Here is a 45002-nt window from a genome sequence, read left to right as displayed (position 1 = left end):
GTGCCGTTGGAGGACGTCCAGGACGCCATGGGGCACGCCGACCCGCGCACCACCCGCCGCTACGACCGGGACCGGCACAACCAAAGCCTGACCGCCCGGAGCCGGGCACGGTCGGCCACACCCCACCCGGCACTCGACGAAGGGCCGGGGAAGCCCGCCAGATGAAAGGCCCCAGCGTTACCCCGCCAACCGCCAACGACCATTGCGGGCGACCAGCGTGGTGAGCGCCTGCGGCATCAGGCCGCTGTGGTTGTCCGGCGTCATGCGGATCGGGCCGGAGAGGCCGTCCATCTGGGACGTCTCCAGCACGTCCCGGATGCCGTTGCGGTCCACCTTCCCGATCTCACCGCCGGCGCGCAGTTCGGCGTCGGCGATCAGCTGGACGGCGTCCGCGGCGAACGACGAGGACCCGTTGTAGCCACCGAAGCGGGCCGTGTAGTCCTGGAACCATTGCCGCCGCGCCGCCTTGGCCGGCGTGGTAGCGATCACGTCATCGATCACCATGGTCTGCGTGAAGATCAGGGTGGCCTTCTCCGTGGCCTTGGCCGCCGCGCCGAGGAAGAGGTCCCCGGCCGCTGCCGCGTCGAAGTAGATCGACCCACGGAAGATGGTCTGCTGGACGCTGGTGGCGGCCAGTGTCGCCTGCTCCGGCGGGGTCCAGAAGACCATCGCGTCCGGCTTGCCCGACGCGAGCTGCTGGACCTGCTGGCTGACGTCGGTGTCGGTGGTCTTGATACGTTGCTGTCGGAGCGTGATCTTGGCCTTGTCCAGCTCGCTCTTGAGCGCGGTCGCGCCCTCCTGGCCGTAGTCGTCGTCGCTGACCAGCATCCCCACCTTACGGATGTTGTTGCGGCGCAGTTCGGTGGTCAGTGCGGCGGCGCTGTCCGCGGCGTTAGGGCCGAGCTTGAACACGTAGCGCCGTTCAGCGGCTGGCGCGGCGATCGCGCCGGAAGCGGCTAGCGCAATGGTGGGAATCCGCTTCTCGTTGATGGTCCCGACAGCTCCGACAGCGCATTCGTTGCAGCCGCCCATGATGATGGCGCTGACCTTCGAATCGCTGCTGAAGTCGACGATGTTGCGAAGTGACTCGGCCGAGTCGGAACGGTTGTCCTTCACCTTCAGGTCGATCTTCCGGCCGTTCAGTGCTCCGGAGGCGTTCAACTGATCGACCTTGAGTTTGAGGGCGCGCTGGTATGTCCGGCCAACCGTGGCTGCGGCGCCGGAGAGTTCGAGATCGGCGGCGATCACGATCGGACTCGTGTCCTTCTCCGCCTCGCCAAACTGGCAGCCGGTGAGCGTGGTGGCCACTACGGCCGATGCGAGCGCCGCGATGGTCGCGGAGCGGATGGGGCTCAACTCAGTCCTCCAGGTGCGGGCGCGGGCGCTGCCCGGTCACCGCCGCTAATCCGTCCTCAGTGGAGGACGGGATCTCCTCTGCCGTACGGTGTGCGCGAAGCCTGCAAAACCTTGCCAATGGCCGGCGCTGTGGTCAAGCGCGGACCCCGGCAGCACTTTCGGGACGGCCATCCCACATGCTGGGGTAACGCAATGTTTGCAAAAGCTCACTTTGCATACACGCGTGACCACTCTGGAGTTACATGCCCTGTTCAGGGGCTTGCGGAAATGAAGGTATCAGTTGCCCGGATCACGGGATGCGCTCCGTCCGACCGTTTCCTACCTCACTGCGGCTTCCCAAACACGATCATCTCTGATGAAATCGCGGCCGTGCCGCGCGTGGTCCCCTCCGCTTACGGCATGGCTCGGCGGCTCAGGCGGGGAAGAAACGACGGAGGCGATGTCGTGAGCACCGGACCGACGACCCTGCCCGCGCTCGGCGATAGCGGTCGGCCTGCGCGCCGACGCATGCCGAGACTGCGTGACGCCCGGATCCGGTCCAAGTTGGCGTTGATTCTGGTCGTCCCGGTGGCGGCGGTGATCGCGCTGGCCACGGTCCGGCTGATCTCCGTCGGCGAGGGCGCGTTCGACGCCACGCGGGCCCGGTCACTGACGGCCCTCTCCGTCGACGTCACCGCCCTCACCCAGGACCTCCAGTCCGAACGGATGGCAGCGGCCGCCTACCTCGCCGCTCCGCAGCAGCCGGCCGACGCGTACAACCTGCGGGTCCGCCAGACACAGCAGCGTGTGGACGAGTACCGCGCCGAGCGGGGCCGGATCGGCGACGTGCCGGCAGCCCTGCGAGACCGGCTGGCCGCCATCGACGACCACCTGGCCACCCTGGACAGCACCCGTCAGGAGGTGCTGGACCGCCGGCAGATGGCGGTCGCCGAGGCAGTGCTCCGCTACGGAGTCATCCTCACCGACCTGGTCTCCTACGGTGACGGCCTGGCCCAGCTGCCCGGCGACGAGAGCCTGGCGGACAGCCGCCGCGCGGTCGCCGCCTTCGCCCGCGCCAAGGCTTCCGTCGCCGAGGAAGAGGCAGTCGCCTTCACCGCGCTGACGGCCGGCCAGCTCGACTCGGAGCAGTTCTCCTCCTTCGTGGCAACGTTGACCGGTCAGCAGGAGGCCCTGGTCGCCTTCTCGCTGGCCGCCGACCCGGTGCAGCGCGCCCTGGTCGACAGCACCGTCTCCGGCGACGCGGTCGGCCTGGCCGACCGGGTGGCCACCGACATCACCCGCTCGGTCGGACAGCGCCCGCTGGTCACCGCGCAGGACGCCACCGCGGCGATCGGCGCCGTGAACGACCTGATGCGCTGGGCCGAGATCCAACTGCAGGACCGACTGCTCCAGCAGGCCGACCAGGCCCGCTCGGACGTCATCCGGCAGGCAGTTGTCGAGTCGATCCTGGTGCTGCTGACCCTGATCATCGCCGTGTCGCTGGCAGTGGTGCTGGCCCGCTCGCTCAACCACTCGCTGCGCCGACTGCGCGAGGGCGCTCTCTCGGTGGCCAACCACGACCTGCCCGACGCCGTGCAGCGGCTGCAGAACATGGGCAGCGTGGGTGACGGCGGGGTGGACGAGATCGTCCGCCAGGTCCGGGACCCCATCCAGCTCAACACCCGCGACGAGGTCGGTCAGGTGGCGCTGGCCTTCAACGTCGTACACCGGGAGGCGGTGCGGGTCGCCGCCGAGCAGGCGGCACTGCGTACCAGTGTCTCTGCGATGTTCCTCAACCTGGCCCGCCGTAGTCAGACCCTGGTCGACCGGATGATCGGCGAGCTGGACGCGATCGAGCGCGGCGAGGAGGACCCGAAGCGGCTCGCGCAGCTCTTCGAACTCGACCACCTGGCCACTCGAATGCGCCGCAACGACGAGAACCTGCTGGTCCTGGCCGGCGCCGACTCCGCCGCACCGCGTCACGACAACGCGCTGGTCGTGGACGTGCTGCGCGCCGCCCAGTCCGAGGTGGAGCTCTACAACCGCATCGAGTTCGGCACTGTCGACACCGACATCGAGGTGGCCGCGCACGCCGTCAACGACGTGGTACGTCTCGTCGCCGAGCTGCTCGACAACGCCACCCGGTTCTCACCGCCGAACACCACGGTGGTCGCCGACGGTCGGCGGATCCGCGACTACGTGCTGATCCAGATCGAGGACCGCGGGCTCGGCCTCACCGACGACCAGCTCGACTCGCTCAACCGGCGGCTGGCCGCCCCGCCGAGCGTGGACGTCGCCGCGTTCCGACTGATGGGTCTGGCCGTGGTGAGCCGACTCGCCTCCCGCTACGGCATCCGGGTGGAGTTGCGCCGCAACGTCGAGGGCGGCACCGTCGCTCAGGTGACGTTGCCCGCCGCCACCGTGGTGCTGCCCAGTAACCGGGGCCGCGAGCAGGTGCTCACCCGGCCGCGTCAGCCGATGGCCGTGGAGCAGGCGCCGCTCACCCCGGCCGGCCACGCCGAGCAGTTCGCCGGTGCCGCGACGACGGCGGCGACGTTGCCCGACCAGTGGCGGACCAGTCCGCCGGCACCCACCCAGTGGCAGTCGCCGCTGGACTCGCGGGACACCACCCCGGCCGTGCAGGCGGGTGGCTACACCGGCCCGCGCTCGACGATGCCACCGGCCGCCCCCGCCCCCGCCCCGGCACCCGCCGCCCCGCTCCCGCCGGCCCGGCCTGCCTACAGCAACGGTGCGGGCGCCTCGCTGGGCAGCCCGACAGTGGCCTACCCGACCGTCGACCCGCTGCCCCGACGCGGCTCAACCCCGGACGCCCCGGACACCGCTGGTGGGCGCGGCACCCAGGGCCTCCCGGTCGGACCGGTCGCCGGGCCGGGCGCGGTGGCACCGCCGGCCGTTCCGCCGGTGCCCGCCGCACCGGTCAGCACCCGGCCCGACTTCCCGGCCGAGGCTCCGATCTTCCGGGAGATGGAAGCGGTCTGGTTCCGGTCGCACGGCGACGACGCCACCGCGATCTTCACCCGGCCCAACTTCGACGAGCCGCCCGCGCCCGCCACCACCGCAGCGGCCGACGCCGGCCTGCGCACCGGCAACGGCGGCCAGCCGAGCGCCGGGTCCGTGCCGGCCGCGTCGCCGGCCCGACCGAAACTGCCGACCCGTACCCCGGGCAGCTCCGGCACCGACGGCACTGCCACTCCGGGCGCCGACGGACTCGGTGCCACCATGGACGGTTTCGGGGCACGGCCGTCGGCGCCGCCGACGTACGCCCCGCCTCCGGCCGCCCGGACGGCTCCGGCCGCAGCACCCGCCCCCGACCCGGCGGCCTGGCGTACGGCGGCGGACGAAGGCTGGTCCCGGGCCAGCCGGGCTGCCGAGCCGGCTCCCGCCGGGACCACCCGCTCCGGGTTGCCCAAGCGGGTGCCGCAGCAACAGCTCGTGCCGGGTGGCATCGAGCCGAAGAGCGGCCGGGACCGCAGCCGGCGGACCCCGGATGAAGTACGTGGTCTGCTGTCGGCCTACCACCGCGGTGTGCAGCGCGGTCGGACGGCCGGAACGGACCTGAACAGCACCTCGACCAAGGAGAGCCGATGAACAGGCCAGCTGCCATGCAGGACATGGGTTGGCTGCTCACCAACTTCGCCGACAGCGTGGCGGGCATCGCCCACGTGGTGGCGGTGTCCGCAGACGGGCTGCTGCTCGCGTCCTCCCGGGATCTGCCGGGGGACCGGGCGGACCAGCTCGCCGCGATCACCTCCGGGGTGGTGAGCCTGACCGAGGGCGCGGCCCGGATGTTCAGCGCGGGCGGGGTGTTGCAGACAGTCATCGAGATGGACAGCGGGTATCTCTTCCTGATGTCGATCAGCGACGGCTCCTCGATGGCCGTGCTGGCCGCGCGCAGCTGCGACGTGGGCCAGGTGGGCTACGAGATGGCGCTGCTGGTCGAGCGGGTGGGTGCCGCGCTGGTGCCGCTGCCGCGCGACGCGGTGCGCTCTTAGCACCGGAAGACGGCGCTCATTCCGAGCGCCGGACCAGGGACGAGAGGCGGCACAGTCCGGCTCAGCAGAGGACGAGGAGGTGATCGGGAATGGACCAACGACGCGCTGACCCGCGTGGCGCGCTGGTGCGTCCGTACGCGGTCACCCGTGGTCGTACCGAGCCCCGGCAGGACATCGCTCTCGAGGCCGTCCTGACCGCCTCTCCCACCCAGGTCGCCGAGTCCCGCTTCGCCGGGCACGACAAGCACCGAATCGCCACGGTCTGTGAGGGCCGAGCACAGTCGCTGGCGGAGATCGCCGCGTATACCCGGATGCCGCTGGGCGTCGCCCGGGTGTTGGTCGCCGACATGGTGGCCGAGAGCCTGCTGACGTTACACACTGCTGCTCCCGCCGAGGGGTTCGAGGAGCGGATGGAACTGCTTGGAAGGGTGCTAAGTGGACTTCGCAGGCTATGACCCCGCAGGGGGGCGGCCGGGCCGGGGAATCGTCTCCGCGAAGATCGTCGTCGCGGGCGGCTTCGGCGTCGGTAAGACGACACTGGTCGGGGCGATCTCCGAGATCACACCGCTGACCACCGAGGCGTTGATGACCGCGGCGGGTGTCGGCATCGACGATCCGTCCAAGGTGCCGGGCAAGGAGACCACCACGGTCGCCATGGACTTCGGCCGGATCACCATGGCTCAGGACCTGATCCTGTACCTCTTCGGTACACCGGGTCAGACTCGGTTCTGGTTCATGTGGGACGAGATCATCCGTGGGGCGGTGGGCGCCGCCGTGCTGGTGGACACCCGCCGGATCACCGACGCCTTCGCCCCGCTGGACTACTTCGAGAACCGCAACCTGCCGTACGTGGTGGCGCTGAACAAGTTCGACGGCGCACCGCAGTACGAGGCCGAGGAGGTCCGCGAGGCGCTGGCCATCTCGCCGCAGGTGCCGCTGGTGATGACCGACGCCCGGCAACGGGACTCGGTCAAGCAGGTGCTGGTGACAGTTGTCGAGCACGCCATGCTCCGGCTCCAGTCCGAGCACGGGCGGGGCTTCCCGACGCCGGTCGGCTGAAACGTCGCGTCACGGCCGGCTCGCGACGGCCGGCCGTGACGCGTTCAGTCGACCCGGAGCCGATAGCCGCGCTTCACAACGGTCTGCACCACGCGGGGCGCGCGCAGGCCGGCCCGTAGCCGGGCGACTGCCATCTCCACTGCGTGCTCGTCCGCGCCCCGGGGCAGCGTCCTCAGCAACGCCGTGCGGGACAGCACCCGACCCGGGGTCTGGGCCAGCGCCCGCAGCACCGCCATCGGCGCGGGCGCGAGTGGCCGCAATTCGCCGTCGATCACCGCGGCGTGCCCGCGCAACGTGAGCAGGTGCCCGCCGGCCTTGAACGTCACGGTCCGGCGGGGCAGCTCGTCGACGATGGTCCGCACCAGCGCGCCCAACCGGGCCCGACCGGGCGCGCTCACCGGCACCCCGTGCCGCAACAGCGGCTCGGCGGTCACCGCCCCGACGCAGCTGGCCAGCACGTCGCTGCGCAACGCGGACAGCACCGCGTCGGTGCGGTCGCCAGCGGCCCGTAGCAACGCCTCGGCAGCCGGTGCCGAGGTGAACGTCACCGCGTCCACCAGCCGACCGGCGATCAGGTCGATCAGCCGGTGCAGCGGCGCCGGATCGGTCGGCGGCGCCCAGCGGTAGACCGGCACCTCGATGACAGTGGCGCCCGCCGCCTCCAGCGCGAGCGTGCACTCGGGCTGCCGCTCGCCGTGCAACTGCATGGCGATGACCTGCCCGGCCACGCCGCGCCGGCGCAGGTGGTCGACCACCTCGTCGCAGCTCTCCGAGGCGGGCGACCACTGGTCGTGTAGCCCGGCCGCCCGGATCGCGCCGCGTGCCTTCGGGCCGCGCGCCACCACGTACGAGCTGGCCAGCACGGAGCGCAGCGGCTCGGCCAGCCCCCAGCCCTCGGCCGCCTCCAACCAGCCGCGCATGCCGATGCCGGTGTTGGCCATCAGGATGTCCGGCGGCTGGTCGAGGCAGGCGCGGGTCGCCTCGCGCAGCTCGGTGTCGTCGGACAGCGGCACGATCCGCAGCGCCGGGGCGAGCACCACCCGGGCGCCCCGTCGTTCGAGCAGCGCGGCCAACTCGTCGCGCCGCCGGTCGGCGGTCACCCCGATGGTGAAGCCCGCCAGTTCTTCCCGCATCAACCCTCCTGTCGCAGCCGCACCTCGACCAGCCCGTTGCGGCAACGTGCGTCGTGGCGGGCCACAGCCACCTCGGGCAGGTCGAGGCAGTGCCCGCTGCGCAGGTCGTACACCTGCTTGTGCAGCGGTGACGCGACAGTCGGTACTCCGCCACGGCTGCCGACGATGCCCCGGGACAGCACGTACGCCCCGGAGACCGGGTCGCGGTTGTCGATCGCGAACAGCTCGTCGGCGGTCCGGAAGAGCGCGATCTGCACCCCGTCGACCAGGGCGGCGACGCCCCGGTCCGGTTCCAACCGGTCGAGCAGGCAGACGGTGGTCCAGGTCAGCGCGAGGGTCTGAGTCATCGCCGTACCTCCGGTAGGCCGAGGGTGACCGGTTGCCGACGGTGACCGTTCGTCGGCTCGGATCCGGTCGGGGACTGGTCGCGTACGGGGACCGGCTGGCCGCGTTCCCGGGTGAAGGTGATCGACGGGTCCGGCACGTCGGGAGCGTTGACGAAGGAGGTGTAGCGGCGCAGCCGATCCGGGTCGTCCAGGACGTCGCGCCACTCGTCGGAGTACGACGACACGTGCTGGGCCATGGCCGCGTCGAGGTCGTCACAGAGCCCCAACGAGTCGTCCACGATCACCGAGCGCAGGCGGTCCAGGCCACCGTCCATCGCTTCGATCCAGCCGGCAGTGCGTTGCAGCCGGTCGGCGGTGCGGATGTAATACATTAAGAATCTGTCGATTAGTCGAATCAGAGTTTCTGTCGACAAATCAGTGGCGAACAGGTCGGCGTGCCGGGGCCGGAAACCACCGTTGCCGCCGACGTAGAGATTCCAGCCGGTCTCGGTGGCGATGATGCCGAAGTCCTTGCTGCGCGCCTCCGCGCACTCCCGCGCGCATCCGGAGACCGCCGACTTGAGCTTGTGCGGAGCACGCAACCCGCGATAGCGCAGCTCCAGCGCGACGGCCAGCCCCACCGAGTCCTGCACCCCGTACCGGCACCAGGTCTCGCCCACGCACGACTTCACAGTGCGCAGCGCCTTGCCGTACGCGTGCCCGGACTCGAAGCCGGCGTCGACCAGCCGCCGCCAGATCTGCGGAAGCTGCTCCACCCGCGCCCCGAACAGGTCGATGCGCTGCCCACCGGTGATCTTCGTGTAGAGCTGGAAGTCCCGGGCGACCTCGCCGATCACGATCAGCTTCTCCGGGGTGATCTCGCCGCCCGGGATCCGGGGCACCACCGAGTAGCTGCCGTCGCGTTGCAGGTTGGCCAGGAAGTGGTCGTTGGTGTCCTGCAACGACGCCTGCTCACCGTCGAGCACGTGCCCGCTGCCCAGCGAGGCGAGAATCGACGCGACCACCGGCTTGCAGATGTCGCAGCCACGGCCCCGACCGTGCTCGGCGACCAGCCGGGAGAAGGTGCGGATGCCGCGGACACGGACGATCTCGAACAGCTCCCGCCTGCTGACGTCGAAGTGCTCGCAGAGCGCGCTGGACTGCGCCACCCCGGCCGCGTCCAGGAGCTGCTTCAGCATCGGCACGCAGGAGCCGCAGCTCGTGCCGGCCCGGGTGCACGCCTTCAACGCCGGCACGTCGGCGCAACCGTCGGCGATGGCGGCGTCCACGTCGCCCCGGGTCACCGCGTTGCAGGAGCAGACCTGAGCGGCGGCGGGCAGCGCCCCGGCGTCCGCGCCGCCGCCGTCGGGGGCGAGCAGCGCCAGCGGCGCGGCCGGCAGCGGGCCGCCCACACTGGCCCGCAACGTCGGGTACGCGCTGGCGTCACCCACCAGCACCCCGCCGAGCAGGGTGTGCGCGTCGTCGGAGAGAACCAGCTTCGCGTAGACGCGGGTGGCCGGGTCGGTGAACGTGACGTCCAGGCAGCCCTCGGTCGTGCCGTGGGCGTCGCCGAACGAGGCCACGTCGACGCCGAGCAGCTTGAGTTTGGTGGCGGTGTCCGCGCCCGGGAAGGTCGCCGCGCCGCCGACCAGCCGGTCGGCCACCACCTCGGCCGTCGCGTACCCCGGCGCGACCAGACCGTGACAGGTGCCGTCGACCGCCGCGCACTCTCCGACGGCCCAGATCCGCTCGTCGGCGGTGCGGCAGGTCGCGTCGACGAGCACCCCGCCGCGCGGGCCCAGCGGCAGACCGGCGTCCCGGGCCAACTGGTCCCGGGGCCGGATGCCGGCGGCCACCACCACCAGCTCGGCGTCGAGGGCGGTGCCGTCGGAGAGTTCCAGGGCCGCGACGCCGCCGTCCGGGCCCTGACGGATCGCTGTGGTCGCCACCCCGAGATGGGTCCGTACGCCCAACTCGTCGACGTAGCGGCGGAGCATCGCGCCGCCGGCCTGGTCCACCTGCACCGGCATCAGCCGGGGCGCGAACTCGACCACGTCGGTGCTCAGGCCGAGCAGTCGCAGGGCATTGGCGGCCTCCAGACCGAGCAGCCCACCACCGATCACCGCGCCGACCCGCCGGCCCCGCGCGTACGCCCGGATCGCCGCCAGGTCGTCCAGGGTCCGGTACACGAAGACCCCGGGCAGCTCCGTGCCGGCCACCGGTGGCACGAACGCGTACGACCCGGTGGCGAGCACCAGCGCGTCGTAGCGGTATTCGCCGACGGCGGTGGTAACCACCTGTCGGTCCCGGTCGACGGCGGTTGCCGGCTCGCCGAGTCGCAGCCGCACCCCGTCGTGCGGGGTGTGCAGGTTGAGTTCGCTCTCACCGACCCCGTCGAAGTACGCCGAGAGCCGCACCCTGTCGTACGCCGGGCGCACCTCCTCGGCCAGCACCGTCACCCGCCAGGTGCCCTGTGGGTCACGGGCGCGCAGCGCGTCCACGAAACGCTGCCCGACCATGCCGTTGCCGATGACGACCAGTTCGCCGCCGCTCATCGCGTCACCTCCACCGATTCCGCCTGGCTCAGCCAGTCGACGATGCCGCTCACCGCGTCCCGGCATCCGCCGCACCCGGTGCCGGCCCGCGTCGCGGCCACCACCGCATCGACAGTCCGGGCGCCGGAGCGCCAGCTTCTGACCAGTGCGCCCTTGCTCACCGTGTTGCACTGACAGACCGTGGCCGCGTCCGGCATCAGCGCCGGTGAGGCGGCCGGGGTAGCGCCGGCCGCGCCGAGTGCCCTGCCGAGCAGCAGCGCCCGGCGGTCACTCGGCACCGGCTGACCACGGTCGAAGAGTTGAATCACAGTGCCGACGGCCGGGTTGTCGCCGAGCAGGATCGCGCCGATCAGCCGCTCGTCCCGGATCCGCAGCCGGGCGTAGGTGCCCCGGGTCGGGTCGGCGAAGGTCAACTCCTCGTCCGGCCCGCCACTGGCCGCGTCACCCATCGAGGCCAGGTCGATCCCGGCGGCCTTCAGCCGGGTCACCACCGGGCGGGGCCGGTAGCGGGCCAGGGGGTCCGTCCCGGTCAGCACGTCAGCGAGCACCTGGGCCTGGGCCCAGGCGGGCGCGACCAGCCCGGTGAGCACGCCGTCGTGCTCGGCGCAGTCGCCGATCGCCGAGATGGACCGGTCGCTGGTGCGCAGCCGGTCGTCCACCACCACGCCGCGCCGCACGGTCAGGCCGGCGGCCTGCGCGAGGGCGGTGTCCGGGCGTACGCCGCAGGAGAGCACCAGCAGGTCGGCGCGGAGCGACCGGCCGTCGGCCAGGTCGAGGCGGACACCGCTGGCGTCCGCTGCCACGCCTGTCGCCGACACCCCCAGTTGGACGCTGACGCCGAAACCGGCGAGCGTGCCCGCGAGCACCGCGCCGGCGGTCGGGTCCAGTTGCCGTTCCATCAGGTGCTCTCTCGGGTGCACCACAGTGGTGGTCAGCCCCCGGGTGGCCAGCCCTCGGGCGGCTTCCAGGCCGAGCAACCCGCCGCCGAGCACCAGCGCGCTGCGGGCGCCGTCCGCCGCGGCGAGGATCCGCCGGCAGTCGTCCAGGGTCCGGAAGGGGACCACCCGCTCCGGCAGGTTCGCCGGGTCGAGGCCGGGCAGTGGTGGCACCACCGCACGGGCGCCGGTGGCGAGCACCAGATGGTCGTACCCGATCCGCTCGCCGTCGTCGGTGCGGACCTCCCGGGCGGACCTGTCGACGGCCGTCACCGGTACGCCGCTGCGCAGGTCGACGCCGTGCCCGGCGGCTTCGGTCAGCTCCACGTCCGGCTCGTCGATCCGGCCGGCAAGCAGGGTGGAGAGCAGGATCCGGTTGTACGCGCGATGCGGCTCGGCCCCGAGCACAGTGACCTTCCGGTCTCCCTCCCGGGCGTGCAGCTCAGCGGCGAGGCGCGCGCCCGCCATCCCGTTGCCGACGATGACCACCCGGGCGGTCATGCCTTCTCCACCCGTACCGCGCAGATCTTGAACTCGGGCATCCCGGAGATCGGGTCGACCGCGTCGTTCGTCACCGAGTTGGCGCGTCCCGCCCCCGCGTAGTGGAACGGGGCGAACACGGTGTCGGGTCGGATCCCGGCGCTGAGGCGGGCCGGAGCGGAGAACTCACCTCGGCGCGAGGTGACCCGCACCGGGTCGCCGTCGTCGATGTCCAGCCGGGCGGCCAGGTCGGGGTGCAGTTCGACGAACGCCTCCGGGGCGGCGCGCCGCAGCGCGGCCACCCGTCGGGTCTGGGTGCCCGACTGGTACTGCGCCAGCACCCGACCGGTCGTGAAATGCAGCGGGTACGTGGCGCAGACCTCCTCGGCGGCCGGCCGATGGTCGACGCTGTGGAAGCGCGCCCGGCCGTCCGGTGTGGCGAACCGGTCAGCGAAGAGTCGGGGCGTGTCCGGCCCGTCCTCGGTCGGGCAGGGCCAGTAGACCCCGTCGTCGGCGTCGATCCGGTCCCAGCTGATGCCGGCGTAGTCGGCGGCCCCACCGGCGGAGGCGCGGCGCAGCTCGGCGAAGACGGCGGCCGGGTCGGCCGGGAACCGAGCCGCCGCGACGGCGGCCGGTCGCACACTGGCCGGGTCGGCGTCGGCCGGGTTGGCGTCCGGCGATTCCGCCTCGGCCAGCCGTGTCGCCAGGTCGGAGATGATGGCGAGGTCGGTCCGGACGCCCGGCGGGGGCGGTCGTAGCGCGCGTCGGCGCAGCACCCGACCTTCCAGGTTGGTCATGGTGCCGTCCTCCTCGGCCCACTGCGCGGTCGGCAGCACGATGTCGGCCAGCGCGGCCGTCTCGGAGAGCAGGAGGTCCGCGACGACCAGCAGGTCGAGGTCGCGCAGTCGGCCCTCGATCCGGGCCGCCCGGGGTGCCGAGACCACCGGGTTCGACCCGAACACCAGCAACGCGCGCGGGCCACCCGGGGTGCCGAGCGAGTCGAGCAGCTTGTAGGCGGGGACTCCCGGGCCGGGCAGTTCGTCGGCCGGCACGCCCCAGACCCCTGCCACGTGCTCCCGGGCCGCCGGGTCGTCGATCCGCCGGTAGCCGGGCAACTGGTCGGCCTTCTGCCCGTGCTCCCGCCCGCCCTGGCCGTTGCCCTGGCCGGTGAGGCAGCCGTACCCCGAACCGTCGCGGCCGGGCAGACCGAGGGCCAGAGCGAGATTGACGTACGCGGTGACGGTGTCCACCCCCTTGGCGTGCTGCTCGGCGCCGCGCGCGGTCAGGATGATCACGCGACCACCGGTGCCCAGCGCTCGGGCGGTCGCCTCCAGGTCGGCCACCGGCACGCCGGAGAGCTGTTCCGCGCGGGCCGGCCACCAGGCGGCGACGCCTCGGCGGACCGCGTCGAATCCGGTGGTGCGGTCAGCCACGTAGGCCCGGTCGACCCAACCCTCGGTGAGGGCGATGTGCAGCAGCGCGTTTGCCACCGCGAGGTCGGTGCCGGGCAGCGGTTGCAGGTGCAGGTCGGCCTGGCGGGCGGTGGCGGTGACCCGGGGGTCGATGACGATCAGTTTCCCGCCGCCCCGGCGCTGCTCGGTGAGCCAGCGCACCAGCGGCGGCATGGTCTCCGCCGGGTTCGCCCCGACCAGCAGCAGGGTGTCGGCCCGGCCCAGGTCGGCGAGGGGGAACGGCAGCCCACGGTCGATGCCGAAGGCGCGCATCCCGGCGGCTGCCGCCGAGGACATGCAGAACCGTCCGTTGTAGTCGATGTGCCTGGTACGCAGCCCGATCCGGGCGAACTTCCCCAACGCGTACGCCTTCTCGTTGGTCAGGCCACCACCGCCGAAGACGGCGACCGCGTCCCGGCCGGCGTCGCCCTGAACGGCGCGGATGCCGGCGACCACCCGGTCGAGCGCGGTGTCCCAGCTCGCCGGGTGCAGTTCACCGGTGGCCGGGTCGCGCACCAGCGGAGTGGTCAGCCGTTCCGGGTGGTCGAGCAGTTCGGCAGCGGTCCAACCCTTCTGGCAGAGCCCGCCCCGGTTGGTGGGGAACTGGCGCGGGTGGACCGTCACACCGGCGTCGTCCGCGCGCAGCGTCATCCCGCACTGCAGTGCGCAGTACGGGCAGTGCGTCGCCACTTCCCGGGGCGTCAGCCTCGGCGGAGTCGCCGACCGTGCACCGTCTGTCATGTCGGGAAAGCGTGCCGCCGAGCGGTTTCCGGTCCGGGTCCCTTCTGTTTCGGTCCTGTCAAGTGGGGCTCACACCGCACAGGAGCAGCGGGTGTGACGGGTGGGTGACGGCGGCCGCCTCGGACGGACGCCCGCCCAGCGCGGCCATAGCGGACCTCATCCCGCGGGGAGCGGTCAGAGCAGGTCAGCGCAGGTCGGCGTGGTGTGAGGGCGGCGGGTCACCCGACTCTCACCGGACTGCGCTTGACGGGAACGCGGGTGGTTGGGAAACGGGCCGCCGGGCGGGCGTGTTCGGCCAGATCAGGCCCGCGGGCATCACGAACAGGGACCGGCGGGCGACCGCATCGCCATTCGCGGCCAGCTCGTGACCGTCAATGCACAGCCACCCGCCGTACGTCGGCCAGTCGAGAACGCGAATCACGTGGACGAAGATCGGGCGCAGGAACTGCACACTCGCGGGGCGGGTCAGGTGCAAGACGTCGCCCGTGTGCGGCTTTCGCGGTGTGGGCTTCGGCTCGGGTCTCCGATCGGACGGCTGGTCCGTCAGTGCTCGTCAGTCGAGATCTTGGACAGTTTCCGTTCTGACGTAACGGAAACTGTCCAAGATCTGAGCAGGTCGAAGGCGGCCCCGCCACGAACGCGTTAGCCGCGTTCCGTGAGATCTACCGGCCGCGCCGTCTGATCCCCCGGGAAGCACCCCCCGAAGCCTCTCCCCCCGCGCTTCCCGCGCACCGCCCTCTCCTGCGGCGATCTTGCATTTTCTGTGGCGGCATAAAGGATGAGTGCGACGAAACGACGACCGGAAGTGCAAGATCGGCGGCGGTCTCGATGACCACTGGCCCTTGAGTCGCACCGGGGGGCTTTGGAGCTGAATCTTTGACGACATCAGCGCTGTTCGCTGGCTTATAATGTGGGAAAGTTTTCTCAATAAGTGGGAGGCTGCGATGAGTGTGACGGACGTTTTCGACGCGGTTGCCGGCACCTACGACGAGGCGCGCAGGCGGCTGATCCCGTGCTTCGACGCCTTCTACGGCACCGCCGTCCAGGTGGCAGCGCCGCCGTTGCGGGCCGCGCTCGCTGCCGGGCGTACCCCGGAGGTGTTGGATCTGGGCGCCGGCACCGGCCTGCTCTCGCTGCTTCTGTCCGCCGCGGTGCCCGGAGTCCGGCTGACCCTGGTGGACGGAGCGCCGGCGATGCTCGCCCGCGCCACCGACCAGTTGGACGCGCGGTCCGTGCCGCACCGGACGGTCCACGCCGATCTCGCCGACGAACTGCCGCCGGGCCGGTACGACGCGGTGGTCAGCGCGCTGGCGATCCACCACCTGGACGACGCCGGCAAGCGCGCGCTCTACCGGCGGGCCGCCGCCGCGCTGGTACCGGGCGGGGTGTTCGTCAACGCCGAGCAGGTCGCCGGCCCGACCCCGGAGCTGGACCGGCGCTACGACGAGGTGTGGCTGGAGCGGATCACCGAACTGGGCGCGTCCCCCGACGAGATCGCGGCTTCCCAGGAGCGGATGCGCCACGACCGCCCGGCCACGGTGGCCGACCAGTGCCGGTGGCTCGCCGAGGCGGGCCTTGCCGACGTCGACTGCTACTTCAAGGAGTGGCGCTTCGCGGTGTTCGGCGGCCGGGCCGGGTAGGCCCGACGGAATGTGCGTTTCGCCGCCCGGGGGCGAGCCGCCGAGCGGAGGGATGACTGTTGGTCACACCGCTGGGTAATCTGCTCGGCATGACTGCCAAGGTGACTCTCTCGTTCACGGACGAGACGATCGAGGAGGCGCGGCGGTTCGCCAAGCGTGAGGGGCTGTCGCTCTCCGCGTGGATGGACCAGGCCGCCCGGGAGAAGGCGCTGCGCGAGGTCTTCACCGCCCACGCCGCCGCCGTGGGCCGCGCCAGCCTGGATCTTGAGTCTGCCGCGCTCGCCGACGCCCGCGAGGTGGGCATGGTCAACGACCTGTTCTCCGGCGGACGGCCGCGTGCTGCGTAGGGGTGAGATCTGGCGCATCGAGGGCGCCCGAGAACGCCTCGGCCTCGTGATCAGCTCGGACGTCTACAACTCCACCGACGTGCCCATCGTGATAGTGGTCGAGGTGGTCGAGGAGTCGCTCCTGCGGGACTCGCCGCTCGCCGTGTCGATGGGCCGGTACGTGGTGATGCCCGACCGGATCTCCTCGCCCATGAAGAAGTGGTTCACCGCGTGCGTGGACGTCGCCGACACCGACACCATGCTCCGGGTGGGCCGCGCGCTGCGCATCCTCCAGCAGCTCTGATCGCGCGCGAAGGCAGCTCCGATCGCGCCGCCCCGGTGGCGTGCTCACCATCGCCGCCGGCCCGTGGTGCGGCAGCCGTTTCCGGCCCGACCCGCGACGGGCACTGCCAGGTAACCGGGTGTTCCTAGCGTTTCCCCTCGTCACATCGACGAGGAGGAGCCGCCGTGAGCACGCTCACCAGCACCGTAGTCACCGCCGAGCCGCCTGCCGTCACCGGTCGCCGGCAACCGCTGCGCGACTGGCGCCCCGAGGACCCGGACTTCTGGCAGGCCACCGGCGCGCCGATCGCCCGACGCAACCTCTGGGTCTCGATCTTCGCGGAGCACGTCGGTTTCTCGGTGTGGAGTCTCTGGTCGGTCACAGTGCTCTTCCTCGGCCCCGCGTACGGCATCGATCCGGCCGGGAAGTTCCTGCTCACCGCCGTGCCGGCCGCCCTGGGCGCGGTGCTGCGGCTGCCGTACACGCTGGCGGTGGCCCGCTTCGGTGGACGACGCTGGACGATCATCAGCGCGCTGCTGTTGCTGGTGCCCGCGGTCCCGATGACGGTACTGCTGGAACCCGGGGTGTCCTACACCACCCTGATGGTGCTCGCCTGCCTCACCGGGGTCGGCGGCGGCAACTTCGCCTCCTCGATGGCGAACATCAACCTGTTCTACCCACAGCGGCTCAAGGGACGGGCGCTCGGGCTCAACGCCGGTGGCGGCAATCTGGGCGTACCGGCCGTGCAGCTTGTCGGCCTGGCGGTCCTCGCCACCGCGGGTGCCGCGTACCCCCGGTTGGTGCCGGCGGTCTACCTGCCGCTGATCGTGTTGGCCGCGCTGGCCGCGGCCCGCTGGTTGGACACCGTGCCGGGGGCGCGCAACGAGCCGGGCGCGTTGCGGGAGGCGGCCCGCGATCCGCACACCTGGGTGATGTCGCTGCTCTACATCGGCACCTTCGGCTCGTTCATCGGCTTCGGTTTCGCCTTCGGCCAGGTGCTCCAGCTCCAGTTCGCCGAGCGGTTCCCCACCCCCGTCGACGCCGCCTGGTTGACCTTCCTGGGTCCGCTGGTCGGCTCGCTGATCCGGCCCCTGGGCGGGCACCTCGCCGACCGGCTGGGCGGGGCACGGGTGACCTTCTGGAACTTCGTGGCGATGGCGGCCGGCGCGAGCACGGTGCTGTACGCGGCCCGGGAGCGCTCGTTCGGGCTCTACCTCGCGGGGTTCCTCGCCCTCTTCGTCTTCTCCGGCGTCGGAAACGGCTCCACGTACAAGATGATCCCGGCGATCTTCCGAGCCCGGTCGGCGGACGCGGTGGCCACCGGTCAGCGTGATCCGGAGGCCGCCGCGCGGTGGGCGCGACGGATGACCGGCGCGTTGATCGGCATCGCCGGTGCGATCGGCGCCTTCGGCGGGGTGCTGGTCAACATCGCCTTCCGCCAGTCGTTCCTCAGCTCGGGCAACGCCGACGCCGCCTACCTGGCGTTCATCGGCTGGTACGCGTTGTGTTTCGCGGTCACCTGGGTGGTCTACCGCCGTCCGAGGGCCGGTCGACTCGCCAACGTGTGAGCTGAGACACCCTCGGCGCGTCGCCGCGCGGGACCCCACCCCCGTTTTGACCTGCGGACGGGGCGCCGGGTATCGTTGCCTGCTGTTGTACGACATCCAGAGGCGTGCCCCTTCAGGTACGCTTGGTCGTTCGTGCGCGCTGGTCCGGCCTGCTAGATCTGGTCACCTCGGCGCGCGACCCCAGACCGACGACGAGACAAGGTAGACCTGTGCGTACGTACAGCCCGAAGCCGGGTGAGATCGAGCGTCAGTGGCACGTCATCGACGCCTCTGATGTCGTGCTGGGCCGCCTGGCCACCCACGCCGCCACGTTGCTGCGTGGTAAGCACAAGCCGACTTTCGCGCCGCACGTCGACACGGGCGACTTTGTCGTCATCGTGAACGCGGGCAAGGTTGCGTTGACCGGCAACAAGCGCCAGACCAAGGTCGCTTACCGCCACTCCGGTTACCCGGGTGGTCTGAAGCAGATCGGTTACGACGAGCTGCTGACCAAGCGTCCCGAGCGGGCCATCGAGCTGGCTGTGAAGGGGATGCTCCCGCACAACAAGCTCGGCCGTCAGCTCATCAAGAAGCTGAAGGTCTACGCCGGTGCCGAGCACCCGCACCTCGCGCAGCAGCCGGTGCCGTTCGAGATCAAGCAGATCGCGCAGTGAGCGCGGGCGAAGGAAGCAGCATGACCGACATCATCGAGACCGAGGTCGCCCCGGAAGCCACGGAGGCCCCCGAGGCCACCGAGGCGCCGGCGCCCGTTGCCCGCGCGCCTCGTGGTGACCGGCCGATCCAGACCGTGGGCCGCCGCAAGGAGGCCATTGTCCGGGTTCGCCTCGTCCCGGGCACCGGCAAGATCACCTGCAACGGCCAGGACCTCGAGGCGTACTTCCCGAGCAAGGTGCACCAGCAGCTCATCAAGGACCCGCTGGTCACCGCCGAGAAGCCCGAGCAGTTCGACGTCATCGCCAACCTGCGTGGCGGCGGCACCACCGGCCAGGCCGGTGCGCTCCGGCTGGGCATCGCCCGTGCGCTGATCATCAACGAGCCGGACGACCGCCCGGCCCTGAAGAAGGCCGGCTTCCTCACCCGTGACGCCCGGGTCAAGGAGAGCAAGAAGTACGGCCTCAAGAAGGCCCGTAAGGCTCCTCAGTACTCGAAGCGCTGATCTTTTCCAGCGCGTTGTACTTCTGACGGACGGCCGGTCCGCCTCCCCCTCGGGGAGGCGGGTCGGCCGTTCCGCTTTCTCCTCACTGGCAGTGCTCTTTCGGAGGTTGGCGGGTATGGGTCGGTTGTTCGGCACGGACGGCGTACGCGGGCGGGCAAACGCGGATCTCACCCCGGAATTGGCGCTGGCGCTCGCGGTGGCCGCCGCGCACACACTCGCCGAGACGGACCGCAGTCATCCGCCGCTCGCCGTCGTCGGTCGCGACACCCGCGCCAGCGGCGAGATGCTGGAGGCCGCCGTGGTCGCCGGGCTGACCAGTGCCGGCGCCAACGTGGTTCGGGTCGGCGTGCTGCCCACGCCGGCGGTGGCGTTCCTCACCGCGGAGGCCAAGGCCGACCTGGGTGTGATGCTCTCCGCGTCGCACAACCCGATGCCGGACAACGGCATCAAGCTCTTCGCCGCCGGTGGGCACAAGTTGCCCGACGAGATCGAGATGCAGATCGAGGCGGCCGTCGAGACGAACGCCACCACTGCCTGGGACCGGCCGATCGGTGCCGGCGTCGGCCGGGTGCACGACCTGCTCGACGGTGCCGACCACTACGTCCAGCACCTGGTGGGCACCGTTCCGCACCGGCTCGACGGGATCAAGGTAGTGGTCGACTGCGCCAACGGCGCCGCCGCCGAGGTCGCCCCCGTCGCCTACCGGGAGGCCGGCGCGGAGGTCATCGCCATCCACGCGGAGCCCGACGGGCTGAACATCAACGACGACTGTGGCTCCAACCACATCGAGGCGCTGCGCGCCGCAGTGGTCGAGCACGGCGCCCACCTGGGCATCGCCCACGACGGCGACGCCGACCGCTGCCTGGCGGTCACCGCCGACGGCGACGAGGTGGACGGCGACCAGGTCATGGCGATCCTCGCGCTGGCCATGCGGGACGCCGGCACGCTCACCCAGGACACCCTGGTGGCCACCGTGATGAGCAACCTCGGGCTTCGACTCGCGATGTCCGCGCAGGGCATCCGCCTGATCGAGACCAAGGTCGGCGACCGGTACGTGCTGGAGGAGCTGCGCGCCTCCGGGCTGGCGCTCGGCGGTGAGCAGAGCGGCCACATCGTGATGCCCGCGCACGCCACCACCGGCGACGGGGTGCTCACCGGCCTGCACCTGATGGCTCGGATGGCGGCCACCGGCCAGTCCCTCGCCGAGTTGGCCTCGGTGGTCACCAAGCTGCCCCAGGTGCTGATCAACGTGCCGGTCGGCGACCGGACCGTCGGCGCCGCCGCACCCGCAGTACGCGCCGAGGTCGAGCGGGCCGAGGCGGAGTTGGGGGAGACCGGCCGGGTGCTACTGCGCCCGTCGGGCACCGAACCGCTGGTCCGGGTGATGGTCGAAGCGGCCACCGAGGCGACCGCCCGTGAGGTCGCCGAGCGGATCGCCGAGCTGGTCCGCACCGCGAGCCCGGTCGCCTGAGACCTCCTCGGGGCGGCGTCACAACCGCAGTCGAGCCGCCCGCTCGTACGTGTCGGCGGGGTCCTCGCCGTCGGTGAGGTCGAGGTCCTCGGTGACGCGTCCGTCGGTCAGTCGGACCAGTCGGTCGCAGCGGGCAGCGATGGCCTGTTCGTGTGTGGCGAGCAGGATGGTCATGCCGTGCCGTTCACGGAGGTCGAGCAGTAGGTCGAGGATCTGCCCGCCGGTGGTGGAGTCGAGGTTGCCGGTGGGCTCGTCGGCCAGCAGCAGGCCCGGCGCCCCCATCAGGGCGCGGGCGATGGCGACCCGTTGCTGCTGGCCACCGGAGAGCTGCGCGGGCAGGGCGCGTTCGCGCCCGGCCAGGCCGACCGCGTCGAGCAACTCGCGGGCTCGGGTCGCGTGATCGGCCCGGCCCCGGCGAGGGAGGACCGGCGCGATCACGTTGTCCAGCACGGTGAGTGCGGGCAGCAGGTGGTAGCGCTGGAACACGAAGCCGACCCGTTGCCGATAGCGGGCCAGTGCGGCCCGACGCAGGTCGCTGACCACCACGTCGTCGACTGTCACTTTGCCCTCGTCGGCCTGCTCGATCGCGCCGATGAGATGCAGCAGCGTCGACTTGCCCGACCCGCTCGGCCCGGTCAACGCCACCACGGTGCCAGCCGCGACGGTCAGGGACACGTCGTCGACAGCTGTCAGCTGGTCCGCCCCGGTGCCGAATCGTCGTGTCAGGTGGTCGACCGAGATCGCGCTGCCGATCTGATCGCTCATGACTGTTACTCCTCTGCCAGAAGTCGGGCGGGTCGTAGGCGCGGCAACAGGGCGGCGGGCACCAGCGCGGCGACGGCGCTGACCAACGCGCCCGCCAGCGCGACCAGCACGGCCACCAGGAGCAGCGCGCCGGGAAGGGCGCCGATCAGCCAACCCGCGCTGGCCAGGCCGACTGCCGCGCCGGTCGTCGAACCGACGAGCCCCAGCGTCAGCCCCTCGTAGCCGACCAGCCGGCCGAGTTCGGCGTCGGTCCAGCCGATCGCCCGCAGGGTCGCCAACTCGGCGGCCCGGTCGCGGATGTTCAGGTAGAGCACGTCCGCCACCGCGGCGGCACCGAGCAGCACGGTCGCCGCGGCGGCCACGGTGTCCGCGCCGCGCACGCTCAGCGAGACCACGTCACCGAGCAGGCTGCCGACGATCGCGCCCCGGAACGCCCACGCGGCGGCGGTGACAAGCGTCAGCGCGGCCACCCCGATGGCCAGCGCGCCGGCGCCGAGGAACGTGCGCCCGGGGGTACGGGCCAGATTCACCAGCGCCAACCCGAAGAGGGTGCGTGGCCGGCGTACCCAGCCGGCGGGAGCGACGATCGGCCGGAGGGCGGCGGCCGGGTGGGTGCGCGCGGCCCGCAGCGCCGGCACCAGGCCCGCGGCCACCGCGAGCAGCAGGGCGATGGGTACGGCCAGGGCGGATCGCCGCCAGTCGACGTCGATGCCGAGTGCGATTCCGAGCGGAACCGCGAGGGTCAGCGACAGCAACCCCGCGATGAGCCCCAGCAGGGCCACCTCGCCCAGGATCAGCGCCGCGATGCGGCGGACCGGCCAACCGAGACAGGAGAGAACCGCCAGCTCGGAGCGTCGGTCCCGGACGGCGGCGCTGACCGCGTTGCCGAGGAACAGCACGCACACCACCAGCACCAGTACGAAGAGCACCAGGCTCTTACGGTCCACCGCCTGGGTGATGACCGAGGCCACACCAAGCGCGGACCAGTTCTCGGTCAGCCGCAGCATCGGCCGGCCGAACGAGCCGGCGGGCAGCTCCACTGTCTGCGGCGCCCCCGACGAGCCGAGGGTGATGTCGACGTCCAACCCGGTACGTGCCGCGATCTGCTCGGCGACCAGTCGGACCCGCTCGGCCGATCGCTCGCTGTAGCCGCCCACGTCGGCCACCCGTACCCGGACAGCGCTGATCGGAGCCTTGGCCTGTGGCCCGCCGCCACCCTCCAGGATCTTCGGCACGCTGCCGAGGTTGGTGAGGAGCAGCGGCGGCGCGGACAGGTAGCCGGCGGGATTGCCGCTGGGCGCCAGCGGTTGACCACCCAGCGCCGCCCGGCTGCGGCCGTCGGCACCCTGTGCCGTCGGCGCCTGGTAGGTCTCCAGCGGCAGTTGGCCGAGATCACTGAACCCGGCCAGCCGGTCCGGGTCGAAGACACCGACGGCCCGCCAGAAACGATTGGCGCTGTTCGCGCCCACCGGTAGCGGCAGCGCCCGTATCGATCGGGAACCGGTGTCGTCGGCGAGCCAGGGTCGGGGCAGCGGGTTGATCGCCTCCAACTTGCCGTACACCTCGGGGTTGCCGGGTGGTTGCTGGCGGGCCCGCAGGCTGCCGTCTGGTAGCGGGTCGTACTGCACCTCGGCCGACTGCACGACCGTCTGAAGTTGACCGTGGCAGCACCCGCCCAGGGAAAGCTCCTCGGTGAGCATCGCCTGGTGCCCGGCGCTGAGGTCGTGCCGACCGGACCCGGCGGGAGTCCCTCCAGGGCGGCTCAACGTCTCCTCCAAGTCGATCGCCTCCACCCCGGCGGGGCTGATCGCGAGCCGGGTGAACCTGGCCGCCAGCGACTCGTCGATGAAGGGTCGGTTGGTGACGAGGACCGGGACCTCGTGGTTGTCCCCTGAGCCCCGGCGGTTGACGGCGACAGTGTCGTCGGTGCGAACGGCTCGACCGGTGACCACTGCGTCGTCGAGTCCGACGAGTTGGTCCTCGGCCGCCGGGTCCACAGCGGCCAGGAGGAACGGCACGGTCAGGTCGTACGCCATCACCAGCCGGTCGGTGGGTGTAGCGGAGCCGTCCCGGTCGGTCGCGAGGATGTAGGAGTCGGCTTGGAACCGGCCATCGGGCAGCAGTTGGACGGCGTGCAGGGACCAGTCCTCGCGCTCGGAGTAGGTGCCCGGGTTGCCGAGCAACGCGTATCCGGGATCGCAGATGGGCAGGCTGCGCCCGTCCGGCTGTACCTCGCGGGGGGTCGGCCCGCAGGTGTCCGACCAGGAGTAGGACCGCCCATCGGAGTACGGCACCGTGTCACCGTCGATTCCCCTGTTGATCCGGGGGTAGATCAACGGCTTTGTGGTCACGTACACGTACCGGGGTTTGCCCGGTGCGCTGGAGAGACCGCGTTCGGCGTGGAAAGTCGGGTCGACCCGGATGACCTGCTGCTCCAGCGAGCGGTCGACGGCGTCGGTGAGGTCGATCGGCGTCGGCAGCAGCGTGGTGGAATAGCCGAGCATCGCGATCGGGGCCGCCACCTCGATGCCGGGGACCGCGGTCACCTGCTCGTACTGCTCGGTGGTGATGCCCCCGAAGAGCCCGGAGAGATAGTTGGGGCGGACGAGCCCGCGCTCGGCCTCCAGCGGGGTGCGGGTCCCCTTCGGGCGGACCAGGATCTCGTAGGCGACCTGGGTGTTGCGCTCGACGGTGCCGGTGACGTCCAGGTGGGAGGTGGTGGTGGCGCCGGTCAGGACCACGAAGCCGGTGGTAGCCACCAGCACGCCGACCAGCAGCGCCACCGACCGTCCCGCACGGCCGCGCAGCTGTCTCCAGATGAAGCCGAGCATCGCGCCTCCCCGTGTGCTGTCCCCCACTCTGCGCGATACATTGTGACAATGCAAGACCCGTACCGGAGGTGACATGGCGATCCAGCACGCTGTTCTCGCCCTGCTCGCTGGTGGCCCCAGCCACGGCTACCAGCTCAAGGGCGCGTTCGAAGCAGCCGTCGGCCCGCAGTGGGGGCCGCTGAACATCGGCCACCTGTACCAGATCCTCGATCGGCTCTCCCGGGACGAGCTGGTCGTCGCCGAACGGCAGCCGCAGCCGATCAAGCCGGACCGGGTGGTCTACGAGATCACCCCGGCCGGCCGCGCGGAGTTGGCACGGTGGCTGGCCGAGCCGAGCCCGCGCAGCGGCGGATTCCGGGACGACTTCTTCCTCAAGGTCACCGCCGCCGCCCGGTCCGGCTCCGCGACCACGGTTCGCGCGGTGCTGAGCAACCAGCGTGGGCACCTGCTGCGCGAGCTGCGCAATCTGGACGGCCTACGGAGGGCCGCCGAGGACCCGGTGGTCGGGTTGCTGCTCACCGCGGCCAGCCGGCACGTGACGGCGGACCTGTCGTTCGTGGACGACGCCGAGTCGGTGCTGCTCGGTGACGAGGGCCAACTGCTCACCCGACTCGCGACGTCGACAGCGGATCAGTCGGCGACCGACCCGGGATCGACCGGCTCCGGGCGGGTCAGCGGCCCAGGCCCAGAGCGTGCAGCCGGCTGACCGCCTCGGTCAGCACCTCCGGGCGCTTGCAGAAGGCGAACCTGACCAGCCGCCGGCCCGCGTCGACGTCGTCGTAGAAGACCTGGGTGGGCACCGCCACCACACCGCAGCGCTCCGGCAACGAGCGGCAGAACTCCACCCCGTCCCGGCCGCCGAGGGCGGTGATGTCGGCGGTCACGAAGTACGTCCCCTCCGAGTCGAGCACCTCGAACCCGGCGTCGGTCAGACCACCGACGAGCTGGTCACGCCGCTGCTGGAGACTGTCCCGGAAGCCGGTGTAGTAGTCGCCCGGCAGGGCCAGCGCCACGGCCACCGCCGGTTGCAGCGGCGCGGCGTTGACATAGGTGAGGAACTGCTTCACCCGGAGCACCGCCGAGACCAGCGCCGCCGGGCCGCTCGCCCAGCCGACCTTCCACCCCGTGCAGGAGAACGTCTTGCCGGCCGACGAGATGCGCAGAGTCCGCTCCCACATGCCGGGCAGGCTGGCCAGCGGCACGTGCGGGCTCGCCGCGTCGGTGAAGACCAGGTGCTCGTACACCTCGTCGGTGACCGCGTACGCGCCGAACTCCTGGCACAACTCGGCGACCTGCGCCAACTCGGCCGGGGTGAAGACCTTGCCGGTCGGATTGTGCGGCGAGTTCAGCAGCACCAGCCGGGTGCGCGGGCCGAACGCCGCACGCAGCGCCGCCGGGTCGAAGGCGTACCGGCCGTCGGCCGAGGGGCGCAGCGTCACCGGCCGGCGGACCGCGCCGGCCAACGCGATCGAGGCGGCGTACGAGTCGTAGTACGGCTCGAAGCAGACCACCTCGTCGCCCGGTTCGCAGAGAGCGAGGATGCTCGCCGCGACCGCCTCGGTAGCGCCCGCCGTGATCACGATCTCGCTGTCCGGGTCGTACCCCAGGTCGTAGAACCGCCGCTGATGCGCCGCGACGGCCGCGCGCAGGGCGGGGATCCCCGGGCCGGGCGGGTACTGGTTCTGCCCGTTGCGCAGCGCCTCGGCGGCGGCGGCCAGCATCTCCGGCGGACCGTCGGTGTCGGGAAACCCCTGCCCGAGGTTGACCGCGCCGGTCCGTACGGCGAGTGCGGACATCTCGGCGAAGATCGTCGTGCCGAACGGCCGCATCCGGGCCACCAGCGGGTCGACATCGGTGCTCGTCGTCACCTGCGCCAGCCTACGGGCACCCACCGCCTGAACCCCAGCCTCACTGGGGCCGACAACTGGTCGACCAGTACCCCCGGGTCTTGTCGACGACCGGCTTGCCGACGCCGGTGACGGTGACTGTGCAGTCGAGTGGTCTCTCGCCCTCATCGTCGGCCCATCTGGCCTCCACCATCACCCTGGTCTTGCCGTTGGTGCGAATGGTGGTACGCCAGGGCAGCTTCTGGCCGTCGACGTGCATCAGATCGCTCTCGGCGTCGTAGTACGCGATGTCCGCCGTACCCGAGCCGGTGACCTCGTAGACCACTGTCACGGGTGCCGGTCCTGAGGTCGGTCGGGTGATCGGTTTCTTGCTGGGGGTGGGAGACGCGGTGGGCGGCTGCGGCGCTGTTGGTCGCTCCGGGATGATCGGCCCAGTGGTGGGCTCCGTCCAGCCGTCGTCGTCGGGGACGACCCATGGCTCCTCGGCGGTCGGGTCCGGGTTGGTCGAGCCGAGCCACAGGCCACCCACGCAGAGGCAGCCACACACGAGTAGGACGAGTGCCACGACGGCCGCGACGACGATCCCGATAATCCGCCCGCTGCTCGTGGCCGGCTTGCCGGGAACCTGCGGATACCCGGGGTAGGCGTACGGCGGCGGATAGCCGGGCGGCGGCCAGCCAGCGGCCGACGGCTGCCGGTCGGGCATGGGCCACCCCGCTGGCGGTGGCGATCCGGCCGACGGCGGGCCTGAGGCGTCGGGCGACCACGGAGGCGTCTGCGGGTCGGGCGTCCACGGCGTCGCGGACGGTTGTGGCGTCCACTGGGTGGCGGGCGGAGACGGCGTCCACGGCGCGGCCGGCGGGGCGGGTGCCCAGGGGGCCTGCGGTGCCCACGGCTGACCCGGCGCCAGCGGGTCGGGGGCCGGAAACGGAGCCGAGGACGGCGGCGCCGTCGGATCCGGCGGGGGTACGGGGGAGGCCGGGTCCGGAGCGGATGAGGGAGTCGGGTCGGGCGGAGGCGCGTCGGACATGGCTGCTCCGGGCGGGAGTGGGTATGGGACGAACGGGCCGTGGACGGGAGCGCCAAACCCGCCGAGAGACTGTCGCACCCGAAGGCGTGTCGCAACCCCGCGCTGCGGAGCGGGCGCGAGCGGCCTGTGACGCTCGTCCCGTTGCGGCCGCGTAGGCACTGATCGCTCAGATTCCGTGATTGATAACCCGACTTTCGAGCAACCAACATGAGTGAAACTGGGTTAGGCTGCGGGCCATGTGTGGAATCGTGGGATACGCGGGCGCGCGCCCCGCACTCGGCATCGTCCTCGACGGGCTGCGGCGGCTGGAATACCGTGGCTACGACTCGGCAGGCGTCGCGATCGTCTGTGACGATCGGCTGCTGACCGAGAAGAAGGCCGGCAAGCTGGCCAACCTGGAGAAGGTGCTGTCCGAGCGGGCCGCCGACGACCCGACCTCCTGCGCGGCCAGCCCGATCGGCATCGGTGACGGCACCACCGGCATCGGGCACACCCGGTGGGCCACCCACGGCGGCCCGACCGACCGCAACGCCCACCCACACGTCGCCCCCGACGGGCGGGTCGCGGTGATCCACAACGGCATCATCGAGAACTTCGCCAAGCTCCGCGCCGAGCTGGAGGCCGACGGCGTCCAGTTCACCAGCGACACCGACACCGAGTGCGCCGCGCACCTGCTCGCCGCCGCGCTGGCCGACCTGCGCGCCGCCGGCCAGCCGGACAGCCCGCAACTGCTCGCCGCCGGCATGCGCGTGGTCTGCCAGCGACTGGAGGGCGCGTTCACACTGCTCGCGGTGGACGCCGCAGTGCCCGGTGCCGTCGTCGGCGCCCGGCGCAACTCGCCGCTGGTGGTCGGCCGGGGCGACGGGGAAAACTACCTGGCCAGCGACGTGGCCGCGTTCATCGAGCACACCCGGGAAGCGGTCGAGCTGGGCCAGGACCAGATCGTGCTGATCACCGGCGACAGCATCGAGATCACCGACTTCGATGGCCAGCCCGCCTCCGGCAAGGACTTCCACATCGACTGGGACTCCTCGGCCGCGGAGAAGGGCGGCTACGACTGGTTCATGCTCAAGGAGATCGAGGAGCAGCCGCAGGCCATCGCCGACACGCTGCTGGGCCGGCTCACCGAGAGCGGCGAGATCGCCCTCGACGAGGTCCGCCTCAGCGACCAGGATCTGCGCGACGTCGACAAGATCTTCATCGTGGCCTGCGGCACGGCTTACCACGCCGGCATGGTCGCCAAGTACGCCATCGAGCACTGGACCCGGATCCCGTGCGAGGTGGAGCTGGCCAGCGAGTTCCGCTACCGCGACCCGGTGCTCGACCGGTCCACGCTGATCGTGGTCATCTCGCAGTCCGGCGAAACTATGGACACCCTGATGGCGCTGCGCCACGCCAAGGAGCAAAAGGCCCGGGTGCTGGCGATCTGCAACACCAACGGATCGACCATCCCCCGCGAGTCCGACGCCGTGCTCTACACCCACGGTGGGCCGGAGATCGCCGTCGCCTCCACCAAGGCGTTCCTCACCCAGGTCGTCGCCTGCTACCTGATCGGCCTGCACCTGGCCCAGGTGCGCGGCATCAAGTTCGCCGACGAGGTGGGCGCTGTTGTCGCTCAGTTGCAGGAGATTCCCGGCAAGCTGCGTGAGCTGCTCAACCGGATCGAGCCCGTCCGCGAGCTGGCCCGGGAGCTGAAGTCCGAGCCGACAGTGCTGTTCATCGGCCGGCACGTCGGCTACCCGGTGGCCCTGGAGGGCGCGCTGAAGCTCAAGGAGTTGGCGTACATGCACGCCGAGGGCTTCGCCGCCGGCGAGCTGAAGCACGGCCCGATCGCCCTGATCGACAAGGGCACCCCGGTCATCTGCGTGGTGCCCTCGCCGGTGGGCCGGGGCATGTTGCACGACAAGGTCGTCTCCAACATCCAGGAGGTCCGGGCTCGGGGCGCGCGGACCATCGTGATCGCGGAGGAGGGCGACGAGGCAGTCGTCCGGTACGCCGACCACCTGATCTACGTGCCGCGTACGCCCACCCTGCTGGCCCCGCTCGTCACCACGGTGCCGTTGCAGGTGCTCGCCGCCGAGATCGCCGCCGCCCGGGGGCACGACGTGGACCAGCCCCGCAACCTGGCCAAGTCGGTCACCGTCGAGTAAGCCTCAGCGGCCCAGCACGACCCGGGCCATCCCGTCCAGCGCGGGATTGCCCGGGTCCCAGTAACCGGTGTGCCCGCCTCGCCCACTGCCGAAGACCCGACCGCCGAACCCGGGATCCGACGGGTCGTGCCCGAACCACAGTTCGTGCCCGGTCTGGCCCGGCCAACCCAGCACGGCGGCCAGCGGGGCCGTACGCAGCAGGGCCCGTCGGCCCAGCTCCTCCGGTGACCGGGCCGCCCGGATCACGTCGTCGGAGGCGCTGCTCGCCCAGACCTCCCCGGGTGGCACGCCCAGCTCGGTGGCGTGCGACGCGCCGACACCGGGGGAGCCGACGAAGACCAGCGCGTCGGCGGCCAGGCCGTGTTCCCGGGCGGCCACACCCACCACCAGCGAGCCGTAGCTGTGCCCGAGCACCGTCTGCCGGGCCGGCGGCCCGTCGTGGCTGACGCGCAGCCCCTCCTGGAAGCGGTGCAACGCCGGGCCGGCGTCCCGGGCCTGACCCGCCGAGGCGGCCTCGGTCAGCAGATCCGGAGCGTCGTAGTCCAACCAGAGCACTGCCGCGCTGCGCTCATCCGGGGCGAGAGCGGCGCACCGCTCCAGCACCCGGGCCGCCCTGCCCAGCTCGCCGGAGGCGTCGTCCAGGCCGGCGGTCATCCCCGGCACGTAGGTCAGCACCCGGTCGGCGTGGTCCGGGTCGCCGAGCGCCACCACCGCCCGGCCCTCACCCGCCGGATCCAACCCGAGTAGGTACGCCCGCGGCACCTCACCGGCCGTCAGCCGCCCGATCAGCGCGTCCAGACCGGCCAGCCGTCCAGTCACCCCGCGCAACCGGATCACCGCGAGCGGCCCCGGCGGCACCCGCGACAGCAGCCGTCGCCGCTCGGCCAGCAACTCCGCACGCCAGGCGTCGAGCAGTAGCCGGTTGGCCTGGTCGCGGGCGGCCACCGGCAGCCCGTCCAACCGGCCGACCACTGCCGGCTCGCGAACGATCAGCCACCGTCGCTGCGCCGGGGTCAACCCGGACCACCAGGCGCCGACCAGCGCGGGCGCGGCACCGAGGGCCGGTCGGCCCGGCGGGGGCGGGGACGCCCAACCGGTGCGGGCGGCCCTCGCCAGGTCATCCAACCGATCGGCGGCGACGCGGTCCGCGGCGGCTGCCCCGTCGAGCGCGGCACGCAGGGCCGCGGCCACTCCCGCCGCCGCGACCCCGGCCCGCTCGCTGGGCCGAAACCGGGCGGGATCGACACGCACCCCACCCGAGCGGTCCACCAGCAGGCCGGCAGCCTCGGCCTGGGCGACCGCCTGGGCGAGTCGCGCCTTCGCCACCGCCAGCCCACCGGCCAACTCGGCCAGCACCTGGTCGACCTCGATCAGCGCGGGTGCGATCGAGGCCAGCTCGTCCCGCAGACCGCTGAGTCGAGTGTCCGCCGCCGTCGCTGCCGCACCCGACCAACCGTCCCGCAACCGCCCACCTGCCGTGCGCAGCCCGCCGAGGCGCCGATCGAGTGGCCCGGCCAACCCCGCCCACGCCGCCCCGGCGGCCCGCCACCCACCGGGATCGACAGCCCACAGCTGTCGGTAGCCGACGCTGCTCACCGGGGTAGGGAGGCGAACCGGCCGGCGGCCCTGTCGTCCACCGTCTCGTACGCCTCGGCCGCTGCCCGGACCCCGCCGGAGGTCACCGCGACCCGGGCACCCAGCCGACAGAACCAGGCGTGTCCGGCCGCCTCCAACCCGGCCAGCGCCGCGCCGGCCCGCCACTCGGGCGCCGCCACCACCAGCCCGGGCAACCCCGCGAGGCCCAACGCCAACCGGCGCGCCTCGTCGTCGAGCAGGACGGCGACCGCCCGCAATTCCTCCGGCTGGACGGCGAACGGCTCGTCGGTCATGACCACACCCCCGTGGACGATCGGCATCGACGCGCTGACGCTAGGCACGTACCGGAGGCCGCGCCGTGCCCTGTGGACAGCCGACGTCGAGGCGTACCCCGGGGTGTCCACAGGCGTTGCCCAGCGCGAGCCCGACGGCTAATCTGCGGCCTCGACCGCCGGTAGGGTGGTGTGGTGATCGTCGCTGTCGGCATCGACGTCGTCCTGGTCGACCGGTTCGCCCGGGCCCTGGCACGGACGCCGCTGCTCGCCGACCGGCTCTTCACCGAGGCCGAGCGGCACACCCGCTCCGGCAGTCCGCGCCCGCCCGAGTCGCTCGCCGCCCGGTTCGCCGCCAAGGAGGCGGTGGCCAAGGCGCTCGGCGCCCCGGCCGGGCTCAACTGGCACGACTGCGAGATCGTGCCCGACCCGGATGGCCGCCCCTGGCTGGCTGTCTCCGGCACTGTCGCGGCGGTGGCCGACGCACGCGGCGTCAACCACTGGCATCTCTCGTTGTCGCACGACGGCGGGATCGCGTCGGCGATGGTGGTCGCGGAACGATGACGTCGGCCGGGAGGGCCGGTCAGGTCCGCCCGCTAACGGAATGGGAAACGGTGGCATGAGAGCGGTGTGGCGGGTGGCCGACGTACGGGCGGCCGAGGCGGGGTTGATGGGCACGCTGCCGGAGGGAACGCTGATGCAGCGGGCCGCCGCCGGCCTGGCCCGCCGGGCCGCGCTCCTGCTCGCCGAGCGGGGCGGAGTCTACGGAGGCCGGGTGCTGCTGCTGGTCGGCTCCGGTGACAACGGCGGCGACGCGCTGTACGCGGGGGAGCGGTTGGCCCGGCGCGGTGTCCAGGTGGCCGCACTGCTGCTCACCCCCGGGCGGGCGCACGCCGCCGGCCTGGCCGCGCTGCGAGCCGCTGGTGGCCGGCTGGTCCAGGATCCGGCCGGCCCGGTCGACCTGGTCCTCGACGGCATCGTCGGCATCGGTGGCACCGGCGGGCTGCGGGCGAACGCGGACGAGGTGGTCCAGCGCCTCGGCGAGCTGCGCGGACGCGACGGGGAACGGGCCACGGTGCTGGCGGTCGACGTGCCCAGCGGGGTCGCTGTCGACACCGGCCACGTGCCGCTGTCCGCGTCCGGCCGGCCCACAGCGGTCCGCGCCGACGTGACAGTGGCCTTCGGCGCGCTGAAGCCCGCCCTGGTGGTCGGGCCGGCCGCCGCGCTGGCCGGGCAGGTCGAGCTTGTCGACATCGGGCTGCGGCAGTGGCTGCGCGGCACCCCGGCGCTGCGGGTCACCGAGTGGTCCGACCTGGTCGACTGGTGGCCCCAGCTGGGCCCGGCGTCGGAGAAGTACACCAGGGGCGTGGTGGGGGTGGCGACCGGCTCGGCGACCTACCCCGGTGCGGCGGTGCTCTCCGTGGGCGGCGCCCTGGCCGGGCCGACCGGCCTGGTCCGCTACGCCGGCAGCGCCCGCGCCGAGGTGCTGCACCAGCACCCGTCGGTGATCGCCAGTGGGCGGGTCGCCGACGCGGGCCGGGTGCAGGCCTGGGTCTGCGGCTCCGGGCTGGGCACCGGTGCCGACGCGGCGGCCGAGCTGCGCGCCGTCCTGGCCGCCCCGGTGCCGGTGGTGCTCGACGCCGACGCCCTGACCCTACTGGTGGACGGCTCGCTCGCCGACCGGCTGCGGGGTCGCGACGCGCCCATCGTGGTCACCCCGCACGACCGGGAGTTCACCCGTCTCTGCGGTGAGGAGCCGGGCGCCGACCGGGTCGGCGCCGCGCTGCGGCTGGCCGCCTGGATGAACGCCGTGGTGCTGCTCAAGGGCGACCGCACTGTGATCGGCACGCCGGACGGTCGGGCGTACGTCAACCCGACCGGCACCCCGGCGTTGGCAACCGGCGGCACCGGCGACGTGTTGGCCGGGCTGCTCGGCTCGCTGCTGGCGGCCGGGGTACCCGCCGATCGGGCCGCCGCCTCGGCCGCGTACCTGCACGGGCTCGCCGGGCGGGAGGCGGGCCGGGGTGGGCCGGTGACCGCGCCCGACGTGGCGACCGCGCTGCGTCCGGTGCTGGCCCGGCTGGGCTGAACGGGGCGGTTCCGGGTGCGGTGACCGGATCGCCGCGTCGGGACGTGCGTCGCCGCCCGCGGTGATCACGGCGGAAAGTAGGCTGGGTGCATGTGGCAGGCCGAGGTACGCGTCGATCTTGACGCCATCCGCGAGAACGTGAGCAGGCTCCGCTCCGGCACCACCGCCGAGTTGATGGCAGTGGTGAAGGCCGACGGGTACGGCCACGGCATGCTTCCGGCCGCCCGCGCGGCGCTCGACGCCGGCGCCGACTGGCTCGGTGTCTGCACTCTCGACGAGGCGCTCACCCTGCGGCGGGCCGGGGTGACAGTTCCGGTGCTGGCCTGGCTGCTCGCCCCTGGGTTGCCGCTGCACGAGGGGGTCACCGCCGGGGTGGACCTGGGCGCGGCCAGCCTCGCGCAACTGGACGAGATGATCGAGGCGAGTCGCCTCGCCGGGCGTCCCGCCCGCCTGCACCTCAAGATCGATACGGGGCTGTCCCGGGGCGGCGCGACAGTCGCCGACTGGCCCGCGCTGCTGGACGCCGCCGCGAAGGCGCAGGCCGATGGCCTGGTCGAGGTGGTCGGCGTGTGGAGCCACTTCGTGTACGCGGACTCGCCCGGCCACCCCACCACCGACCGTCAACTGGCCGTCTTCCACGAGGGGCTGGCCATGGTCGAGCGGGCCGGGCTGCGGCCGCGCTGGCGGCACCTCGCCAACTCGGCCGCCACCCTCACCCGCCCGGACACCCACTTCGACCTGGTCCGCCCCGGCCTGGCCATCTACGGGCTGTCCCCGGTGGCTGGCGAGACGTACGGGTTGCGGCCGGCGATGACCGCCCGCGCCCGGGTGATGCTCACCAAGCGGGTGCCCGCCGGCACCGGTATCTCCTACGGGCACGCCTACACCACGGAGACCGACGCGAACCTGGCCGTGGTGCCGCTCGGGTACGCCGACGGGGTTCCCCGGCACGCGTCCAACACCGGCCCGGTGCAGCTCGGCGGTGTACGCCGGACGATCTCGGGACGGGTCTGCATGGACCAGTTCGTGCTCGACTGCGGCGACGACCCGGTGGCCGACGGCGACGTGGCGACGCTCTTCGGCAGCGGCGTCGACGGCGAACCGACAGCGGATGACTGGGCCGAGGCGGTCGGCACGATCAACTACGAGATCGTCACCCGGTTCGGCGGCACGCGGGTGCCCCGGGTCTACGACGGCGAGAAACCATGAGCGTGAGGAGTGAGCCGGGGTTGCGAGCCCCGCAGTCGCGAATCAAGGTGGCGCCGTGAGTTACCGCGTTCCGCGTCCGCGCACGGCCGTGGGCCGGGTCGCGGGGATCGTCGGCGCGGCGGTGGGGGTGGCCGCGGCAGGTCTGGCGGCTGGCGTCGCGACCGAGCGGACCCTGGTCCGCCGGCTCAAGGCCGACCCGGCCGACCGCTACGCGCACGAGACGTTCGACAAGCAGCGGTACGACGAGGCGTTCCGCCTGGAGCTGCCGGACGGCACGGACATCCACGTCGAGGTGGTCGAGCCGACCCGGCCGGTCCCGGGGCGCCCGACGGTGGTGCTGGTGCACGGCTTCTGTCTGGACATGGGGACGTTCCACTTCCAGCGCCAGATGCTCGCCGCCCGCGGAGACTACCGGGTCGTGGCCTACGACCAGCCCGGTCACGGTCGGTCCGGCCGGCTGGAGACCGGTGAGTACGACCTCGCGGTGCTCGGCCGGACGCTGCGCCAGGTGATCGACCGGACTGCCCCGGACGGGCCGCTGGTGCTTGTCGGCCACTCGATGGGCGGCATGACCATCATGGCGTTCGCCGAGTTGTTCCCGGAGCTGTTCGGTGACCGGGTGGTGGGCACCGTTCTGATGGCCACGTCGGGCGGGCTCATCGCGGAGACCAAGCTTGTCGCGCCCGCGCTGCTCGGTCGGGTCGGTGGCCCGGTGCTCTACATGGTCAGCAACGCCACCCGGTACGGCGGGCCGGTGATCGACAAGGCCCGCAAGTCGACGTCGAACGTGGCCTGGTTACTGACCCGCAAGTACGGGTTCGGTACCCGCAAGCCCAGCCCGTCGCTGGTGTCCTACGTGGAGACGATGAACTCCCGGACGTCGGCCGACACGGTGACCCGCTACCTGCGGACCCTGGCCACCCACTCGCGCTTTCCGGCGTTGGCGGCGTTGGCGGCGACTCCGGTGCTGGTGGTGGTCGGCGACAAGGACATGATCACGCCGGTGACCCACTCCGAGGAGATCGTCCGCCGGTTGCCGCACGCCGAGTTCGTGAAGATCAAGGACAGCGGCCACGTGGTGATGTTGGAGCACGCGGACGAGGTCAACGCCGCCCTGGCGCGGTTCCTGGAGTCATTGCAGAGCGTGGAGGAACGGTGAGTCACGTCGTCAAGCTGCCGACCGTCGAAGACACTCGGGACTTCGGCCGGCGACTGGCCGGGCTGCTGCGTGCCGGCGACCTGGTGCTGTTGACCGGCCCGTTGGGCGCCGGTAAGACAGCACTCACCCAGGGCGTCGGCGCCGGGCTCGGTGTCCTCGGGGACATCACCTCGCCGACCTTCGTGATCGCCCGGGTGCACCGCCCCGATCCGGCTCGGGGCGGCCGGGTGGCGCTGGTGCACGCCGACGCGTACCGGCTGGGTGACGCCACCGACCCACGCGCCGAGATCGACGACCTGGACCTCGACGCGTCGGTGGACGACTCGGTGACAGTGGTGGAGTGGGGCGAGGGCCTGGTGGAGCAGTTGGTGGACGCGCACCTGCGGGTTCGCATCGACCGCCGCGACGACGACACCCGCATCGTCGAGCTGGACCCGATCGGCGGCGACTGGGCCCGGCGGCTCGCCGACCTGGGCTAGGTCGGCGGCTGTCGTACCCGATGCCTAGAGTGCGGGGGACCGACCCGCGCTGTGAGAGGTTCCCGATGCCCGACGACGCTCCCGCCCTGGATCTGCTGGCCCTGCTGCCGGAGCAGTGGCGCACAGTGCTCACCCCGCACCTCGACCCGGCCCGCACCGCCGCGCTGGGCGAGTTCGTCTCCCGGGAATACGCGACGCAGACGGTCTTCCCGCCGGCGGAGGACCTGTTCTCGGCATATCGGCTCTGCCCGCCGCAGGGCACCCGGGTGCTCATCCTCGGGCAGGATCCCTACCACCGGGCCGGGCAGGCACACGGGTTGAGCTTCAGCGTTCGCGACGGTGTGACGGTGCCGCCGTCGTTGCGCAACGTCTTCAAGGAGCTGGGCGAGGACGTGGGCGTCCCCAAGCCGCGCAGCGGCAACCTCGACGGGTGGGCCGCCCAGGGGGTGCTGCTGCTCAACGCGGTGCTGACCGTCCGGCAGGCCACCCCGGGCTCGCACGCCAACGCCGGCTGGGAAGAGTTCACCGACGCGACCATCCGGGCACTGGACGCGGCACCGGAGCGGGTGGTCTTCCTGCTCTGGGGTGGCTACGCCCGCAAGAAGGCCGCGCTGGTCACCAATCCGCAGCACGTGGTGCTGGAGGCGGGTCACCCCAGCCCGATGAACCCGCGCGGCTTCCTCGGTAGCCGCCCGTTCAGCGCCGCCAACAAGGCACTCGCCGACGCCGGCCTGCCCACGATCGATTGGGAGCGCACCGCCGGCTGAGCCGCTCGTCGACGTCCTGCTGCTGGTGTGGACCGGCGCTGGCTCAGCCGTCGCTGGCCAGTTGCCGTTCCCGGTAGCGGCGCAGCAACTCGGCGGCGCGTGGCTCGTTCAGTTCCAGCTCGACAAGCGGCACCACCTGGTAACTCCGCCCACCGTGGCGAACCTCGATCGTCTCGGGCAGTTCGTCGCACATGGTGGCCCTGATCTCCCCGTACCGTGTCGACCACAGGTGTTCGCCCGGCTCTTCGGGCTCCAACCACACCCCGCCGAACTCGCCCCAGCGGGCGTTCCACCGCTGGCCGTAGTTCGTCTCCAGCCAGCGGGTGAACAGCTTGGCGTCCTGCCAGCGCAGGGCGATCTCCAGCGTGTCGGCCGGCACCGGTGCGCCCTGTAGCAGCGCCGCGGCGCATCCGGTGATCACCTGCGGGAAGTCGGTGAGCCGATCCAGTAGCCGATCCAACCTCAGCCCGTCGATTCGCTCGGCGATCGGCCGGGCGGCCAAGCCGTCGATCCGGGCGTCGAGGTGCGCGTCCAACGGCTCGACCCCGATGACCAACTGCACCTCCATCGCTGCAAACAACCGCTCCAGCACGGCGACGGAAGGCGCTCGCTCACCGCGTTCGAAGCGGGCCACAACTGCCTGGTCGACCTCGGCGAGTGCGGCCAACTGACGCTGGCTCAGCTCGCGTAGCTGTCGTTGATGCCGTACCTCAGCGCCGAGAAGGGTGACGAGGCGAGTAGATGACATCCCGGCATGGTCTACCTAGGGCGAGGCGTCTGCGATCCCTCTGCGGCAAATCGGCGACTTGCCGTCGATCCGCCCCCGAGAATCGCCCGGCGCATGGCCACCGCGGCGGATGGCGGGCCTTATTTCAATGAGCGTGATGTCTGTGAGTCATCGTGATGACTCACAGACATCACGCTCATTAGAGGAAGTGGCCGTCGCCGCCCGCGGGCCGGCGGCGAGACGGCTAACGCGTGGAGTCGGGCGCCGGGCCGGGTCACGCGGTGGGGCCGGGTCGCCAGGAGTGTGGCTGCGGCGGTAGCCGGCTGGGAGGACCAGCGTGGCAGCCCCGCGTCGGGCGGGCGGCGGCCGCGGGTGGCGGTGGTGCGGGCGGGGCATGACTGAGGGCTGCGGCGGGGCGGCTAGGCTGGCTTACCGTGCTCGTACTCGTGGTGGACAGCTCGACCCCCGCGGTCACCGCGGCGCTGGTGGAGGTCTCGGCAGACGGCGTGGCGTCGCGGGCGCACCGGTGCACGGTCGACGCCCGCGCGCACGGTGAGCTGCTCGCGCCCCAGGTGGACGCGGTCCTCGCCGACGCTGACGCGCGCCCGCGTGACCTGGCTGCCATCGTCGCCGGGCTCGGCCCGGGTCCGTTCACCGGGCTACGGGTCGGCCTGGTCACCGCCGCGACGATGGGTCAGGTGCTCGGCATCCCCACGTACGGCGTCTGTTCGTTGGACGCCATCGGTTACCCGGCGGCGTCCGGCGCGCCGGTCCTGGCCGCCAGCGACGCCCGGCGCAAGGAGCTCTACTGGGCCGTCTACGACGGCGACGGCCAGCGGATCGTCGGGCCGGAGGTGTCCGCGCCGGCGGTCGCCGCCGCGCGAGCCCGCGAACTGGGCGCGACGATCGCGGTCGGTGACGGGGCGCACCGGTACGCCGAGGTCCTGGACCTGCCCGTTCGGGTCGAGCCGCGCTACCCGGACGCGACAGTGCTGGCGTTGCTCGCCGCCGAGCGGATCCGGGCGGGGGCGTCCAGTGAGCGGCTCACCCCGCTCTACCTGCGCCGCCCCGACGCGGTGGCGGCGACCGGCCGCAAACCGGTCCTGCCATGACGGCGGTACGGCTCGAACCGTTCCGCTGGTGGCACATCGACTACGTGCTGCCGATCGAGGCGGACCTCTTCGGCGCTGAGAAGTGGTCGCCCGCCATGTTCTGGAGCGAGCTCGCCAACGGGCACCACTACCGGGTCGCCGTCGACGCGGACGGGTCGGTGCTCGGCTATGCCGGGCTCGCCGGCGTTCCGCCGGACGAGGTGTGGGTGCAGAACATCGCCGTCCGTCGGGACGCCCAGCGGCGCGGCGTAGGCCGTGCCCTGCTGGAAGAGTTGCTAGCCGAGGCGGTCCGGCGCGACGCCCGCAGCACCCTGCTGGAGGTCGCCGTGGACAACGCCGCAGCTCAGCGGCTCTACGCGACGTACGGTTTCGAGCCGATCGGGGTGCGGCGCGGCTACTACCAACCGAGCAACACCGACGCGCTGGTCATGCGGCGCGACGCCGAGCCGACCGGGGACGGACCACACGACCATGGCTGACGAACCACTGATCCTGGGTATCGAGACCTCCTGCGACGAGACCGGTGTCGGCATCGTGCGGGGGCACACCCTGCTGGCCGACGCGCTCGCCTCCAGCGTCGAGGAGCACGCCCGGTTCGGGGGTGTGGTGCCGGAGGTGGCCAGCCGGGCACACCTGGAGGCCATCGTGCCGACCATGGACCGGGCACTGACCGAGGCCGGCGTCACGCTGGCCGACATCGACGCGATCGCTGTCACCTCCGGGCCGGGGCTGGCCGGTGCGTTGCTGGTCGGCGTCGCCGCCGCCAAGGGGTACGCGGTCGCCGCCGAGAAACCCATCTACGGCGTCAACCACCTCGCCGCCCACGTCGCTGTGGACACCCTCGAGCACGGCCCACTGCCCGAACCCGCCATCGCGCTCCTGGTGTCCGGCGGCCACTCGTCCCTCCTGCTCGTGGACGACCTGGCCCGGGGTGTCACCCCGCTGGGCGCCACCATCGACGACGCGGCCGGGGAAGCGTTCGACAAGGTCGCCCGGCTGCTCGGCTTGCCGTTCCCGGGCGGCCCGCCCATCGACCGGGAGGCCCGGGCCGGCGATGCCGCCTCGATCGCCTTCCCCCGCGGTCTGACCGCCGCGAAGGATCTCGCCGCCCACCGGTACGACTTCTCGTTCTCGGGCCTGAAGACGGCGGTGGCCCGGTGGGTCGAGGCCCGTCAGCGTGCCGGTGAGCCGGTTCCGGTGGCCGACGTGGCCGCGTCCTTCCAGGAGGCGGTCTGTGACGTCCTGACCAGCAAGGCGCTCGCCGCCTGCCGGGCGCAGGGCATCGAGACCCTGGTCATCGGCGGGGGAGTGGCGGCGAACTCGCGGCTGCGGGCGATGGCCGAGCAGCGAGCCGAGAAGTACGGCATCCGGGTCCGGGTACCCCGGCCGAAGCTGTGCACCGACAACGGCGCGATGGTGGCCGCGCTCGGTTCGCACCTGGTCGCCGCCGGGGTCGCTCCGAGTCGACTGGACCTGCCAGCCGATTCGGCACTGCCGTTGACAACGGTCAGCGTGTGACGGGGGCGGCGGACATGATCGTGCGGATGTGGGAGGCGCGCGCCGAGGCGTACGGGGTCGCCGACCTGATCACCTGGGTGTGCGACACCGCCCTGCCCGAGTTGGAGCACGACCCGCTCCACGTCTCCAGCGAGGTCTTCTCCTCCACCGACCACCGCGTGGTGGTGATCTCCAAGTGGCGCAGCAACCCTCGCCCGCTGCCGGACCCGCCAGCCATGCTGGTGGCCCGCGCCCCGCACTCCTGGGACTTCACCCAGGTAGACCGCTGACGCGAGCCACCATCCAGGCCGCTGGCCGACTGGTCAGCTGCGGCGCAACATCCGGTAGGTGGCGATTCCGCCAGTGCCCAGCGCGGCGAGGAAGACCAGCCACACGACTGTGCTGCTGACTCCGACCTGCGGGCCGGAGTTGGCGGAGGCGGCGGCCAGGAGCCCGTCCTCACCCGGGGCGGGCAGCGCCGCCGGCGGCAGCTCCGGCCAGCGCACCAGGCCGGTGCTCTCCAGCATCTGCATGTGGTGCTGGACGAACCCGTTGGCGTCCTCGCAGAGCTTGCGGACGGTGGCGTCCCGGGTGCTGGCGCGGACCGCGCCGATCACCGGGAAGATCTTGCCGTGGGCGACCCGGAGCCGGGTGACGAAGATCTGGTCGAACCGGGCGCCGGACGCCTTCTGCATCTCGGCCAGCCAGCCCTTCTGCTCGGCGGTCGGATCGCTGGGGATCGTCGCGCCCAACTTGTTGGCCGCCTCGACCACGAGTTCGTCGAGCTTCTGGTGCTCGCTGGCGATGCCGGCGCCGATCTCCCGGACCTTCGCCGACTGTCCCTTCTCGGCGGCCATCTGGCCGGCTGGCATCTCCCACAGCCCCGCCAACCGCACCCCGTTGAGCAGTGTCATGTCGGCGGCGTTGAGCTGCTGGCCACCGGCGGGCGCGGCGACGGCCACGCCGGGCAGGACACCGACCCCCGCGATGACCGCGATGAGCAGCATCGCCGCTCGGTGGGTCCGGGTGCCCAGTCGGCGATGGGCGGATCTGAGCGGTGCCATGTCTGTGGTGCCTCCTCGGTCCGGACCGGAACGCGTCTGGACCGGGCAGCCGTACCCTGCCGGTTGCCCGTCCGCCCACTGGTACGGACTGATCGCGCGATCAGTTCATCGCGGAGCGAGACGGATCAGCGGGTGACGGCGAGCAGTCCGCCGAGCAGCAGCAGGGTCATCGCCGCGGCGGCGAAGACCATCAGCAACTCCTGACGCCCGCGCCCGACCGGGCCGGCGTCCACGACCGGGGTGGGCAGGGCCGGTAGATCGCGGGTCAGCGCGGCCAGGTCACCGAGGGTGCGCGCCGTCCACACCGCACCGGCGCGATCGGAGAACTCGTCGAGCGTCAGCCGGCCCGCCGCGGTGTGCTGGTGCAGCGCGGCGACCACCCGGTTGCGGTCGTCGTCGGAGGCGCGCAGCTCGACATCCACGCCGGACAGCGTACGCGGATCAGCCCACGTCGAGGGGGTCGGCGAGGAGCCGTTCGAAGGCCAGCTCTGCGGCACCGATCAGGGGCGCGTCAGTACCCAGTTTCGGCGTACGCAGCCGGACGTGCTCCAGACAGGCGCCGAGCGCGTTGGAGTTGAGCCGGCTGCGGATCTGGGCCGCCGCCGCGAGGTAGAGGTCACGCATCGTCCCACCGAAGATGACCATCTCGGGGTTGAAGACGTTCACCAGGTTGGCCACCCCGAAGCCGAGCCAGTCGCCGGCCTGGCGGACCGCCGTCTGGGCCCGGGCGTCTCCGCGATCGGCCGCGTCGAAGACGGCCAGCAGCGCGTCACGCCCCCGGGCGTCGGAGCGTCCGGCGGCGCGCAGGAGGCCACGCTCGCCGATCTCGGTTTCCCAACACCCCCGGGAGCCGCACTCACAGGGCCTGCCGTCGCGCACCACCTTCATGTGGCCGACCTCGCCGCCGTACCCACCGTGCCCGGTCAGCCTGCGCCCACCGGCGATGATGCCGGCACCCACGCCCACGTCGCCGTAGAGGTAGAGGACGTTGTCGCAGCCTGCCGCCACACCGCGTGCGTGCTCGGCGAACGCGGCGACGTCGGCCACGTTGCCCACTGTGATCGGTACATCGATGCCCAACTCGTCGGCGAGGGCCGCGCCGATCGGCTCGTCCACCCAACCGGTGGTGGGGCCGAGTCGGACCAGGCCGTCGTCCCGGCGGACCATGCCGCAGACCGCGACGCCGGCACCGACGCAGATCGCGTCCGCCGGCACCAGTTGCTGCATCTCCTTGACGGCGCCGGCCAGCAGCGGTGCGGCCTCCGCGGCCAGCAGCCCGCGCGGCCGGTCCAGATCCCGGCGGTCCAGGACCGCGCCACCCAGCCCGATCCGGGCGGCGCGCAGCCGGTCCACCTCCACCGAGTACGCGTACGCGTAGACCCGCGCCGACTCGGGCCGGACGACCAGTGACGGTCGTCCGGCTCGGCCGGTTTCCTTCGGTGCCCCTTCGCTGACCAGCCCCACCGCGGACAGGTCGGCGGTGAGCGCGCCGATGGTGCTGCGGTTGAGGCCCAGCGTGGTGGTCAGTTCGGCACGCGTGGTCGCCCCGTGGACGTGCACGTGCCTCAGCAGAGCCCCGAGGTTCTGCCGTCGGACGTCATCCTGGGTCGGTCCTGGGCGCATGCTGGTGCTACCTCCCGCGCGGTCAGCGGGTGCCGGTGGCTGCCGCGCGGCGGCGGGAGAGCGCGTCGACGCTGGCCGCGAGCAGGAGCACGACGCCGGTGACCACGTACTTGACTCCCGAGGTGTACCCCATCAGGCCCATTCCGTTTTCGATGACCGCGACCACCGCGCCGCCGAGGACGGCGTCGAGGACGCGGCCCTTGCCACCGAAGAGGCTGGTGCCGCCGATCACCGCCGCGCCGACCGCGTAGAGCAGTACGTTACTGCCCCCGGTGTTCGGGTCGACCGAGTTGGCCCGGCTGGCCGCCACGATGCCACCGATGGCGGCCATGGAGGAGCAGATCACGAAGACGGAGATCCGGATCCGGTCGACGCCGATGCCGGCCCGGCGGGCCGCTTCCCGGTTGCCGCCCACTGCGTAGATGTGCCGGCCGTAGCTGGTGCGTTGGAGCACGAAGGTCCAGATGATCAGCAGCACCGCGATGATCGGCACCACGATCGGCACACCCTTGAGTGAGCTGATCAGGACGTTGCGGCTGCGCTCCAGGTTGAGCACGTACACGGCGGTGCCGAGGATGACGGCGAGCCCGCCGATCCGCAGCGCCACCACCGCGAGCGGGTCGGTGATCAGGCCGCGGGCCACCCGGGTGCGGTGGCGCAGCAGTTGCACAGCCGCGTAGCCGATGACCGCGACGGCGGTCAGCGCCCAGCCCAAGGTGGGGCCGAGGTTGCGGTTGGCGATGGCGACCAGCACGTCGTCGCGGACGGCGATGTTGGTGCCGTCCTTGACGAGCAGCAGCACGACGCCCTGGAAGGCGAGGAAGCCGGCGAGGGTGACCACGAAGGACGGAATGCCGATCTTCGCGACGAGCATGCCCAGCGTGCTGCCGATGACCACACCGGTGGCGACAGCGGCGAGCACGGCGACCCACCAGGGGTAGCCGAGCACCGTGACCACATTGGCCAGCACCGCCGCGCAGACGCCGCTGGCGAAGCCGGCGGACAGGTCGATCTCGCCGAGCAGCAGCACGAAGACCAGGCCCATCGCGATCAGCGTGACCGCTGCGCCCTGGGTGAAGAGGTTGGCGAAGTTGCCGGCCGACAGGAACGACGACGGCCGCATGATCGCGAAGACGGTGCAGAGCACGATCAGGCCGAGTACGGCTGGTAGTGCGCCGACGTCGCCACCGCGTACCCGACTGAGGTAGTTGCGGAAGTGGCCTCCGATGGTCGGCGTCGGTGTGACGGCGGCAGGTCCGTCCTTCCGCACGGCGGTGGTGGTCATCGGACGCCTCCTGAGATCGAGTCGGCCGCCTGCGGGCCGTCGCCGTTGCTGCCCGGGTCGGTGGCGAGGCCGAGCCCGCCCGAGCGCCCGGCGGTGATCAGCTCGACCACCTGGGCGTGGGTGATGTCGGTGGTCTTCACCTGGGCGACCATCTGGCCGAGGTACAGCGCGGCGATCCGGTCGGAGACGGCGAAGACGTCGTTCATGTTGTGCGAGATGAGCACCACGGCCAGGCCGTTGTCGGCGAGGCGGCGGACCAGTTCGAGCACCTGGGCGGTCTGTGCCACGCCGAGCGCCGCGGTCGGCTCGTCCAGGATGACGAGCTTGCTGTTCCACAGCACGGCCTTGGCGATGGCCACGGTCTGGCGTTGACCGCCGGAGAGGCTGGACACGTGCTGGCGAAGTGAGGTGACGGTGCGGATGGAGAGCCCCGCCAGGGTTTCGGCGGCGAGCTGTTCCATTGTCGGCTCGTCGAGGACGATGCCGCTGCGCTTCTCCCGGCCGAGGAACATGTTCTGCACGATGTCCAGGTTGTCGCAGAGCGCGAGGTCCTGGTAGACGACCTCGATGCCGAGCGTGGCGGCGTCGCGCGGGCTGCCGATGTGCACCGGTTCACCGTTGAACAGGAACTCCCCGGCGTCGGTGGGGTGGATGCCGCTGATGCACTTCACCAGGGTCGACTTGCCGGCGCCGTTGTCGCCGACCAGTGCGGTCACTTCTCCCGGGTGGACGGTCAGGGCGACGTCGCGGAGCACCTGGACGGGACCGAAGCTCTTGTCGATCCCGCGGAGTTCCAGCAGGGGGGTCGCGGACACGGGGGTCTCCTTCTTAAGGGAGGGTCGGGGCCCGTCCGGCGTGCGCCGCCCGGCACACCGGAGAGCATCTGGTACGCACCAGAGAACGACTGGCCGCCATCGTCGGCGAGCTGCCGGCGCTGATGATCGTCGAGGGCTGCGTGATGATGCGGGTCTGCCACCTGGACACCTGCCCGGTCGGCATCGCCACGCAGAATCCGGTGCTGCGGGAGC

Annotated in this window: 43 protein-coding genes and 1 pseudogene; 25 read left to right on the top strand and 19 right to left on the bottom strand. The window is 72.0% G+C overall.

What is annotated here, in order from left to right; translation table 11 throughout:
* Positions 1–177: 177 nt before the first annotated feature.
* Positions 178–1356 (bottom strand): ABC transporter substrate-binding protein, encoded by a 1179-nt coding sequence (locus tag AB0C20_RS13010; protein WP_357189411.1) that lies wholly within the window; start codon positions 1354–1356, stop codon positions 178–180.
* A 444-nt stretch (positions 1357–1800) separates the two neighbouring features.
* Between AB0C20_RS13010 and AB0C20_RS13005 the strand changes: the two genes are divergently transcribed.
* From AB0C20_RS13005 to AB0C20_RS12990, 4 genes are all read left to right on the top strand, one after another.
* Positions 1801–4944, top strand: a complete 3144-nt coding sequence (locus AB0C20_RS13005; RefSeq protein ID WP_357568010.1) for a sensor histidine kinase — start codon at positions 1801–1803, stop codon at positions 4942–4944.
* Positions 4941–5348: a roadblock/LC7 domain-containing protein gene (locus AB0C20_RS13000; protein WP_007465177.1), complete on the top strand. Its 408-nt coding sequence runs from the start codon at positions 4941–4943 to the stop codon at positions 5346–5348. Before AB0C20_RS13005 ends, AB0C20_RS13000 begins: the two co-directional genes overlap by 4 nt.
* Before the next feature lie 89 nt (positions 5349–5437).
* Entirely contained in the window at positions 5438–5803 is a 366-nt protein-coding gene (locus AB0C20_RS12995; protein ID WP_007465174.1) for a DUF742 domain-containing protein, read from the top strand.
* On the top strand, positions 5784–6407 hold the full coding sequence (locus AB0C20_RS12990; RefSeq protein WP_030329978.1) for an ATP/GTP-binding protein: 624 nt from the start codon (positions 5784–5786) through the stop codon (positions 6405–6407). Before AB0C20_RS12995 ends, AB0C20_RS12990 begins: the two co-directional genes overlap by 20 nt.
* A gap of 44 nt (positions 6408–6451) precedes the next feature.
* Here the strand turns inward: AB0C20_RS12990 and AB0C20_RS12985 are convergent, their stop codons facing one another.
* The 6 genes and pseudogenes from AB0C20_RS12985 to AB0C20_RS12960 form a co-directional block, all read right to left on the bottom strand.
* Positions 6452–7540, bottom strand: a complete 1089-nt coding sequence (locus AB0C20_RS12985) for a uroporphyrinogen-III synthase (RefSeq protein WP_238667554.1) — start codon at positions 7538–7540, stop codon at positions 6452–6454.
* The gene (gene nirD / locus AB0C20_RS12980; RefSeq protein ID WP_357568009.1) at positions 7540–7887 is read right to left on the bottom strand and encodes a nitrite reductase small subunit NirD; all 348 of its coding nucleotides are present in this window, start codon (positions 7885–7887) and stop codon (positions 7540–7542) included. Before nirD ends, AB0C20_RS12985 begins: the two co-directional genes overlap by 1 nt.
* Entirely contained in the window at positions 7884–10421 is a 2538-nt protein-coding gene (gene nirB / locus AB0C20_RS12975; protein ID WP_357189418.1) for a nitrite reductase large subunit NirB, read from the bottom strand. The genes nirD and nirB overlap by 4 nt, the downstream gene beginning before the upstream one ends.
* Positions 10418–11857: an FAD-dependent oxidoreductase gene (locus AB0C20_RS12970; protein ID WP_266304416.1), complete on the bottom strand. Its 1440-nt coding sequence runs from the start codon at positions 11855–11857 to the stop codon at positions 10418–10420. The genes nirB and AB0C20_RS12970 overlap by 4 nt, the downstream gene beginning before the upstream one ends.
* Entirely contained in the window at positions 11854–14028 is a 2175-nt protein-coding gene (locus AB0C20_RS12965; protein ID WP_357568007.1) for a molybdopterin oxidoreductase family protein, read from the bottom strand. The genes AB0C20_RS12970 and AB0C20_RS12965 overlap by 4 nt, the downstream gene beginning before the upstream one ends.
* Before the next feature lie 218 nt (positions 14029–14246).
* Positions 14247–14575, bottom strand: a pseudogene (locus tag AB0C20_RS12960) (hypothetical protein).
* A 397-nt stretch (positions 14576–14972) separates the two neighbouring features.
* On the opposite strand from AB0C20_RS12960, the gene AB0C20_RS12955 reads away from it, so the two are divergent.
* From AB0C20_RS12955 to glmM, 7 genes are all read left to right on the top strand, one after another.
* Positions 14973–15668 (top strand): methyltransferase domain-containing protein, encoded by a 696-nt coding sequence (locus AB0C20_RS12955; protein WP_357189425.1) that lies wholly within the window; start codon positions 14973–14975, stop codon positions 15666–15668.
* A gap of 89 nt (positions 15669–15757) precedes the next feature.
* The gene (locus AB0C20_RS12950; RefSeq protein WP_091403518.1) at positions 15758–16015 is read left to right on the top strand and encodes a DUF6364 family protein; all 258 of its coding nucleotides are present in this window, start codon (positions 15758–15760) and stop codon (positions 16013–16015) included.
* Entirely contained in the window at positions 16005–16298 is a 294-nt protein-coding gene (locus AB0C20_RS12945; RefSeq protein ID WP_091402325.1) for a hypothetical protein, read from the top strand. The genes AB0C20_RS12950 and AB0C20_RS12945 overlap by 11 nt, the downstream gene beginning before the upstream one ends.
* Positions 16299–16462: 164 nt before the next feature.
* Entirely contained in the window at positions 16463–17845 is a 1383-nt protein-coding gene (locus AB0C20_RS12940) for a nitrate/nitrite transporter (RefSeq protein ID WP_357189427.1), read from the top strand.
* A gap of 209 nt (positions 17846–18054) precedes the next feature.
* A complete protein-coding gene (rplM, locus tag AB0C20_RS12935; RefSeq protein WP_053653864.1) occupies positions 18055–18498 on the top strand; it encodes a 50S ribosomal protein L13 in 444 nt (147 codons plus the stop codon).
* Positions 18499–18518: 20 nt separating this feature from the next.
* The gene (rpsI, locus tag AB0C20_RS12930; RefSeq protein ID WP_238687804.1) at positions 18519–19001 is read left to right on the top strand and encodes a 30S ribosomal protein S9; all 483 of its coding nucleotides are present in this window, start codon (positions 18519–18521) and stop codon (positions 18999–19001) included.
* 115 nt (positions 19002–19116) lie between these two features.
* Entirely contained in the window at positions 19117–20472 is a 1356-nt protein-coding gene (gene glmM, locus AB0C20_RS12925) for a phosphoglucosamine mutase (protein WP_091402319.1), read from the top strand.
* A gap of 18 nt (positions 20473–20490) precedes the next feature.
* Here the strand turns inward: glmM and AB0C20_RS12920 are convergent, their stop codons facing one another.
* Both AB0C20_RS12920 and AB0C20_RS12915 read right to left on the bottom strand, forming a co-directional pair.
* A complete protein-coding gene (locus tag AB0C20_RS12920; RefSeq protein ID WP_357189430.1) occupies positions 20491–21237 on the bottom strand; it encodes an ABC transporter ATP-binding protein in 747 nt (248 codons plus the stop codon).
* A 5-nt stretch (positions 21238–21242) separates the two neighbouring features.
* A complete protein-coding gene (locus AB0C20_RS12915) occupies positions 21243–24068 on the bottom strand; it encodes an ABC transporter permease (RefSeq protein WP_357568006.1) in 2826 nt (941 codons plus the stop codon).
* Positions 24069–24141: 73 nt separating this feature from the next.
* On the opposite strand from AB0C20_RS12915, the gene AB0C20_RS12910 reads away from it, so the two are divergent.
* Positions 24142–24774 carry a PadR family transcriptional regulator gene (locus AB0C20_RS12910; RefSeq protein WP_357189434.1) on the top strand — a complete coding sequence of 211 codons (633 nt, stop codon included), beginning with the start codon at positions 24142–24144 and terminating at the stop codon, positions 24772–24774.
* On the opposite strand, the gene AB0C20_RS12905 is transcribed toward AB0C20_RS12910, so the two are convergent.
* Both AB0C20_RS12905 and AB0C20_RS12900 read right to left on the bottom strand, forming a co-directional pair.
* Entirely contained in the window at positions 24740–25897 is a 1158-nt protein-coding gene (locus AB0C20_RS12905; protein WP_357189477.1) for a pyridoxal phosphate-dependent aminotransferase, read from the bottom strand. The genes AB0C20_RS12910 and AB0C20_RS12905 overlap by 35 nt on opposite strands.
* Before the next feature lie 79 nt (positions 25898–25976).
* Entirely contained in the window at positions 25977–26621 is a 645-nt protein-coding gene (locus AB0C20_RS12900) for an MmpS family transport accessory protein (protein WP_357189436.1), read from the bottom strand.
* 560 nt (positions 26622–27181) lie between these two features.
* On the opposite strand from AB0C20_RS12900, the gene glmS reads away from it, so the two are divergent.
* The gene (gene glmS / locus AB0C20_RS12895) at positions 27182–29095 is read left to right on the top strand and encodes a glutamine--fructose-6-phosphate transaminase (isomerizing) (protein WP_357189438.1); all 1914 of its coding nucleotides are present in this window, start codon (positions 27182–27184) and stop codon (positions 29093–29095) included.
* A gap of 3 nt (positions 29096–29098) precedes the next feature.
* Here the strand turns inward: glmS and AB0C20_RS12890 are convergent, their stop codons facing one another.
* The gene (locus AB0C20_RS12890) at positions 29099–30691 is read right to left on the bottom strand and encodes an alpha/beta hydrolase (RefSeq protein ID WP_357189440.1); all 1593 of its coding nucleotides are present in this window, start codon (positions 30689–30691) and stop codon (positions 29099–29101) included.
* Positions 30688–30984 carry a hypothetical protein gene (locus AB0C20_RS12885; RefSeq protein ID WP_357189442.1) on the bottom strand — a complete coding sequence of 99 codons (297 nt, stop codon included), beginning with the start codon at positions 30982–30984 and terminating at the stop codon, positions 30688–30690. Before AB0C20_RS12885 ends, AB0C20_RS12890 begins: the two co-directional genes overlap by 4 nt.
* Here AB0C20_RS12885 and AB0C20_RS12880 point away from each other — a divergent pair.
* The 7 genes from AB0C20_RS12880 to ung all read left to right on the top strand — a co-directional run bounded on the left by AB0C20_RS12880 (position 30983) and on the right by ung (position 36666).
* A complete protein-coding gene (locus tag AB0C20_RS12880) occupies positions 30983–31126 on the top strand; it encodes a hypothetical protein (RefSeq protein WP_357189444.1) in 144 nt (47 codons plus the stop codon). The two genes, AB0C20_RS12885 and AB0C20_RS12880, sit on opposite strands and share 2 nt — an antisense overlap.
* Positions 31127–31158: 32 nt before the next feature.
* Positions 31159–31527, top strand: coding sequence for a holo-ACP synthase (locus tag AB0C20_RS12875; protein WP_357189446.1), 369 nt, complete (start codon positions 31159–31161; stop codon positions 31525–31527).
* Between the two features lie 55 nt (positions 31528–31582).
* Positions 31583–33052: an NAD(P)H-hydrate dehydratase gene (locus AB0C20_RS12870; RefSeq protein ID WP_357568005.1), complete on the top strand. Its 1470-nt coding sequence runs from the start codon at positions 31583–31585 to the stop codon at positions 33050–33052.
* A 90-nt stretch (positions 33053–33142) separates the two neighbouring features.
* Positions 33143–34261 carry an alanine racemase gene (gene alr / locus AB0C20_RS12865; RefSeq protein WP_357189450.1) on the top strand — a complete coding sequence of 373 codons (1119 nt, stop codon included), beginning with the start codon at positions 33143–33145 and terminating at the stop codon, positions 34259–34261.
* Between the two features lie 55 nt (positions 34262–34316).
* A complete protein-coding gene (locus AB0C20_RS12860) occupies positions 34317–35420 on the top strand; it encodes an alpha/beta hydrolase (protein ID WP_357189452.1) in 1104 nt (367 codons plus the stop codon).
* Entirely contained in the window at positions 35417–35899 is a 483-nt protein-coding gene (gene tsaE / locus AB0C20_RS12855) for a tRNA (adenosine(37)-N6)-threonylcarbamoyltransferase complex ATPase subunit type 1 TsaE (RefSeq protein WP_238687793.1), read from the top strand. The genes AB0C20_RS12860 and tsaE overlap by 4 nt, the downstream gene beginning before the upstream one ends.
* A gap of 65 nt (positions 35900–35964) precedes the next feature.
* Complete coding sequence (gene ung, locus AB0C20_RS12850; protein WP_357189455.1) at positions 35965–36666, top strand: uracil-DNA glycosylase; 702 nt, start codon at positions 35965–35967, stop codon at positions 36664–36666.
* Between the two features lie 43 nt (positions 36667–36709).
* On the opposite strand, the gene AB0C20_RS12845 is transcribed toward ung, so the two are convergent.
* Positions 36710–37414: a helix-turn-helix transcriptional regulator gene (locus AB0C20_RS12845; RefSeq protein WP_357568003.1), complete on the bottom strand. Its 705-nt coding sequence runs from the start codon at positions 37412–37414 to the stop codon at positions 36710–36712.
* A 413-nt stretch (positions 37415–37827) separates the two neighbouring features.
* On the opposite strand from AB0C20_RS12845, the gene tsaB reads away from it, so the two are divergent.
* The 4 genes from tsaB to AB0C20_RS12825 are packed head-to-tail and all read left to right on the top strand — an operon-like array spanning position 37828 to position 40292.
* Complete coding sequence (gene tsaB, locus AB0C20_RS12840; RefSeq protein WP_357189457.1) at positions 37828–38505, top strand: tRNA (adenosine(37)-N6)-threonylcarbamoyltransferase complex dimerization subunit type 1 TsaB; 678 nt, start codon at positions 37828–37830, stop codon at positions 38503–38505.
* Positions 38502–38984, top strand: a complete 483-nt coding sequence (gene rimI, locus AB0C20_RS12835) for a ribosomal protein S18-alanine N-acetyltransferase (RefSeq protein WP_357189459.1) — start codon at positions 38502–38504, stop codon at positions 38982–38984. The genes tsaB and rimI overlap by 4 nt, the downstream gene beginning before the upstream one ends.
* The gene (tsaD, locus tag AB0C20_RS12830; RefSeq protein WP_091402289.1) at positions 38977–40023 is read left to right on the top strand and encodes a tRNA (adenosine(37)-N6)-threonylcarbamoyltransferase complex transferase subunit TsaD; all 1047 of its coding nucleotides are present in this window, start codon (positions 38977–38979) and stop codon (positions 40021–40023) included. The genes rimI and tsaD overlap by 8 nt, the downstream gene beginning before the upstream one ends.
* A 14-nt stretch (positions 40024–40037) precedes the next feature.
* Entirely contained in the window at positions 40038–40292 is a 255-nt protein-coding gene (locus AB0C20_RS12825) for a hypothetical protein (RefSeq protein ID WP_124821702.1), read from the top strand.
* A 33-nt stretch (positions 40293–40325) separates the two neighbouring features.
* Here AB0C20_RS12825 and AB0C20_RS12820 read toward each other — a convergent pair whose 3' ends face one another.
* The 5 genes from AB0C20_RS12820 to AB0C20_RS12800 form a co-directional block, all read right to left on the bottom strand.
* The gene (locus AB0C20_RS12820) at positions 40326–41066 is read right to left on the bottom strand and encodes a DUF4142 domain-containing protein (RefSeq protein ID WP_357189461.1); all 741 of its coding nucleotides are present in this window, start codon (positions 41064–41066) and stop codon (positions 40326–40328) included.
* A 125-nt stretch (positions 41067–41191) separates the two neighbouring features.
* The gene (locus AB0C20_RS12815) at positions 41192–41488 is read right to left on the bottom strand and encodes a DUF1707 domain-containing protein (protein ID WP_357189463.1); all 297 of its coding nucleotides are present in this window, start codon (positions 41486–41488) and stop codon (positions 41192–41194) included.
* 19 nt (positions 41489–41507) lie between these two features.
* Positions 41508–42689 carry an ROK family protein gene (locus AB0C20_RS12810; RefSeq protein ID WP_238687785.1) on the bottom strand — a complete coding sequence of 394 codons (1182 nt, stop codon included), beginning with the start codon at positions 42687–42689 and terminating at the stop codon, positions 41508–41510.
* Positions 42690–42711: 22 nt separating this feature from the next.
* Positions 42712–43974: an ABC transporter permease gene (locus tag AB0C20_RS12805; protein WP_266304429.1), complete on the bottom strand. Its 1263-nt coding sequence runs from the start codon at positions 43972–43974 to the stop codon at positions 42712–42714.
* The gene (locus tag AB0C20_RS12800; RefSeq protein WP_238679445.1) at positions 43971–44789 is read right to left on the bottom strand and encodes an ATP-binding cassette domain-containing protein; all 819 of its coding nucleotides are present in this window, start codon (positions 44787–44789) and stop codon (positions 43971–43973) included. The genes AB0C20_RS12805 and AB0C20_RS12800 overlap by 4 nt, the downstream gene beginning before the upstream one ends.
* 122 nt (positions 44790–44911) lie before the next feature.
* Between AB0C20_RS12800 and AB0C20_RS12795 the strand changes: the two genes are divergently transcribed.
* A partial coding sequence (locus AB0C20_RS12795; RefSeq protein WP_357568011.1) for a glutamate synthase-related protein occupies positions 44912–45002 on the top strand: 91 nt, incomplete at its 3' end.

This window comes from Micromonospora sp. NPDC048843 (assembly GCF_040649965.1).
Classification (GTDB): Bacteria; Actinomycetota; Actinomycetes; order Mycobacteriales; family Micromonosporaceae; genus Micromonospora; species Micromonospora hortensis.
The sequence above is the reverse complement of the archived record's forward strand: the minus strand, read 5'-3'. Positions and strand labels throughout refer to the sequence as shown.

Bases quoted from the DNA above. Each gene is read 5' to 3' on its own strand.
- AB0C20_RS12905 (WP_357189477.1), bottom strand. From the start codon at position 25,897: ATGCGGCCGTTCGGCACGACGATCTTCGCCGAGATGTCCGCACTCGCC.
- AB0C20_RS12845 (WP_357568003.1), bottom strand. From the start codon at position 37,414: ATGTCATCTACTCGCCTCGTCACCCTTCTCGGCGCTGAGGTACGGCAT.
- glmS (WP_357189438.1), top strand. From the start codon at position 27,182: ATGTGTGGAATCGTGGGATACGCGGGCGCGCGCCCCGCACTCGGCATC.
- AB0C20_RS12915 (WP_357568006.1), bottom strand. From the start codon at position 24,068: ATGCTCGGCTTCATCTGGAGACAGCTGCGCGGCCGTGCGGGACGGTCG.
- AB0C20_RS12950 (WP_091403518.1), top strand. From the start codon at position 15,758: ATGACTGCCAAGGTGACTCTCTCGTTCACGGACGAGACGATCGAGGAG.
- AB0C20_RS12920 (WP_357189430.1), bottom strand. From the start codon at position 21,237: ATGAGCGATCAGATCGGCAGCGCGATCTCGGTCGACCACCTGACACGA.
- alr (WP_357189450.1), top strand. From the start codon at position 33,143: ATGTGGCAGGCCGAGGTACGCGTCGATCTTGACGCCATCCGCGAGAAC.
- nirB (WP_357189418.1), bottom strand. From the start codon at position 10,421: ATGAGCGGCGGCGAACTGGTCGTCATCGGCAACGGCATGGTCGGGCAG.
- glmM (WP_091402319.1), top strand. From the start codon at position 19,117: ATGGGTCGGTTGTTCGGCACGGACGGCGTACGCGGGCGGGCAAACGCG.
- AB0C20_RS12995 (WP_007465174.1), top strand. From the start codon at position 5,438: ATGGACCAACGACGCGCTGACCCGCGTGGCGCGCTGGTGCGTCCGTAC.
- AB0C20_RS12955 (WP_357189425.1), top strand. From the start codon at position 14,973: ATGAGTGTGACGGACGTTTTCGACGCGGTTGCCGGCACCTACGACGAG.
- nirD (WP_357568009.1), bottom strand. From the start codon at position 7,887: ATGACTCAGACCCTCGCGCTGACCTGGACCACCGTCTGCCTGCTCGAC.
- AB0C20_RS12910 (WP_357189434.1), top strand. From the start codon at position 24,142: ATGGCGATCCAGCACGCTGTTCTCGCCCTGCTCGCTGGTGGCCCCAGC.
- AB0C20_RS12825 (WP_124821702.1), top strand. From the start codon at position 40,038: ATGATCGTGCGGATGTGGGAGGCGCGCGCCGAGGCGTACGGGGTCGCC.
- AB0C20_RS12900 (WP_357189436.1), bottom strand. From the start codon at position 26,621: ATGCCCGACCGGCAGCCGTCGGCCGCTGGCTGGCCGCCGCCCGGCTAT.
- tsaD (WP_091402289.1), top strand. From the start codon at position 38,977: ATGGCTGACGAACCACTGATCCTGGGTATCGAGACCTCCTGCGACGAG.
- rimI (WP_357189459.1), top strand. From the start codon at position 38,502: ATGACGGCGGTACGGCTCGAACCGTTCCGCTGGTGGCACATCGACTAC.
- AB0C20_RS12965 (WP_357568007.1), bottom strand. From the start codon at position 14,028: ATGACAGACGGTGCACGGTCGGCGACTCCGCCGAGGCTGACGCCCCGG.
- AB0C20_RS13000 (WP_007465177.1), top strand. From the start codon at position 4,941: ATGAACAGGCCAGCTGCCATGCAGGACATGGGTTGGCTGCTCACCAAC.
- AB0C20_RS12870 (WP_357568005.1), top strand. From the start codon at position 31,583: ATGAGAGCGGTGTGGCGGGTGGCCGACGTACGGGCGGCCGAGGCGGGG.
- rpsI (WP_238687804.1), top strand. From the start codon at position 18,519: ATGACCGACATCATCGAGACCGAGGTCGCCCCGGAAGCCACGGAGGCC.
- AB0C20_RS12880 (WP_357189444.1), top strand. From the start codon at position 30,983: ATGACCACACCCCCGTGGACGATCGGCATCGACGCGCTGACGCTAGGC.
- ung (WP_357189455.1), top strand. From the start codon at position 35,965: ATGCCCGACGACGCTCCCGCCCTGGATCTGCTGGCCCTGCTGCCGGAG.
- AB0C20_RS12970 (WP_266304416.1), bottom strand. From the start codon at position 11,857: ATGACCGCCCGGGTGGTCATCGTCGGCAACGGGATGGCGGGCGCGCGC.
- AB0C20_RS12810 (WP_238687785.1), bottom strand. From the start codon at position 42,689: ATGCGCCCAGGACCGACCCAGGATGACGTCCGACGGCAGAACCTCGGG.
- AB0C20_RS12805 (WP_266304429.1), bottom strand. From the start codon at position 43,974: ATGACCACCACCGCCGTGCGGAAGGACGGACCTGCCGCCGTCACACCG.
- AB0C20_RS12820 (WP_357189461.1), bottom strand. From the start codon at position 41,066: ATGGCACCGCTCAGATCCGCCCATCGCCGACTGGGCACCCGGACCCAC.
- AB0C20_RS12885 (WP_357189442.1), bottom strand. From the start codon at position 30,984: ATGACCGACGAGCCGTTCGCCGTCCAGCCGGAGGAATTGCGGGCGGTC.
- AB0C20_RS12985 (WP_238667554.1), bottom strand. From the start codon at position 7,540: ATGCGGGAAGAACTGGCGGGCTTCACCATCGGGGTGACCGCCGACCGG.